Raw genomic sequence first — 56,006 nt, 5'->3', positions numbered from 1 at the left:
GCACGCAACGAAAGGATCGCCGCATCATCGGTGTCTCCCTCCACGCCGTGGTTGCTGGAAAGGTTGTGCGAGTGGCCGTCACGGTTGTCCTCGCCGTTGGCCTCGTTGTGGCGATCGTTGTAGCTGACCAGATCGTGCAGGGTGAATCCATCATGCGCCGTCACCAGATTGATGCTGGCCGACGGCCGCCTGCCGTGGTGTTCGAACAGGTCGGCCGAGCCGGTGAAGCGCGTGGCAAACTCCGCCAGCTGCCCGCCATCGCCACGCCACAGCGCGCGCACCGTGTCGCGGAAGCGGTCGTTCCATTCGGCCCAGCCCGGCGGAAACTGGCCCAGCTGGTAGCCGCCCGGGCCGATGTCCCATGGCTCGGCAATCAGCTTCACCTGGCTCAGGATCGGGTCCTGGCGTACCGCATCGAGGAAGCTGCCCGAGGCGTCGAAGCCATGCCGTTCGCGGCCGAGGATGGTTGCCAGGTCGAAGCGGAACCCATCCACCCGCATCTCGGTCACCCAGTAGCGCAGAGAGTCCATGACCATGCGCAGCGCACCGGCATTGGTCAGGTCGAACGTATTTCCGGTGCCGGTATCGTTGATGTAGTAGCGGCGATCATCGGCCAGGCGGTAGTAGCTGGCGTTGTCGATGCCCTTGAAGGACAGCGTAGGGCCCAGCTCATTGCCTTCGGCGGTGTGGTTGTAGACCACGTCCAGGATCACTTCGATGCCGGCATTGTGCAACCGCGCGACCATCTGCTTGAACTCGGCCACGATGCCCAGCGACAGGTAGCGAGGCTGCGGCGCGAAGAAGCCGATGGTGTTGTACCCCCAGTAATTGCGCAGCCCGCGCTCGAGCAGCTGCTGGTCATCGACGTATGCGTGCACGGGTAGCAGTTCGATGGCGGTCACGCCCAGATGGCTGAGGTGGTCGACCACTGCGTCATGGCGCAGGGCAGAGAAGGTGCCACGCTCGGCCTGCGGGACATCGGGATGCTGCATGGTCAGCCCGCGCACATGCGCTTCGTAGATCACGGTCCGGTCCCAGGGCGTGGCAGGTGCACGCTCGACACCCCAGCTGAAGGCCGGGTCGATCACGGCGCAGCGCGGCATGTAGCTGGCGCTGTCGCGGCGGTCGAAACTGAGATCGCCATCGCGGTGACCCAGGGTGTAGCCGAACAGGTGGGGGGCCCACTTCAGTTCGCCGACGATCTGCTTGGCGTAGGGGTCCAGCAGCAGCTTGTTGGGATTGAAGCGATGGCCCTCTTCCGGCGCATACGGGCCGTGCACCCGGTAGCCGTAACGCTGCCCGGGCCGCACGTCCGGCAGGTAACCATGCCAGATCTCGTTGGTGTACTCGGGCAGCGCGATGCGTTCCACTTCGCGGTTGCGTCCATCGAACAGGCAGAGTTCCACCCGCGTGGCGTGCCGCGAGTACAGCGCGAAGTTCACACCCAATCCGTCCCAGGTCGCCCCCAGCGGGAACGGCCGGCCTTCGCGCACCCGCGAGGTCTGCGTCCACTTACGGCTCGCCATCAGTGCCCTCCTCCCCGCGCGCGGCGGCAATCTCGGCTTCCACCAGCCGCTCGGCCATGTGCCAGTGCCGTTGCTGCTGGTCGTCCGGGCGCCCTTCTGCCTCCCAGATCTGGTGGGCAAGTGCCTCAATCCGCTGCCGTCGTTCCCTGCTGTCCATCCCTACCTGTCTCCTCGTTGATCCATATCGCCAACGGGCTGCCAGCCAGAAGCCCGGCCACGTCCGCGGTTGCGTTGAAATGTTCGATGCGCCCGTCCAGGACATTGCGCATGGGGCCTGCCGGCAGCCCACGCAGCGTCACGCCGCTGCCGACGTCGCGCGGAATGTGCAGGCTGGGCCCCGGCATGGTGGTGGGCGAACTTCGCCGTACGACCACCAGCAGCACCTGCGCCTGATGCCTGCGCGTGAACGCCAGCCACGGCGAGCGCGCAGGCGCGGACAGCGGCTGCAGCGCGCCGTGCAGGAAAAGATGCGGGTGCCTGCGGCGGCAATCGAGCAACTGCCGGAGCAGGAATGCCTTGATCCCACCGTCCCGCCAGTCATCCAGCAGCGCGGGCCACCCGCGCGCATCACGCAGCCACGCGTGCCGCGCCGGATAGTCCACCGCGTACCGGTTGTCCGGGTCCACCAGGCTCAGGTCCCAGCCTTCGCCGCCCTGGTAGAGGTCGGGCACGCCGGGCAGGCAGTGCTGCAGGCACAGCTGTGCCAGGCCGTTGCAGGCGCCCGCCGGCGCGATGCGCGCCACGAACGTCGCCAGCGCCTCCCGCACCGGCTGCAATGGCGCTCCATCCAGCAGCGCGTGCAGCCACTGCGCGGCGGCCTCCTCCACGGCCACGTTGGGATCGGACCAGCTGCTGACCCGTTTACCCTCGCGCAATGCCTTGGTCAGCCATTGCACCATCCTCGATGCGAAGTCGGCGCCGGGGGTACCGTGCATCGGCCACGCGGCGACGAGCGCCTGCCATAGCGCATAGGTCTCGGCACCCGGCAACGGCATCGGCGCGCCGGCGTGGGTCGCCATCCGGCTCCAGCGCCGCACCGCGTCCCGCCACTCGACCGTGCAGGTACTGAGAACCGCCAGCCGTGCCCGGCTGTCGGCCCCGCGCTTGTGATCGTGGGTGGCCAGCGCAAGCAGCGCCCTGAGATGGCGCCGCAGGCGCCCGGCTGCATGTTCCAGCAGCTCGCGCCCTTCCATGCCCAGCCGCTGCGGATCACTGCCGACTTCGTTGCGCGACAGCAGCCTGAAATAGCGATAGAACCCGGTATCTTCCACCGACTTGGCATTCAGCGGCGCGGCCAGCTGCCCGAACCGTACGCGCAGCTCGGTTTCAGCCGGCGCCTGGCCGGGAAGTGCCTGCAGCAGCAGATCCAGCGCGGCGCGTGCGGCACCGTCCAGCGCCTCGCGCGCAGCACCGGCAGCGTCCACCAGCGCCTTTCGTTCACCCGCCCCCTCCAGCGAATAGGGCCGGTAGGTGCGGTAATGCCGCAGCAATGAAGCCAATGCGCGTGCCAGCGCAGCCACTCCGATATCGGCCTCGGCCAGCCGGGGCTGCAGGACCTGCTGCGCACTGCGCAGCAGCCGCTGGAAGTCTGCGTGAAGGCCCTGGCGCAACATCATGCCGCGAGCGTCCTGCTGAATCCGGTCAAAGCTGCGCGAGTCACCGCCCAGCGCCTGCCACGTGCGCGAGAGCGCGGGGGCAGCCGCCGGATCGTGCAACCAGGCACCGGTCTGGTCCATGAAGTCATAGCCGGTGGTACCGTCGCAGGCCCAGCTGTCGGGCAGCTGCTCGCCCTCGGCCAGTATCTTCTCCACATGCAGGCTCACCGCCTGCGGATCACGGTCGCCGGCCGCGCACGCCGTCCTGATCGATTCACGCAGGCGCTGCAGGTAGGCGCCCGGACGCGACAGGCCATCCACATGGTCGACGCGCAGGCCGTCAACCCATCCCTCACGCACCAGCCGCAGCGGCAGCGCATGCACCGCCTCGAACACGTCGTCGCGCTCCACCCGCAGCGCGGCCAGTTCATTGATATCGAAAAAGCGCCGGTAATTCACCTGATCGCCCGCCGTGCGCCACCAGGCCAGCCGGTAGTGCTGCCGCTGCAGCAGGGTATGCAGCCGTTCAACGCTGCGGTTGCAGCGCTCGGCCCACGCCGGCCACTGCGCGGGGTCCAGTGGATGGCTGCGCGGCGACAACGGCAACGCCAGCCCATGATGGCGCAGCACGGGCCGCGCCTTGTCCACCACCACGCGCACGACGCCATCGCGCACCGCGTCGTGCAACGGCCGGTCCAGCACAGGCAGCCACAGCCGGCCCTCGCAGCCCGGCGCCTCCCAGTCGATGTCAAACCAGTCTGCGTGCGGGCTCCGACGCCCGTGCATCAGCACATCGCTCCACCAATGGCTGTGCGGGGAAGCCGCCAGATGGTTGGGTACGATGTCCAGAATCAGGCCCATGCCGTGCGCCCGCGTCGCCGTAGCCAGTTGCCGGAAGGCTTCTTCGCCGCCCAGTTCCGGATTGATGCGGGCCGGGTCGATGCCATCGTAGCCATGCGTAGACCCGGGCAGCGCGGCGGCGACAGGCGACAGGTAAAGGTGGCTGACGCCCAGCGCGGCGTAATACGGCACCTGCGCCGCGGCGGCCCCGAGGTCGAAGCCTGCATGCAATTGGAGGCGCACGGTGGCACGCAACGGAGTCATCGCTGCTCCTTCCTCCGCGTGGCGCTGAACCGGGCAATACGCGCGTCGGCCGCGTCCTGGTCCCACGCCAGCGGCAGCCGTCGGCGCCAATTGGGATGGCCGTCGACGGTGCCCGGCAGGTTCACCTGCGCGCGACTGCCCAGGGCGTCTTCCAGCGGGAGCAGCGCCAGCCGTGACGATGCGTGCGCGACCAGCGACAGCGCACGCGCTTCAAGCGTGGCCCCCTCGCCCCGGGCGACTGCGGACAGCGCCTGGACCTCTCTGGAGCGCGCGTGCAGCGCCGACGGAAGCCCGCTCAGCTCACCCAGGCGGGCACGCCAGCGCAGGTCGCGCCCGTGCAGCCAGCCGGACAGCGGTGGCAGATCATGGGTGGAGGGCATGGCCACCGCATCGCGGCGCCACCGTGGCGCCGGCAGGAAGCGCTCACCGTTGCGGGCGAACGGCAGCACCTCGATGCCCAGGATGCCGCGGGCTGCCAGCCGCTGGCGAACGCCCGGCGGCACCACGCCCAGGTCTTCACCAATCAGCACGCAGCGATGCCGCCACGATTCCAGCACCAGCAGGTTGATCAGATCATCGAACGGATAGCGCAGGTAAACGCCCTGCCCGGCGCCCGCCCCGCGGGGAAGCACCCACAGGCGCTGCAGGCCAAGGATATGGTCGATGCGCAGCCCGCCACGGCCGGCCATCACAGCGCGCAGCACGCGGATGAACGGCTCAAAGCCCTCGCGCTGCAGGGCGAAGGGTGACCAGCTGGTGATACCCCAGGCCTGGCCCAGCGGATTGAACGCATCCGGCGGCGCGCCCAGTTCAAGGCCCTGCAGCAGTTGGTCGCCGCCGGTCCGCGCCTCGACGCCCTGCGGTGCGCAACCCACCGCCAGATCCGCGATCAGCCCGATCGACGCGCCGTCGTTGCGCAATCCCGCCTGCACCTGCGCCCAGCCCTGCCGCGCCAACCATTGCGCAAACGCATGGTCGTCGGCGCTTCCAGTGAACCGGTCGGCGGCGTGCTGGCAATAGCGCAGCAGGGGTTCGCCTTGCGCATCGCGCCACGTCTGCATCTGTTCGCACTGTGCCGGCGCCTGCTGCCGCAGCCACTGGTGCACCTGGCGCAGCCAGCGCCACTTCAACGCCGCCGAGTGCGGCCAGTCGATGCGGCGCGCTGCGGTGGCGGCTGCAACTGCCGTCGCCAGTGCTTGGTCTTCAGCCAGCACGGCGTCGGCTGCCTCCGGCAGTACCTGCGGCAGGGACACCTGCAGTGGATCGAGCCAGTGCCGGTCGCTGGGCGAATAGGGGCTGTAGCCTGGCCCAGGTGGCAAGCCGGCATGCAGCGGGCTCAACGCCACTGCATCGCCGCCGTGACGGTGCAGCAGTTCGCTCCATCGTGCGCAGCCGGCGCTGTCACCGATGCCAGCGTCGCAAGAGGCGCGAAGGCTGTAGACCTGCGCCGACAGGCCCCAGCCGCGCAGCGTGCCCTGCGGCCACCAGGCACGTTGTGGCGCCACCGCAACCGCCTGTTGCCGGTCGCCCCGGCGCCACTGCCAGTAACCCGGCTGGTCCGGCACGCGCCAGCGCCCTTGCGCATCGGCGCGTGCCGGCAGCACGGCGCCATGCTCATCCACCCAGCACGCTGCGCCGGCTGCGTCCGGCATCGCCAGCAGCTGTCCACAGCAGGCCGTGCGCAGGCCACCGTGCTCGAGCGCTGCATCGCCCCGCAGCCCCTCCAGCACCGCGCGCAGCACGTCCGGTGCGACCTCGCGCTCGACACCGGCCACGTCGGTCCAGCGAACCAGCAGGCCCGCGCGCCGTGCCGCCTCCAGAACCGCCGCATCGGTCCTCATGCGGCGACCCAACAGGCAAGCACGCCGCCGCCTGCGGGCAGCAACGTGGCAGCATCCGGCCCTACAACGTGCTCCCCGGCCGGCATCGCATGCACCACCGGCGACGGGCCGACATTGACCGCGATCCACCACTGGCCCGACGGCAGCTGCCAGCCCGCCTGCACCGCGCCTTCGCCCAGCACGCGCGCACCCAACGACCGCGCCTGCAGCAACCCGGGCTGCAGATAGCGCCTGCGAAGTGCCAGAAACCCGCTCGTGCAGTGCAGCCAGTGCTGCGACCAGTGATCATCGCCGGGCGGCGACGTGTAGGACGCCTGCAGGGTGGCCGGGTCGTTCGGGTCGGGAATACGCGCGCGCGCGGCGGCGTCGGCAAAGGCGCTGAAACCAGCGAACTCGCGGCGACGCCCTTCGCGCACCGCCTCGTCCAGCGGCGGCGCGTAGTCGGTGAAGAACAGGAACGGCGATTGCGCCTGCCACGGTTCGCCCATGAACAGCAGCGGGATCATCGGCGTCAGCAGGGTCAACGCCAGCGCCGCACGCAGCCGCGCAGGATCGGTCAGCATCGACAGGCGCTCGCCGAGAGCGCGGTTGCCCACCTGGTCATGGTTCTGCGCGAATACCACAAAACGCGCGGGCGACAGGTCGGCGCTGGGTTCGCCGCGGGGATCGCCGCGCAGGTCCGGTTCACCCTGCCAGGCGAATCCTTCGGCCAGGCAGCGCGCCAGCAGTGCTTCGGCGCGACCGGCATAGGCCGCGTAATAGCCCTCCTGCTCGCCGGTCAGCATCACGTGCAGCGCATTGTGGAAGTCATCGTTCCACTGCCCCTGGTAGGCGCCGCGCAGCCACCGCGCCTGGTTGCGCTCGTTCTCCAGCACCAGGTGCGCGTGCGGGGCCACCGCACGTACCTCATCGGCCAGCTGCTGGAGGAAACGGTCATCGTCAATGGCGTGCACCGCGTCCAGGCGCAGGCCATCGAAGCCGTAGTCGCGCAACCACATCAGCGCGTTGTCGATGAAAAAGCGCCGCACCCAGGGCTGGCGGAAGTCGATGGCCTCGCCCCACGGCGTGCTGCGGTCGTCACGGAAGAACCCGCGCGCGTAGTCGCGCAAGTGGTTGCCCTGTGGTCCGAAGTGGTTGTAGACCACATCCAGCAGCACCGACAGCCCTGCATCGTGCGCCGCTTCGATGAAGGCCCTCAGCGCTGCCGGCCCGCCATAGGCATGGGCCGGCGCATACGGGAACACGCCGTCGTAGCCCCAGTTGCGCTGGCCGGGAAACTGCGCGACCGGCATCAGTTCAATGGCGGTGATGCCCAGCGCGGCCAGCATCGGCAGCTGCGCGGTCAACGCCGCGAAGCCGCCGCCGGCCTCGATGTGTGCTTCATAGATCACCAGATCCTGCCAGGCATGCCCGCGCCGAGCGGGTTGCGCCATGGCCGTGTCCAGCACGACCGCGCTGTCTCCGTCGATGCCGTCCGGCTGCCAGCGCGAGGCCGGGTCGGGCACGTCCTGGCCGGAAGGAAGGCGAAAACGGTAGCGGTCGCCATGCGATGCCGGTGTCCGCAGCCAGTGGCAGCCGTCCGGGTCACGTTGCATCGGCTGTTGCGTGCCGCGCAGGCACAGCGCCACCATCCTGGCGTCCGGTGCCCACACACGGAACTCCACCCTGTCACCAGCCACAGGCCATGCGCCCAGGCGCGGCGTTACTGCCGTCATGCATCAACCTGCAGGTACAGCGTGGAAAGCGGCGGCAGCGTGAGCCGCAGCGACTGCGCGTGGCCGTGCATCGGCCTCGACTCGGTATGCACTGCACCGAGGTTTCCCGCATTGCCGCCACCGTAATACGCGCTGTCGGTGTTGAGCCGTTCGCTCCAACGCCCCGGGTGCGGCACGCCGACCCGGTAGCCGTCGCGACGTACCGGAGTGAAGTTGCTCACCACCAGCAGGGTGCGGCCGCTACCGGCCGGATCCCGGCGGATGAAGGCGTAGACGCTGTTGCGGTTGTCATCGGCCACGCTCCAATCGAAACCCCGCTCGTCACGCTCGTCGCGATGCAACGCAGGTTCGGCGCGGAGCACGCCGTTGAGGTCTCGCACCAGGCGCGACAGGCCCTGGCCCTCACTGCTGGCCGCCTGTGCCCAGTCCAGTACCGCATCGTGCGACCACTCGTGGCCCTGGCCGAACTCGCCGCCCATGAACAGCAGTTTGCTGCCCGGGTGCGCCCACATGAAACCGTAGTACGCGCGGAGCTGGGCCAGCCGCTGCGCCGGCTCGCCCGTCATCTTGGCCAGCAGCGCTCCCTTGCCATGCACCACCTCGTCATGCGACAGCGGCAACACGAACCGTTCGGAGAAGGCGTAGACCAGGCCGAAGCTGATCTCGCTGTGGTGATGCTGGCGATGGACTGGATCGCGTCCCAGGTACTGCAGGGTGTCGTGCATCCAGCCCATGTTCCATTTGTGGGTGAAGCCAAGCCCGCCCTCCTCCACCGGCGCGGTCACCCCCGGCCACGCGGTGGATTCCTCGGCGATCACCAGCACATCCGGGAAACGCTCACGCAGCGCCTGGTTCATCCGCCGCAGGAACGCGACCGCCTGCAGGTTCTCGCGCCCGCCCTGCTCGTTGGGTATCCACTCCCCCTCGGCACGGCTGTAATCCCGGTACAGCATCGACGCCACAGCATCCACGCGCAGACCGTCGATATGGAACCGCTCCACCCACTCCAAGGCACTGCCGATCAGGTAGGCAGCCACTTCGTTGCGGCCGTAGTTGTAGATCAGCGTGTCCCAGTCGGCGTGCACGCCTTCGCGCGGGTCGGCATGCTCGTACAGCGCGGTGCCATCGAACCCGGCCAGGCCATGCGCATCGTTCGGGAAGTGCGCGCTCACCCAGTCCACGATCACTCCCACGCCGGCCTGGTGGCAGCGGTCCACGAAGCGTGCGAAGGCCTGCGGCGTGCCATGGCGTGCCGTCGGCGCGTAGATCCCCAGCGGCTGATAGCCCCAGGAGCCGCCAAAGGGATGCTCGCTGACCGGCAGCAGCTCGATGTGGGTGAAGCCCAGCCCGGCCACGTAGGGAATCAACCGGTCGGCCAGGGCGTCCCAGTCCAGCGGCGCGCCCTCGTCGCTGCGCTGCCAGGAGCCGGCATGAACTTCGTAGATGGACAGCGGTGCGCAGGTTCCGGCCTGGCGCCGGGCCTCCAACCAGGCGTCATCGTGCCACTGCATCGGCGCCGCCGAAGGCACCCGCGAAGCGGTGGCCGGTGGCAGCTCGGCCCAGCGCGCCATCGGATCGAACTTGTCGGGCATCACCCGGCCGTCGGCGCCGACGATGCGGAATTTGTAGCGGGCACCGGCCTGCACGCCCGGCAGGAACAGTTCCCACACGCCGGCGGTGTGACGCAGCCGCATCGGATGGCGTCGGCCATCCCATCCATTGAAATCGCCAACCACCGCGACCCGCTGGGCATTGGGTGCCCACACCGCGAAGCGCACGCCCGCGATGCCCTGCACCTGCATCGGCACCGCCCCCAGCTGCCGCGCCGCATCGGCATCACCGGCATGGAACCGCTGCAGCAGTGCTTCGTCCAACAGTGGACCGAACGCATAGGCATCATGCACCTGCTCCACGCCCTGTTCGAAATGCAGGGCAAGCAGCGGTATCGCCGCGTCACCGGCCGCGCCCTCGAACAGGCCGGGCAACGGGCCAGGAGACAGGTCCCAGCGTTGCCCATCGTCTGCAATCACCTCGACGCGCGGCGCGTGCGGCACCAGCACGCGCAGCTGGCGTCCGCCTTCTGGCTGGCGATGCGGGCCCAGCCAGGCAAATGCATCGGCCGGGCGCGCGTGGACGAGGTCCTCCAGCGCCGGGGCGATACGCTGATCCAATCCCGTCTCCGTGATCGCTTCATCCTCCAGGGCGGCCAGATGCAGGCTGTCGTGGCTCATGCGGCCACCTGGCAGGTCTGCTGGTACAGGGCCAGATACGCGCGACCGGCCGCATCCCAGCCACCCGGCCGCAGCATGGCGGCGCGGCGCATGGCCTGCAGCAGGCCCGGCAGGCGGAAGGTGCGCATCGCCCGTTCCACGCAGCGGCGCAGGCCATCGGCATTGGCGCCGTGGAACAGGAATCCGGTCACGCCATCCTCCACCGTATCCACCAGCCCGCCGGTCGCGTGTGCGATGGGCAGGCAGCCGAAGCGCTGCGCGTACATCTGGCTCAGCCCGCAGGGTTCGAAGCGTGAAGGCATCAGCAGGAAATCGGCGCCGGCAAACATCTGGCGGGCCAGCGCTTCCTCGAACCCGATGAACGCGCCCACCCGCCCCGGGTAGCGGCGGGCCAGCGCCTGCACCTGGGCTTCCACCTGCGGCTCGCCACCGCCGATGATGACCAGCTGGCCGCCGGCCGCCACGATCTGGGGTGCCACGTCGCAGGTAATGTCCAGGCCCTTCTGGTGCACCAGCCGCGAGACCACCGCGAACAGCGGGCCGGTCGACGGCGCCAGGCCGAACGCCTTGCGCACCGCATGCGCGTTGGTGGCGCGCCCGGTCCACTCACCAATGCCGAAGTGGGCCTTGAGATGGATATCGCGGCGCGGGTCCCAGCTGGCGTCGATGCCGTTGACGATTCCACTCAGGTGCCCGCCGGCCGCGCGACGCGCCAACAGATCATGCAGCCCGCAGCCGTCATCCGGGGCGGTGATCTGCTGCGCGTAGCGCAGGCTGACCGTGTTCAGGCGCGTGGCGTTGGTGATCCCGCCCTGCAGGAACGACATCTGCCCGTGGAAGTGCAGTTCATCCAGGTGTTCGGCCGGCACGCCCAGCACGGGTGCAAGCGCGTACGGAAACAGCCCCTGGTAAGCCAGGTTGTGGATCGTCAGCAGGGTCGGCACGGCCGTCCGGTCCCAACGCACGTAGGCGGCCGCCATGGCCACCGGCCAATCATTCAGGTGCAGCAGCTGCGGCGACCAGTCCAGCCCGGCACGCCCGGCCGCAATCTCCGCAGCCGCATGCGAAAGCGTGGCGAATCGAACCGCGTTGTCCTTCCACTCCTGTCCCTGCCCGTCCACGTAGGGCGAGCCCTCACGCTCGTACAGCTCCGCCGACAGCAAGACGTAGATCGGAAGGCCGTCGGCCTGCACCGCCATGCCGATCGTGCACGCTGGCAAGCCGGCCCGCGCGCTGACGTGCCCCACCCGCTGCAGCTGTGGCAGGCGCTGCAGTACCTCCGGGTAGCCGGGCAGCAGCACGCGCGAATCACACGCACCGCGCACCGCACGCGGCAGGGCCGCAGCTACGTCGCCCAGGCCACCGGCCTTGACGAAGTCCGCCATCTCGGTGGCAACGAACAACACCCGCTGCACCAGTTCCGGCAGCTCCAGCGGTTGCGAATGGCCGCGGCGGGTACCGATCGGCACGGGCGTGACCGGAGCGATCGCAACGGGTGAAGCGGACTGGGTGGCGCGGGCCATGGGGATGATCTCGGTTGCTTCAGGCAGACAGACGCCAGCGGCGCCCGGACGGGCGCTGGTGCTGGGAAGGAAGTCGACGCAGGACGTGGGGGACGCCAGCGAGAGGCTCAGGACGACAATAGCCCTCCATGCGATCAATCAACCGTGAAGCCATGGCGATTTCTTTGTGACAAGGCGTCATGAGCTCAGTACGCATGAGGTACGCCCGCCAGCCGCCCGTGCCTCTCCTGTAGAGCCGAGCCCACGCTCGGCTGCGGGCAGTCCCGTTGGCGCTCGAGCCGAAGTGGGCTCGGCTTTACAGAGATTCTCCCTGCGACACCCGGTCGCAGGCCTTCGCGCCACGCGCTTGACCAATGTCAAATCGCCCGCCGCCACGCGGGCGTATTCCTATGCAGGACCCGAACACACCGGCGCTGCCGGCCTCTACAAGGACCCCCGCGATGAACTACTCCCCCGACAACGACCAGCTCGTGAATGCGCTGCAGAACGTCATGGTGATCTCCACCACCGACCTGCAGGGCAACATCACCTACGCCAATGACCTGTTCTGCACGCTCACCGGCTTCGCCCGCGAAGAGCTGATCGGCCAGCCGCACAGCATCGTGCGCCATCCGGATGTGCCCAAGGCCGTCTACAAGGACATGTGGGACACCATCAAGGCCGGCAAGACCTGGACCGGGATCGTGCCCAACCTCGGCAAGGGCGGCGTGCTCTACGTGGTCGACACTACCGTGCAGCCGCTGTTCGACGCCGACGGCAACATCACCTCCTACATCAGCATCCGCCGCGTGGTGAACGACCTGATGCAGAACTACGACCTGGTCGAGTTCAGCAAGGAAAAGTTCGACGACTTCTACGAGGCCGCGTGAACGCTCTCCCGACCAGTACGCCCTTCAGCCGCCTGCTGGTGGGTTTCGCGTCCGAGTCGGGCAACGCCCGCGCCCTGGCCCAGCGTCTGGGCGCGGACCTGCAGCCGCATGCGCCGCAGGTGCTTCCGTTCAACGACATCGACGTGGCCAGTCTCGGCCAAGGCGACGTGCTGCTGGCGATTTCCAGCTCGTTCGGCGATGGCGAACCGCCGGCCAATGGCGAGCGGTTCTTCGAAACCCTGCGCCAGACCACGACGCTGAGCGGCCTGCGCTATGCCGTGTTTGGGCTCGGTGACACCGGCTACCCGAGCTTCTGCGGCTTCACCAAGGCGCTGGATGCCGCGCTGAGCGAGCGCCAGGCGCAGCCGCTGCTGCACCGGGTGGATGCCGACCTGGGCTACGAGCAGTTCTTCCAGCAATGGCAGCCGGTGCTAAGCCAGGTGCTGGGTGGCGACCTCAGCGCTGGCCAAGACCTGCACCTGCAGGTCACCGCCTATGGTGAAGACAACGCCTTTGCCGCGCGCATCCTCGAACGCCGCCGCTTGAACAGCAGCGACCCGGCCGCGTGGCACCTGCAGCTGGACATTGCCGGCAGTGGCATGGTCTATCGCGCGGGCGACACCCTGCACGTGGTGCCGGAGAACGACCCAACCCTGCTGCACGCATTGGCCCGCTGGTACGGCGATACCACGGCCGTGGCCGCCCTGCGCGACCGCGAGCTGCGCCTGCTGAGCAAGAGCGTGCTGCGCGAGCTGGCCCGGCTCGGTGGCAGCGAAACGCTGAAGGGCCTGCTGAAGGTCAGCCAGAAGCGCGAGCTGGACGCCTACCTGCACGGCCTGGACCTGCTGGACGTGCTGCAGGACCACGCCACCCCGGACAGTATGCCGCTGCCCCGGCTGCGTGAACTGCTGTCAGCGCGGCTGCCGCGTGCCTATTCAATCGCCTCGCACCCGCGCGACGACCAGCTGAGCCTGTGCGTGCGCGAAGTGCATTACACCCTGCGCGGCCGCGAGCGCTTCGGCACCGCTACCGGCAGCCTGCTGCACGGTGGCGACCACGCCCGTGTGTACTGCCGTTCCAACCCTGGCTTCCACCTGCCCGATACCGGCCAGACGCCGCTGCTGCTGGTCGGCACCGGCACCGGCATCGCACCGCTGCTGGGCCTGATGCAGGAACTGCAGGCCAACGGCTGCGAACGCGAGGTGCACCTGGTGTTTGGCGAGAAGCACAGCAAGCACGACTACCTGTACCGCGGCCAGCTGCAGGACTGGCATACCCGGGGCGTGCTGGCCGGCCTGCATACCGCGTTCTCGCGCGATGGCACCGAAAAGGTCTATGTGCAGCATGTACTGCGGCAGCGCGCCAGCGAAGTGCGCGATGTGCTGGGCCGCGGCGGGCATCTATACCTGTGCGGCAACAAGCGCCACCTGGAAGGCGCGGTGCGCGAGGCCATCGATGACATCGCTGGCGAAGGGCGCTGGGACGCGCTGCGCGGTGAAGGCCGCACGCACTGTGAGCTGTACTGATCCATGGCCACCGGACCGCACGGACCTTGAACCGGTAGAGCCGGCCGCTGGCCGGCTGCTCCGGATGCCACGGTTGCCGGCCAGCGGCCGGCACTACCATCAGATGTGACCAACCATCGCCGGTGCGTCCATCACGGGTCAATTGCCTACAATGCGGCCGTCCACCACGCGCGCGACCTGCTGGCCGAACATGGCCACATCCTGCGGGTCATGGCTGATCAACAGCAACGGGATGCCGGTCCGGTCCAGCACCGTTTCCAGCTCCTGACGCAGGTGCTGGCGCAGGTCATGGTCCAGTGCGGAGAACGGCTCATCCAGCAGCAGCGCCTGCGGCTGCGTCACCAGGGCGCGCGCCAATGCAGTGCGCTGGCGCTGGCCACCGGAGACCTGCGAGGGCAGCAGATCGCCCACCGTGTCGATGCGGAAGGCGTGCAACCACTGCTCCACCGCATCGAAACGCTGGCCGAGCCCCGGATTCAACCAGCCCTTCTGCAGCCCGAACGCCACGTTCTGGCGCACGCTCAGGTGTGGGAACAGCGCGTAGTCCTGGAACACATAGCCCAGCCGGCGGCGCTGCGGCGGCAGATCCACGCCGGTGGCCGCATCGAACAGGGTCTGCCCCTGCACGCGCACATGACCCTGGCCCGGCCGCAGCAGCCCGGCCACCGCCTTCAAGGTCAGGCTCTTGCCCGCGCCCGAAGGCCCGAACAACACCACCTGCCGCTGCGTGCACTGCAGCGATACGTCCAACACGAAATCCTGGCCGGCCGCCTGCAGGCGGCGCTGTACCTGCAGGTCAAGCCACATCGCGCAGCTCCCGGCGACGCCCGCCCACCAGCCGCGCGGCCAGCAACAGGATCAGGATGCAGACCACCGAGGTCAGGATCACCAGCGCATTGGCCTTGCCGTCCTGGCCGGCCTGTACCGCCTCGTAGATGGCGATCGACAACGTCTGCGTCCGGCCCGGAATGCTTCCGGCCACCATCAGCGTCGCGCCGAACTCGCCCATCGCGCGCGCAAACGCCAGCAGCAGGCCGGCGAGGATGCCGCGCCACGCCAGTGGCAGCGTGATGCGGAAAAACACCGCCACTTCGGACACACCCAGCGTGCGTGCGGCCTGCTCCAGCTGCCCGTCCACTTCCTCGAACGCCGCGCGTGCCGGCTTGAACACCAGCGGCAGCGAGGCCACCGCCGCAGCAATCACGGCCGCCTGCCAGGTGAACACCAGGTTGATGCCGAACCACGACTGCAGCCACGCACCGATCGGACCATTGCGACCGATCAACACCAGCAGGTAGTAGCCCAGCACCGTCGGTGGCAGCACCATCGGCAGGGTCAGCAGCGAATCCAGCAGCTCGCGCCCGGGGAAGCGACGGCGGGCCAGCAACGCGCCCAGCGCCACGCCCAGCACCAGATTGATCGCGGTCGCCCAGCCGGCCACCTTCAGCGACAACCCCAGCGCGCTCCAGTCTAGATCCATGCGTCAGGGCTTGCCGAATCCGTGTTTGGCCAGAATCGCCTGGCCCTGCGGCGAACGCACGAAGGCAGCGAAGCGCCTGGCCTCCACCGGCTGCGTACTGGCCTTGGTCACCGCCAGCGGATAGGCGATGCGCCCGGGCACCGGCACCGCGAAGGCACGGCGCACCCGGTCGGGCATTGCCTGTGCATCGGTGGCATAGACGAAGCCGGCATCCACTTCACCGCGCGCCACGTAATCCAGCGACTGGCGCACGTTCTGCGTCGTGATGATCCTGCCATGCACCGACGGCCACAGGCCCGCCGCTTCCAGCGCACCCTTGGCATAGCGGCCGACCGGCACGCTGTCCGGGTTGCCCAGTGCGATGCGCTGCACACCGGCACCGGCCAGGTCCTTCAAGGTACGCGGCGAGGCCTTGGCCTGCGGTGGCACCACCACCCACAGCGCATTCACCGCGAACACCTCGCGAGTACCGGCCGCCAGCAGGTTCTGCTGCTGGGCCTGGTCCATCGTGGTTTCGTCGGCCGAGGCGAACACATCCACCGGCGCACCGCGGCTGATCTGTTGCAGCAACACGCCGGACGCGGCGAAGTTGAAATCAATCTTGGTGCCCGGGTGTGCCTTCTCATAGGCATTGCCCAGTTCGCGGAAGCTCTCGGTCAGGCTCGATGCCGCCGAAACGGTCAGCGTGGCCGCCCAGGCCGGCACCGTGGCCAGCAGGCCCAGCAACAACAGTCCAGCTCGCTTCATCGTCGGCTCCCGGCCAGGTTCAGTTCGGATCGGATTCGTCGGCCACCGCCAGCGCGGCCAGGCGCTCGGGCTGCAGCAGCAGGATCTCACGCTGCTTCACCGCGATGATCCCATCATCGCTCAGGCGGCGCAGCACGCGGCTGGCGGTTTCCGGCGCCATCCGCAGGTAGTTGGCGATCTCGGTACGCGCCATCGTCAGGTTGAAGCGCGTGGCAGAAAAACCGCGCCGCGCGTAGCGCTCGGACATGTCCAGCAGGAATGCGGCCATGCGCTCTTCGGTACGGTGGTTGGCGGCCAGCGTGGCGACCTTGCCGATCTCCGCACTGAGCAGGCTGAACAGCTTGGCCTGCAGCCCGGGCATGCGCGTGGCCAGCGAGCTCAGCTTTGGGAACGAGATGCGGCACAGATGCACCGTATCCAGCGCCACCGCATTGCAGGGGAAGCGCGAACCGTGGATCGCATTCAGGCCGATCACTTCGCCCGGCAGGCTGAAGCCCAGCACCTGCTCGTTGCCCTGGCTGTCGTCGACGAAGGTCTTGACCATGCCGGCGCGCACCGCAGCAATCGAATCAAACGACTCGCCAGCGCGGAAGATGTAGTCACCCGCATGGAACGGACCGACGTGGTCGACCAGCACGTGCAGATCGCCCAGTGCGGTCTTGTCGTAGCCCTGCGACATGCAGGCGTCGGAAAACGCGCAGGTGCTGCAGAAGTGCAGCGCGTCGCCGTCATCGGCGGCGGCGGGGTTCGGGGTGGCCTGTCCAAGGCGGCCGTGCGAAGGCGGATTCGAAGACATCTGGGCAAGACTCAAGCGATGGCGGCCGCCGGCCGGAAGCATGCGGCCATCATACGCCACAGCAGGCGCCCTTCTTCGGCCAGCCGCAGCACGCGCGCATCCCAGTGCGCCCAGCCGCGCGCCAGCAACGGTGCCAATGCTGGCAGCTGCCCGGCGAAGCATTCTTCGAACGGTTCATCGTTGCGCCATTCGAAGGCAACCGCATCGAGCGCGTGATCGCAGGCGATACTCTGCGCCACCTCGGCCGCCAGTCGCTCGTCTTCGGACAGGATCAATCCGGCAGACACACCCATATGCCCGGCCTGCAGCCGCGCACGCCATTCGCCCAGTTCGTCCTCCAGGCGGTAGAACACCTCGCCGATCTGGCTGCAGGCGGACAGGCCAAGCCCGATGAAATCGCTGCGGTCGCGGCGTGGCACGCCGGCCAGGTCACAATGACGCTGGCCATCGCCCGGGCCATGCGGGATCGGCAGGTCGCCGCGCTGGTAGTGGTCACCACCGATCGGTTCGTAGCCGGCTGCGCGCAGCAGGCGCCAACTCTGCAGCCATCGTGCCGCCGAGGGATGCTCTGGCAGCGCGCAAGGCGCCGGCAGCAGGATGCGCTCGGGCGCTTCGGCCAGCACCTCATGCAGTCGTTCGATGAAGCCGGTATCCGCGCTGCCGGGCACCCGCAACTGGTAGTAGCGCGCGGTAAAGCCCACCTGTCGCGCATGCGCCAGCAGCGTCGGCCCGGGTGCATCGGCGCGATCGATCACGTTCAGGCGGGTGCAGCCCACCGCACGCAGTTGTGCCGGCGCCAGCGCGCTGCCCGCGTCCAGCCGCACCTCCACCTGTGGCCGCGCCACGGTGCGCAAGTACTGCGGCACGGCATCCAGCAGCTGGCCCAGCTGTGGTGGCGGCAGCGTCTCGGCCAGCCCCAACTGCAGCACCATTGCCACCACCTCGCGATCTTCAGCCAGCGCGCCGGCCTGCAGGCGCAGCGCCAGCAGCAGGGTGTCCAGATACGCCTGCGGTGGCACGTCGCGCCCGCCACGACCCGCCTGGAAGCCTAGCGTCAAACCACGCGGGATCAGGTGCTCGTTGCTGGCGCGCACGGCGGCGCGCCACCCGCTTTCGCCAAAGCCGGTACTGAACTGGTCAGCCGGCGGAAACAGCACGTGCCGTGGCTGCCGCAGCAATGCCGCCTGCAGCGCAGTGTCCCCGCTCTCGTCAACGTGGAAGCTCATGGCAGACATCTTCGGGCGTTCCTCTTCGCGTGGCCCTGATTGAAATCAAGCGTGGCGCATCTGATGGTTCCTGCCGGCCAGCGGCCGGTACTACCCTTTCACCCACCACTCGGTCGTGCCGGCCGCTGGTCGGCATCACCCCTTCACCCGCCGCGTATCGTCCTGGTAGTGCCGGCCGCTGGCCGGCAGCACCCTTCACCCGCCGCGCACCCGCTCGGCGGCGGCCGCGTCGATGGCTTCGGGCAGGTCGGTTTCGCGGTCGATCTGCGGGAAGTGGCGACGTTCCATGCGGCGGATCGCGAAATGCATCCACGCCAGTGCAGCCGCCACCAGCACGAACAGCAGCATGAAGCAGCTGCTCCAGATGCCCACCGCATCGTTCAACGCGCCAAACACGATCGGCAGGACGAAGCCACCCAGGCCGCCGATCATGCCGACCACGCCGCCCACCGCGCCCACATGCCTGGGGTAATACACCGGAATGTGCTTGTAGACCGCGGCCTTGCCCAGCGACATGAAGAAGCCCAGCACGAACACCAGCACGGTGAACATCACCACGCCGATGGCCAGATGGAAATGGAGCGGGCCGTGGATACCCTTCACCACATACTCGGTATCCGGGTAGGCCAGCAGGAAGGTGCAGATGGCCGACACGCCGAAGGTCCAGTACATCACCCGGCGCGCGCCCATCCGGTCCGACATCCAGCCACCGACCACGCGGAACAGGCTGGCCGGGATCGAATAGCACGCCGCCAGCATGCCGGCGTGGCCCACGTCCATGCCATAGGCGCCAACCAGGTAGTGCGGCAGCCACAACGCCAGCGCCACGAAGCCGCCGAAGACGAAGAAGTAGTACAGCGAGAACCGCCATACCTGCAGGTTCTTCAGTGGTGCCATCTGCTCGGCGAACGGCACCGGCTTCACGCCTTCGCGGCGGCGCTGTTCCAGAGACGGGTCTTCCTTGCTGAAGAGGAAGAACAGCACCGCAGTGACCGCCAGCGCGACGGCCCAGACCTTGGCAACCATGGTCCAACCGGCCGCCACCATCACCAGCGGCGCCAGCAGCTTGGTCACCGCCGAACCGATGTTGCCCGCACCGAAGATGCCCAGCGCAGTGCCCTGCTTGCTGGCCGGGAACCACTTCGAGACGTAGGCCACGCCCACCGAGAAGTTGCCGCCGGCGATACCCACGCACAGCGCGGCAACCAGGAACTGGCTGTAGGTCTGTGCGTAGGTCAGCATCCAAGTAGCGACTGCACCACACAGCATCACCAGCACCATCACCTTGCGGCCACCGAACTGGTCGGACCAGATACCGAGGAAGACGCGGCTGACCGAGCCGGTCAGCACCGGCGTGGCGATCAACAGGCCGAACTGGGTGTCATTCAAGCCGAGCTGTTGACTGATCTGGATACCAATGATCGAGAAGATCATCCACACCGCAAAGCACACGGTGAAGGCGAACGTGCTCAGCCACAGCGCACGTTGCTGCTGCCCGGCACTGGCGGGGGCAAGGGCCTGGTTCATGAATTTTCCTCGTTCAAAGGGGTTCAGCCGATATCCGCTTCGGCTTCGATCTCATCCAGCCCGCGCACTGGGTAGCGTTCCTGCAACTGCAGCAGGTAGGCCTGCACCTCGCGCTGCCGCACCTGCAACTCCAGGTAGTCACGCAGCTGCGGCAGCACGGCCTCGAACGGCTGCGGCTGGCCTTCCTCGCGGGCATCGACGCAGACCACGTGGTAGCCCCAGCGCGATTCCACCGGGAAACCGGCCAGGCCTTCGCGCAGGCGGAACACCTGTCGGTCGAACTCCGGCGTGGTCTGCCCACGTTGCAGCCAGCCCAGGTCACCGCCTTCGCTGCTGGACGGGCAGCGTGAATGACGCAGGGCGAAATCGGCGAACAGGTGCGGCGACTCCTTCAGCAGTCCGACCAGCCGCTCGCCCTCGGTGCGTGCAGCGAAGCGCCCGGCCACGTCGTCGGCCGGTGCGGCCAGCAGGATATGGCGCAGGCGCACACGGTCGGGGGAGCGGAAGCGCTCCGGGTTCTGCTCGAAGTAGCGCCGGCAGTCTTCATCGGTCGGCACGCGGTCTTCGATCGCGTCTTCCAGCAGCTGCTGGATCAGCACTTCCTCGTCACTTACCCGGTTACCCTCCGGCGCCTGCAGGCCCAGCCGCTGCGCTTCCAGGCGCAGCAGTTCGCGCACCACCAGTGCACGTGCCGCTTCGGCACGTGACTGTTCCGGGCGCATCGCCCGGTGGTGCTGCATCTCGCGGGCGATGTCGGCCTCGCTGATCGCGGTCTCGTCCACGAACAGCCGGCACGGTGCCGGCTGCCCGAGCGAACGCGGCCCCTGCGCCGCCGCGTCATGGTGGTGCGAATGCGCCTCGGCGGGAACCGGTGCCGCGGAGTCGATCACGGTAATCGGCAGGAATTTCGGCAGGCTGCGCATGGTTTACTCCCGCGGCCCATAGCGCAGCGTGGCCTGACGGCGGCGCACCACCTGGTAGGGCCGCCACAGGTAACTGATCGGAATGCTCCATACGTGCACCAGGCGGGTGAACGGCGCGATCAGGAACAGGGTCAGGCCCAGGAAGATATGCATCTTGTAGACCCAGCTGACGCCCTCGATGTAATCAGCGGCACCGGCACGGAAGGTCACGATGTGCTGCGCCCACTCGGCCAGCTGCACCATCACCCCGCCGTCCAGGTGACCGGACGAGACGCGGATGCTGTACAGGCCCAGGCACAGCTGCGCGAACAGCAGCACCAGCACCAGGGTGTCACCGAAGCTGCCGGTAGCCCGAACACGCGCATTGAACAGGCGGCGTACCAGCAGGATGCTGATGCCGATGAAGCACAGTGCGCCGAACACACCACCGACCACCATCGCCAGCATCTGCTTCTGCGAGGAGGTGATGAAGTGCTCGTACACCGCGTGCGGCGTCAGCAGCCCGACCAGGTGGCCGCCGAGGATGGCCAGGATGCCGATGTGGAAGCAGTTGCTGCCGAGCCGCATGCCCTTGTCCGACAGCATCTGACTGGAGCCGGTGCGCCAGGTGTACATGGCCTTGTCATAGCGGGCCCAGCTGCCGATCAGCAGCACTGCCACGGCGATGTACGGGTAGTACTGGAAGGCGAATTGATGCAGGGAGTAACTCATGGCTGGACCTCACGATGCGAAGGACGGGCCGGCGAACGCACGGGCGGCTTGCAGTCTTCGGCAGGGGCTTCGGCGCCGAAGCGCACCGCCTCCTCCTCCCACAAGCGGTCCATGGCCTCGGCGGTATCGTCGCGGACTTCCTCGCTGGCACGCTGGCGCAGCGCCTGCAGATCGGCCTTGCCGTCACCGGCTTCGACCAGGATCTCGAACAGCACCCGGTGCGGCAGCTCACGCTCGGCGGCACGCGCGGCCAGCATCCCGGCGATATGGCCGATGTGGTGCAGCCACTCGCGGGCCTCGCTACCGGGGCGGTGGGCCAGGAACTCCAGCAGCAACGGCAGGTAATCCGGCAGCTCACGGGCATCCAGTTCGAAGCCGTTGCGGCGGTAGGTTTCGACCAGATCGACCATGGCCTGGCCGCGGTCGCGCGACTCGCCATGGATGTGTTCGAAAAGCAACAGGCTCATCGAACGGCCGCGGTCGAAACTGGCCAGCCACGCCGCCTGTGCATCCAGCGCATCGGTGGCCAGCAGCTGCTGCACGAAGCTGCGCAGCTGCTGGCGGCGGGCGGGGTTCAGCGCCGGGTCGTCACAGGCGGCGAGCAGCTCCTCGCCGTGCTCCCACAGTTCCTCGCGGGGGTAGTCCAGCAACACCCCGACCAGCTTGAGCACGCTCATCACACCACCTCCTTGCGGCGCTGGTTCGGGCCCTTGTCCACCACGAAGGTGGTGGTCTTGCGCTGCCCGAACAGGTCCGCCGGGCTGTCACCATTGCAGCCGTTTCCGAAGGTGAAGCCGCAGCCGCCGCGCTCACCGAAGGCGTCGTTGGCGTACTCGCGGTGGCCGGTCGGAATCACGAAACGGTCCTCGTAGTTGGCAATGGCCAGATAGCGGTACATCTCTTCCACCTGGGCGATGCTCAGCCCGGTCTGTTCCAGCACGGCGGTGTCTTCCACGCCGTCCACGTTCTTGGCCCGGCGCCAGGCACGCATCGCCATCAGCCGCTCCAGCGCGCGTACCACCGGCGCCTCGTCACCGGCCGTCAGCAGGTTGGCCAAATAGCGCATCGGGATGCGCAGCGACGCCACGTCCGGCAGCTCGCCGCTCATGCCCACGCGGCCACGCTCGGCGGCGGACTGGATCGGCGACAGCGGCGGCACATACCAGACCATCGGCAGCGTGCGGTATTCCGGGTGCAGCGGCAGCGCCAGCTTCCAGTCGATCGCCAGCTTGTACACCGGCGACTGCTTGGCCGCATCCAGCCAGCTGTCCGGGATGCCTTCCTTGCGCGCGGCGGCGATCACTGCCGGATCGTTCGGGTCCAGGAAGATGTCCAGGTGGGCCTGGTACAGGTCCTTCTCGGCGGCTACCGAAGCGGCCTCGGCGATGCGGTCGGCGTCGTACAGCATCACGCCCAGGTAGCGGATGCGGCCCACGCAGGTTTCCGAGCACACGGTTGGCTCACCCATCTCGATGCGCGGGTAGCAGAAGATGCACTTCTCCGACTTGCCGCTCTTCCAGTTGTAGTAGATCTTCTTGTACGGGCACGCCGACACGCACATGCGCCAGCCGCGGCACTTGTCCTGGTCGATCAGCACGATGCCGTCTTCCTCGCGCTTGTAGATCGCGCCCGAGGGGCACGCCGAGACGCACGCCGGGTTCAGGCAGTGCTCGCACAGGCGCGGCAGGTACATCATGAAGGTCTTTTCGAAGGCGCCGTAGATCTCCTTCTGCACCTGGTCGAAGTTGTAGTCGCGTGAGCGCTTGCTGAACTCCGAACCGAGGATCTCCTCCCAGTTCGGGCCCCACTCGATCTTCTGCATGCGCTCGCCACTGATCAGCGAACGCGGGCGTGCGGTGGGCTGGTGCTGGCTGTCCTTGGCGGTGTGCAGGTTCTGGTAGTCGAAATCGAACGGCTCGTAGTAGTCGTCGATCTGCGGCAGGTCCGGGTTGGCGAAGATCTTGGCCAGCATGCGCCAGCGGCCACCTGCGCGTGGCACCAGCTTGCCGGCGCGGCTGCGCACCCAGCCGCCGTTCCACTTGTCCTGGTTCTCCCATTCCTTCGGGTAGCCGATGCCGGGCTTGGTTTCCACGTTGTTGAACCAGGCGTACTCGACGCCCTCGCGCGAGGTCCAGACGTTCTTGCAGGTGATCGAGCAGGTATGGCAGCCGATGCACTTGTCCAGGTTCAGCACCATCGCGATCTGTGCACGGACCTTCATCACACCACCTCCTTTACAGCTGCAGGTACTGCCTCATCGTCCAGCCAATCGATCTTGTCCATCTTTCGCACGATCACGAACTCGTCGCGGTTGGTTCCGCAGGTGCCGTAGTAGTTGAAGCCATAGGCCAGCTGCGCGTAGCCGCCGATCATGTGGGTCGGCTTGAGCACGATGCGGGTCACCGAGTTGTGGATGCCGCCGCGGGTGCCGGAAATCTCCGAGCCCGGGACGTTGATGATGCGCTCCTGCGCGTGGTACATCATCGCCATGCCCGGCATCACGCGCTGGCTGACCACCGCACGCGCGGCGATCGCACCGTTGACGTTGAACAGCTCGATCCAGTCGTTGTCGACGATGCCGGCACTGCGCGCGTCGTCCTCGCTGATCCACACGATCGGACCACCGCGCGACAGCGTCTGCATGATCAGGTTGTCGCTGTAGGTGCTGTGGATGCCCCACTTCTGGTGCGGGGTGATCCAGTTCAGCACGATCTCCTTGTTGCCGTTCGGGCGCTGGTTCAGCAGCGGCTCCACCGTGCGCGTGTTGACGGGCGGGCGATAGCTCATGAAGGCCTCGCCGAAGTCGATCATCCATTCGTGGTCCTGGTAGAACTGCTGGCGACCGGTCACCGTGCGCCACGGAATCAGCTCGTGCACGTTGGTATAGCCGGCGTTGTAGCTGACGTTGTCGTCTTCCAGTCCCGACCAGATCGGCGAAGAGATGATCTTGCGCGGCTGCGCCTGGATGTCACGGAAGCGGATCGCCTCGTGCTCCTTGCCCACCGCCAGATGCGTATGCTCGCGACCGGTGAAGGCGCCCAGCGATTCCCAGGCCTTCACCGCCACATGGCCGTTGGTTTCCGGCGCCAGGTGCAGGATTACTTCGGCCGCGTCGATCGCGGTCGAGATGGCCGGGCGCCCCTGGCTTATGCCTTCTTCGTGCACGGTGTGGTTCAACTTGCCGAGGAACTCGACCTCGTGCTTCGTGTCCCAGCTCATGCCCTTGCCGCCGTTGCCCTGCGTGTCCAGCAGTGGGCCGAGCGAGGTGAACTTGCGGTACAGGTTCGGGTAGTCACGCTCCACCACCGTCATCGACGGCATGGTCTGGCCCGGAATGGCCTCGCACTCGCCCTTCTTCCAGTCGGCTACGCCGAACGGCATGCCCAGCTCGTTGGGGGTGTCGTGCAGGGTCGGCATCAGCACCAGGTCCTTCTCCACGCCCAGCACGCCCGGCGCCATCTCGCTCACGGTGCGGGCCACCTCCTTGAAGATGTCCCAGTCGCTGCGCGATTCCCACGCAGGGTCCACCGCCTTGGACAGCGGGTGGATGAACGGGTGCATGTCCGAGGTGTTGAGGTCGTCCTTCTCGTACCAGGTTGCCGTCGGCAGCACGATGTCCGAGTACAGCGCGGTGGTGCACATGCGGAAGTCGAGCGTGACCAGCAGGTCCAGCTTGCCTTCCGGCGCGTCGTCGCGCCACTTCACCTCCTGCGGCTTCACTGCGCCCATTTCGCCCAGGTCCTTGCCCTGCAGCCCGTGGCGCGTACCCAGCAGGTGCCGCAGCATGTACTCGTGGCCCTTGCCCGAGGAACCGAGCAGGTTCGAGCGCCAGATGAACATCATGCGCGGGTGGTTCTGGCTGGCGTCCGGGTCGGCGAAGGCGAAGTCCAGCGAGCCATCCTTGAACTTGCCCAGCGCGTAGTCCGCCGGGGCCACGCCGGCCGCTTCGGCCTCGCGTACCAGCTGCAGCGGGTTGCGGTCCAGCTGCGGGGTGCTCGGCAGCCAGCCCATGCGCACCGCGCGCAGGTTCAGGTCGGCCAGGCTGCCGCTGTACTTGCGGGCATCGGCCAGCGGCGACAGCAGCTCGTCCACCCGCAGCTTCTCGTAACGCCACTGCCCGGTGTTGAAATAGAAGAACGAGGTGCCGTTCATGTGGCGCGGCGGCTTGCTCCAGTCCAGGCCGAACGCGAGCGGCTGCCAGCCGGTCTGCGGGCGCAGCTTCTCCTGGCCCACGTAATGCGCCCAGCCGCCGCCGGTCTGGCCCACGCAACCACACATGATCAGCATGTTGATCAGGCCGCGGTAGTTCATGTCGTTGTGGAACCAGTGGTTCATGCCCGCGCCGACGATGATCATCGAGCGGCCGTGGGTCTTGTCGGCGGTACGCGCGAACTCGCGGGCGATCTCGATCACCTCGGCGCGCGACACGCCGGTGATGCGCTCCTGCCACGCCGGCGTGCCCGGCACCCTGTCATCGAAGCTCGATGCCACGTTGCCGCCGCCAAAGCCACGGTCCACGCCGTACTGGGCCAGCAGCAGATCGTAGACCGTGGCCACCAGCGTCTCGCCGCCGTCGACCGTGGCCAGGCGGCGCACCGGAATGTTGCGGTCCAGTACGTCTTCGGCCGGTGCGGCGGTCCAGCCGTCGCTTTCAATGCCACCGAAGTACGGGAAGCTCACCGCCTCGATGCCGTCGTTGGCGTCGGACAAGCTCAGGCGCAGGCGCGTGTCGGCGCCATTGCTGGCCTTCTCTTCGATGTTCCAGCGGCCCTTTTCACCCCAGCGGAAACCGATCGAGCCATTGGGCACCACGATCTGGCCGCTGTTCTCGTCGTAGGCCAGGGTCTTCCAGTCCGGGTTGTTGGCTTCACCCAGCCCGCCCAGCTCACTGGCGCGCAGGAAGCGGCCCGCCACCAGGCGGCCATCGTCGCGGCGCTCCAGGCGCACCAGCATCGGCATGTCCGAGTACTGGCGGCAGTAGTCCTGGAAATACTGCGAGGGCGAATCGACATGGAACTCACGCAGGATCACATGGCCGAACGCAAACGCCAGCGCAGCGTCGGTGCCCTGCTTGGGGTGCAGCCAGTGGTCGGTCAGCTTGGCCAGCTCGGAATAGTCCGGGCAGATCGCCACCGTCTTGGTGCCGTTGTAGCGCGCTTCGGTGAAGAAGTGCGCATCGGGCGTACGCGTCTGCGGCACGTTCGAGCCCCAGGCGATGATGTAGCGGCTGTTGTACCAGTCGGCCGATTCGGGCACGTCGGTCTGCTCGCCCCAGATCTGCGGCGAGGCCGGCGGCAGATCGCAGTACCAGTCGTAGAACGACAGGCAGGCGCCGCCCAGCAGCGACAGGTAACGCGCGCCGGCGGCGTAGGACACCATCGACATCGCCGGAATCGGCGAGAAGCCGACCACGCGGTCCGGGCCGTACTGCTTCACCGTGTACAGATTGGAAGCGGCGATGATCTCGTTGGCCTCTTCCCACTGCAGGCGCACGAAGCCGCCCATGCCGCGGCGGGTCTTGTACGAACGCGCCTTCTCCTTGTCTTCAACAATGCTGGCCCAGGCATCGACCGGGGCCTTGCTCCTGCGCGCTTCGCGCCACAGGCGCAGCAGCGTGCCGCGGATCAGCGGGTACTTCAGCCGGTTGGCGCTGTACAGGTACCAGGAGTAGCTGGCGCCACGCGGGCAGCCACGCGGTTCATGGTTGGGCAGGTCCGGACGCGTGCGCGGGTAATCGGTCTGCTGGGTTTCCCAGGTGACCAGGCCGTTCTTGACGTAGATCTTCCAGCTGCAGGAGCCGGTGCAGTTCACCCCATGGGTGGACCGCACGATCTTGTCGTACTGCCAGCGGGCGCGGTAACTGTTTTCCCAGTCGCGGCCCTCGCTCTTGGCAAATCCATGGCCATCGGCAAAGGTCTGGGGGTCACGCTTGAAGAACTGCAAGCGATCGAGGAAATAACTCATCGGGGATCTCCCTTTGCGGACATCGGCATCGTGGCTGTGTGTGTCATCTGGCTGCGGTGCGTTTTCATGTCGTCAGCAGGGTGTCTCGGCACCGCGCCGGTAGTACCACCACCAGGTCACCGCCAGGCAGGTGACATAGAAAACAACGAATCCGTACAGCGCCATGTCGGGGCTGCCGGTCAACGTAATGGACGAGCCGTAGCTCTTGGGAATGAAGAAGCCGCCGTAGGCGCCGATCGCACCGGAAAAGCCGACCACCGCAGCCGACTCGATGCTGGCCTGGTGCGCGGCGGTAGCCTTGCCCTCGGCGTTGTCGTTGGCCGACCAGCGCTCATGCAGCGTGCGGAAGATCACCGGGATCATGCGGAAGGTCGTGCCGTTGCCGATGCCACTGAGCACGAACAGCGCCATGAAGCTGAGCAGGAAGCCATGGAAGTTGCCGCCCTGGCCATCGCTGGGCAGGAAGTGCAACACACCGAACACCGCGGCGATCATCAGCGCGAATACCCAGAAGGTCAGGCGTGCGCCACCCCAGCGGTCGGCCATGCTGCCACCCACCGAGCGCATCAGTGCGCCCAGCAGCGGGCCGATGAAGGCGTAGGCCAGCGGGTTCACGTCCGGGAACTGGCTCTTCACCAGCATCGGGAAGCCGGCCGAGAAACCGATGTAGGAACCGAAGGTACCGATGTACAACCAGCACATCAGCCAGTTGTGCTTGCGGCGGAAGATCACCGCCTGCTCGGAGAACGACGAGCGGGCGCTGGTCAGGTCGTTCATGCCGAACCAGGCCGCGATGGCGCACAGCGCGATGGCCGGCACCCAGATGAAGCCGGCGTTCTGCAGGAACAGTGATGCCCCACCCTCCACCGTGGGCTGCGGTGCACCACCCAGCGCACCGAACACGCCTACGGTGATGACTAGCGGGATCACCGCCTGCGCCACCGACACGCCCACATTGCCCAGGCCAGCGTTCAGGCCCAGCGCCAGGCCCTGCTTCTGCTTGGGATAGAAGAAGGAGATGTTGGACATCGACGATGAGAAGTTCGCGCCACCGAAGCCGCACAGGATCGCGATGGCCACGAACACCCAGTACGGCGTGGCCGGGTCCTGCACCGCAAAGCCGAGCCAGAGCGTCGGCGCCAGCAGCGAGGCGGTCGACAGCGCGGTCCAGCGGCGGCCGCCGAAGATCGGGATCATGAACGAATAGAAGATGCGCAGGGTCGCGCCGGACAGGCTGGGCAGCGCCACCAGCCAGAACAGCTGGTCGGTGCTGAAGTTGAAGCCGATCTTCGGCAGGCTGATCGACACCGCCGAGAACAGCACCCAGACCGAGAAGGCCAGCAGCAGCGAGGGGATCGAGATGACCAGGTTGCGGGTGGCAACCCGCTTGCCGGTGCGCTCCCAATAGCCGGGGTCCTCCGGCGTCCAGTCGCTGATGACGCGACCCGGACGGGCAGTGCTGCGGACAACAGGATCGCTACCGACGGTCATACATGGCTCCAAGGCTGTGGAATGACGTGGGTATTGCTTTCAAGTTGTGACCCGTCGTCGTGCAGCCATTAGGCCGTGCGGCAACTACGACGGGGTTGATCTGGATCAATCAGGGGCCGGTTTTCACCCTGCCCCTGACAAATGTCAAACCGATGAAGCGGTATTGCGGCGCGTGACTCCGCGCTGGCGCACGCTGTCGCGCACGTCCACATCGAACTGCAGCTGAAGCCGGCTGCCATCTTCCAAGGCAATGTCGAATGGCAGGCCATCCCGGCACGGCAGCCGCGCCGCCAAGGCCTCAACCGCCGGGCGCGGCAGCACCAGGCGGCAGAAGGTGCCACCATCGAGCAGCACCGGCCGCTCGCCGCCATGCAGCGACACCGCCATGCCCCAACCCTCGATACCGCCGAAGCGGGTCATGTTCTCGACCGATTCACCGGCCAGCAGGCGCGCCAGTTCGGCCTCGTCCAGGCGAAGCCGTACCGATTGGTCCTGCAACTGCACTTTCATGACGCAACATCCTCCCATTGTTCGGGGGTATTGCAGTTGACCAGCCCGGCCTCGTCAATCGGCGCCAGGGCCACGGAATTCACGCCAAGACGGCGCTGCAGGGCCTGCAGCGAGCGCGGGCCGTCCGGGTCATCCAGCATCGATCCAAGTACGTTGCGGCAAGCATCGTCTATATCCACCAGCATGGGCAGGGGGTGGCCCGCAAAGATCGTGCATGGACCGCGATGGCCGTCACGCAATTGCTGTAGCAATCGCGGCGGCAGCAGCGGTGTATCCACCGGCACCACCCAGGCCGGGCCATCGGGCATGCGCGTCGCCACGCTGTAGAGCCCGCCCAGCGGCCCGCAACGTGCCACGCGGTCCGGTATGCCGCCGAACGCCGGGTAATTTCCGCTGACCCAGACCTCGCGTGCGCCAGCCTGCATCAACAGGCCCCGCATGTGTTCCAGCAGCGTGCGCCCCTGCCACGGCAGCAGCGCCTTGTCGCGGCCCATCCGGGTGGACAGCCCACCGGCCAGCACGATGCCGGTGATGCTCATCGCAGTAGAGCCACGCCATGCGTGGCTGCGCCGGCATCAATGTTGATGATCGTGCGCATGGTCATGGGCATGTGCAGGTTCACTGTCCGCGTGGCAGAGGCTGCAGCCCTCGCTCCACGCGCTGTCGCCGTCTTCGTAATGTTCCTGCTTCCAGATCGGGCACTGGTGCTTGACCACCTCGATCAATTGCCGGCAGGCCCGGAATGCCTCGTCACGGTGCGGGCTGCCGGCGGCCACCACCACCGCCACATCACCAATGCCCAACCGGCCCTTGGCATGGGCCACATACAGCTTCAGCTTCGGGCCAAACGTCGCCTCGACCTCGGCGGCCAACCGCTTGAACTCGTTCAACACCAGCGGCTCGAACAGGTCGTAGGTGATCCCGGTCACCGGCCGGCCGATGTTTACATCGCGCACCTTGCCGATGAACACATCGATGCCACCGAAGCCCGGATCGGAGACCGCCGCGATGCCCTCGGCCGGATCGATCGCCGCCTGCGCGCGGTCCACCACCTTGGCAATGATCGTCTCGCTCATCGCTCAGCCCCCGCTCACCGGCGGCAGGATCGCCACCCGGCCATCGTCGGGCAGCGCCTCGTGGTCGCGCAGCACGCGTTGCTGATCGGCGAATGCCGAGTAATCCAGCAGGCCGGCACGGAAACCCGGCCAACGCAGTGGCAGCAGCTCGCGCAGCGCCTGGCGCAGATCGGCCACGGTGCCACCGGCCACCTCCACGGCAATCTCGCGGCTGGCATCCAGATCGGAGAACGCACCGAACAACTGCAGATTTACCTGTTTCATCATGACTCCTGGCTCACCAGCTGCACCGGTTCGTGGTGACCCCAGCCCTGCACCCGCACATAGGTGCCCGCGCTGGCCAGGTCTCCCTCGGACTCCAACACCACCCAGGCGTTGGCCTGCAGCATGGACATCAAACGGAATGATTCCTGCCCGGACAGCACGCGCGCACTCAGGCGACCCTGCGCGTCCACTTCCACCCGCGCCCGCGCGTGGAAGCGCAGGCCCGGCGGCGTGCGCACGTCGGCCTGCAGCGGCAACGTCAGCACCGGCTCTGGTGCCAGCCCCAGCAGGCGGCGCAGCACCGGCTCGACGAAGAAGCGCTGGCCCACGGCAGCGGAGACCGGGTTGCCCGGCAGGCCGAAATACAGCGCGCCATTGGGCAGCACCGCGAACAGCAACGGCTTGCCGGGGCGGATCGCCACCTTGTGGAACACGATGCGCGCACCCCGGCCGCGCAGCGCGTCGGGAACGAAATCGTAGCGGCCGGCCGACACCGCGCCGGTGCTGATCAACAGCTGCGCACCCGCGTCCAGCGCTTCATCCAGCACGGCATTGAAGGCGGCCACGTCGTCGCCCACCGTGCCCTGCCAGACCACCTCGGCACCGGCGGCCTGCAGGCGGCCAACCAGGTACGGCCGGTTGCTGTCACGAATCTGCCCGGACGCCAGCGTCTGCGCCGCCTCGGTCACCAGCTCCTTGCCGGTGGCGATCACCGCGGCCCTTGGCCTTGCCACCACCGCCACCTCGCCCACGCCGATCGCATGCAGCAGGGTGCGCGCGTTGATATCCAGCACCTGCCCGGCCCGCAGCACGCGCTCGCCGTCGCTTACATCCTCGCCGCGCAGGCGCACGTTCTGGCCCGGCTTCACCAATGCCTTCAGGGCAATGCGGGTCGGGCGGCCGTCCTCGCTGGCGAGGATCTCCACGTTCTCGACCGGTACCACCGTATCCAACCCGGCCGGCATGCGCGCACCGGTCATGACTTCCCAGGCACCCTCGCCGCCTTCGGCGCCAGCATCGCCGGCCGCCTGCCAGCCCTGCACCCCGAATTCGGTACCGGCCTCGAACGTCGCGCCGTCGGCGCGCAGCGCGAAGCCGTCCATCGCCGAATTGTCGAACGGCGGCAACGACTGCCCACTGATGATGTCACTGGCCAGAGTGCGGCCGCCGGCCTCATGCAGCGGCAGATGTTCAGCCGGCAGCGGCATGGCCGCGTCCAGCAGGTTCTGCAAGGCTTCGCTATAGGCAATCATCAGTGGCCACCACCCTCGACCATTGCCAGTGCGTGGCCCAGTACCGGCGCCAGGATGTCCAGGCACTGCGCCGCCGCCTTCGGGCTGCCCGGCAATGCAAACACCAGCATGTTGCCCAGCTGCACCACCTCGGCGCGGCTCAGCCAGGCCATCGGCGTGTGCTGTGCACTCAGTGCACGCACCATCTGCGCCAGGCCATGCACCGGCCGCGCGTTCAAGGAACGCAACGCCTCCGGGGTCAGGTCTCGCGGGCCCAGCCCGGTCCCGCCGGTACACAGGCACAGGCGCACGCCCTCGGCGGCCAAGGCCTGCAGGCGGCCCGCCAACGGCTCGATGCCATCGGGCAGTACCTCGGCGGCTACCACCTCGCCCCCCAGCTTCTTCAGCCCGGTCACCAGGGTTGGGCCAGAGATATCCTCATAGGTGCCTTCGCTGGCGCGATCGCTCAGCGTGATCACCGCGCAGGCCGCCCCCTGCAGCCCCTTCGGCGCACGCGGCTTGAACCTCTCACGCTCGGCCTCGTCCATGCCATCCGGGTGCAACCAGACACCGCGCTTGCCGCCTTCCTTGAACAGCAGGCGGATACCTTCGATGCGCAGCGCCGGTTCCACCGGCTTGCTCAGGTCGTACAGGGTCAGCAGCGCGGCGTTGACGCCGGCCAGCGCCTCCATCTCCACACCGGTGCGCGCCTCGCTGGCGCACTCGCACCACACGCGGATCGCCTGCCGCTCCGGCACCGCCGCGCAGAACACCTGCACCAGTTCCAGCGGCAGCGGATGGCATAGCGGCATCAGCATCGACGCCATCTTGGCGCCCTGCAGGCCGGCAATCTCGGCCATCACCAGCGCATCACCCTTGGGCAGGCGGCGCTCGACGATCAGCGGATACGCCACCGGACCGGCATGCAACTCGCCCACCGCCACCGCACGGCGGCGGGTGATGCGCTTGTCACGGACATCGGCCATATGGAAGGCCGCATTCAATTCCCCACTCATCGTGTTGCTCATCCTCCGATGGAGGCCAGGTGCGGGGTCAGCCCGGTCTGGCCCTGGTGCAGTCCATGCCCGGCCGCTTTCAGGCCAAGCTGGGTGGTGATGCGTGCCAGCAGCGCGTCATGGTCATCGTCGCGCTGCAGCAGCGGGCGTAGCGGCACGCCGAACTCGCCAAACAGGCACAGCCGCAGGTCGCCCCTGGCGGTCACCCGCAGGCGGTTGCAGCCCTTGCAGAAGTCACGCGAATACGGCGCGATGATGCCGATGCTGCCGCGATGGTCGGGGTGGCCGAACTCGCGCGCCGGGCCGGCATCGGCCGCGCGCGGGCGCTCGTGCCAGCCCGCGACCAGCAGCTGCTCGATCACCCGATCGGCGCGCAGGTGGTGGCGCTGGAAATAAGCTTCGTTGTCGCCGGTGCGCATCAGCTCGATGAAGCGCACGCTGAAGGGGCGGTCGCGCAGGTAGTCCATCCACTGCGGCAGCTCGTCGTCGTTCAGGCCACGCAGCAGCACCGCGTTGAGCTTGATCGCCGGCAGGCCCAACGCCTGCGCCAGGGCCAGGCCCTGCTGGATCTCCGGCAGGCGGTCATGGCCGGTGATGGTCTTGAAGCGTTCGCGCTGCAGGCTGTCCATGCTCACGTTCAGCGCAGTCAGGCCTGCCCGGTGCCAGCCCGGCAGGCGCCGCGGCAGCAGCGTGCCGTTGGTAGTGATGGCCACCTTGCGGATGCCCGGCACCGCCGCCACGGTGGCGATGATCTCGTCCAGGTCCTTGCGCAGGCTGGGCTCACCGCCGGTCAGGCGGATCTTGCTCATCCCCAGCGCCGCAAAGGCCCGCACCAGGCGGCCGATCTCCTCCACCTGCAGGAAGCGCGGGCGGCCATCGGCCTGGTAACCGTCGGGCAGGCAGTAGCTGCACCGGAAGTTGCAGGCTTCGGTCAGCGACAGGCGCAGGTACGGAAAGCTGCGTCCGAAACCGTCGGTGAGTTGGCTCATGGCTGGTCCACCTTGTTGCTCCACCGTCTTGCCTGTGCCCGGAACGGCCCGGATACCCTCGCCTGCTGGAACGATTGCCAGAGTACGCGGCCTTCAGTTCCATCGGCATGACTTAAATCAATCGCGTTCGGCCCCGCGCGGCAGGCGTTGTGGCAGCATGCGGCTTTCCGTGCAGCGGGCGTGTGACAACCCTCATGATGATGAACGATTTCCAGCAACTGCTGCACGCCGCCGGCGAGCAGGCTGAACCGCAACGCCTGCTGTTCGTATTCGTGCGCGCCGAGCTGCCCGAATCGCCCACCAGCGACCAGCGCGACCGTCATGACCGCCGCGAGGGCGGCACCCTGTCGCCGGTGCTGTGCGTGGACAAGCTGCCGGCCGAGGTGCCCAGCTTCCAGGCGCTGGCGGCCGAATCGACCACCACCGGCATCGACTGGGACCTGGTGTTCGTAGCGGCGCTGGATGGCCGTGGCGGTTTCGCGCCGAACAGCGACGAAGCCGCGCGCCCGTTGCGGCTGATGGTCAACGCCATCCATGACGGTCAGATCGGCCGCTTCGCCGCCTTCGACCGTGGCGGCGAGCCCGTTCAGTTCTATTGAGCCACCAGCTGCAGGGTCAGGAAGAAGATCACCAGCACGGTGTTCAGCCCCCAGGCCACGGTCAGCCCGCGCGCCGCCACGCCCAGGTTGGGGTTGTGCGCGGTGGGCGCCGCCCGCCAGACCGCCGGGATGATCCAGCCGGTATAGAGCAGCAGCACGGCAAATACCCCCAGCAGCAGCGTGGTGCGCTGGTTGGCCAGCGCCCAGAGGGCCACCGCCCACAGAATGTTGCTGGGAATGACGCCCTGCAGCCAGAACACACTCCACAGGCGGGAACGGCCTTGGGTGTCGGGGGTGGGGTGCAGCGAAGCGGTGGCGGTCATAAGTCTCCTTCTGTTTAGGAAACGTGCTGAGCAAGCCTGCGCTTGGTGGCTGGGAACGTCAACCCGAGTCGCACGTCACGCTTTGGCACCTGTAGACGCGGGCCGAGCTCGACACAGGTCGCTCCCCGCAGAGCCTGTCGTCATCGCCCCTCCCCCCCTTGTTCCCTAACGCCCCCCAACCTCGACATCTGTCGCAGATTGCACGGTGCGGGCGGACCGCCGCGCCAGCCAGCGCTGGCAGTGCTTAACAGCATGGGAGAATGCCGAAAGCGTCTCCAATCGAGTGATGTTTACAACTCTTCTGATTGGCATTGCACAGCGCCAGGGGCTCAGATGGCGTGCCACCGGAAAAGGGTGGCCGGGCTTCGAACACCCGAGTTGATGTTGATGTATGCGCTTGCCAGCCGGCGCCACCTCAGCGTGGCGCCGGCTGGCAATCAGTCTGCCGGCTATGGCGGGCGGTGCGTGGGGGCCTTCGGGCCCGCCGGACTGACATCAACCCGGTGTTCGAACCACGTACCGTCCGCCACTTTTATGGGTGGCGGCTACCGATTGCCCTGCACGGAGCCTTGCCATGAATGAATCGGACTTCCCGCATCTGCACGCCTACCGCGGCACCGCCGGCGACGACGGTTCGCCACAAGCTGCGCCCGCAGTAGACAGGAACACCTTCATTGCCAACCTCCACCGCATCGGCTCCGGTGCGGCGGCCGACGGGCAACCCTGGCCGGAGCGTCACCAGCTGCCCGGTCGCTGCCTGGCCCTCGCCGATGCCGATTGCGCGCTGAGCGGGTTGCGGGTGGTGCTGGAAATGCTGCTGGCGGCGGAGCGCACCCGGCAGAATGGCGAACCCGGGCAGTACGTGGGCGACCGGGTGATGGAGGGGTTGGTCATGGCCTGCCAGTCGTTGTGCGCGCAGGCGGTGGGGCGCTTGCAGCCCGAAGGGTGAATGTCATGTGCAACGCCCTTCAGCGAGAACCGCCTTCCACCCGACATGCCAGCGGCGTAGCGCCCTTCGCCGAGGGAATCGCGAGTACATTCCAGCGCTCGGCCAAGGTGCGTTCGACGCGGAAAGAAAATGACCGTGCCTCGGCGGGCATCTTCCCTTCAGAGAAGCCGATGGCTATCTCGAAACGATCCAATCCGAGGTTCCCCGCCTCCAGTCCTGAGCCATCTTCCCGCTTCACTCCGACGTAGACGACAGGGCGCTTCACGTCCACCTTTGCCCTGGCAAGCTGGCGATCCAATTCAGCGCTGCCATCGAAGTACTGCATTCCTTCGTCCTTGGCGATAGAGCTGAGGGTCTGCTTGAACCGATTCACGCCCTCCTGGTCATGCACGCAGAACTGGATCATCTTGAAGGGCCGCTTTCCTACAGCCCATGCGCCGCCAGAGAATCCAAGTCCGACTCCAATCAGAAGTAGTGCTGTCAGGATCCTCATCATCAAGGCCCCAATTTGCAGAGTGTGGCAGCCAACGTCGCCGCAGGGCCAAAAATCATGACCCCAAGGACATCTCCGCTCGGTCTTCTCAGGCGCCTTCCGCCGGATGAGGGAGACCTTGTCGGGGGTGAGGAATCTGGGCACGGAATGTCCTTCAGGGCACTGCACCCGCCATCGGCAGATGCTCGATCCGCCATGTCCTGGCGTAGATGAGAATTACGCTTCCGGTCGAGGTGGTCTCGATACGGAAACATTTCAGGCCGGACAACGGATCGCCGACCGCCTTCCAACGATCAAGAAGATGAGCAAGCCCCGGCTCCTCGTCATCGACCCTGGCGAACTCTATTCCCTCCTCCCCCAGTACGCCGAAGTTCATGAGCGCCGAGCACCCGTAGGCTTCCGAGAAGTAGACGGTTGCCTGCCGGCCGTCCGGCCAGCGCACGTGGACCCTTACCTCGTCGCATACGCCAGGTTTGCTCCTGTCAATGTTGATGGCCAGCAACGTGGCGTCACACCATTCGAGGGAGTTGAAATCTTGGTTCATCTACTGGAATCCACCAGATGCATACCACGGTGGTGCGACCTCGTCCGCCCCTTCCTCTCTCTCACCACTCCTGAAGCTCCCCAAGGTTGAGATGCCGAGCATAGGAGCGCCGACTACTGATCAGCACCCGCTTGGATGCGAACCTCCGGCCGTCCCTGCATTCAACGGCGAATTGGTAGCTCTGGGGTTCCGGCCCTGCAACGACCATCATGGGGACCGAGAATGTGCTTCCAACCGGTTTCGACGAAACTACACCTTCGCCCTCCCCGAGCATGCTCAGCTCACAATCCAGAGCGCGAACGTCACCCTGACCTGGCGGCACGCTTCCCGAGACGCGCACGATCATATCGCCACCCAATGTTGCACAGCCGGCCAGAACCAGACCGGCCATGACAGCTGCGGCACACCTCACCTTTGGCATCCCCGAATCCTCAGTACGCACTGCGACGTCTCACGCCGATAGCCATTCAGGGACGCATCAATCTCATCAATAGATACCCGCCATGATACGAATATAGTCGTCGAGCGAATCCACCCGCCGATCGACTGCAATACCACGTTCTTTTGCGAGCGATTGGAGCTCGAATATCAACACCCCATACCCCGAGTCCCAACCATGAGCTTCACCAGGCGACAGTTCCTTCGAAAATCGATCTCCAGGACGGAGCTTCCCAGAGGGCAAACGAAGCTCGTCTGCAACATGCTCCAGCAGCTCCACTACGGTTTCCTGATCCAGGCCACTGTCCGCATAGTATCGGTCATAGAAGCCAGTTGGCGACAGCGCCTCTCTTTCTCTCAGGCTTTCCTTCATTTCCATTCGCCTCCATCCACCGCCTGCGCTGCAGCCACAATAGAGCATGGAGCCGATATCCCATAGGTCCTCCCGCACAGTCGTCACCGCGGCCCAGCAATCTTCCTGCCGAACGCCAGGGTGCTTAAAGCTTGCCGGACCATCCGATCTTCTTACACGGCCCTCCCATTCGTGAACACGGACCAGTGGCAAGGTCGATTTGACACATACCCGAACCCACACGACGCTCGGCCGGAAAGTGCCGAATCAGGCACCGGGAAAGGAGACCGCCACGTGCCACTCACGCATTTCGCTTACTGGGTGAGACCGCCCAGCCAACTATAATTTTATTCCGCTGTAAACAAGGCCCAGCTCTTCATCGCGCATGACCCAGCGGCCAACATTTCCCTCCGGACACAGATAGAACTTGCCGCCATAGCTTGACGCTCGCGACCACGCGTTGCGGGCAAACTGAGGAAATCTCCGCATGACTCGCGCGTCGGACATCTCCGGCCTGCTCACCAGCCTACATTCTTCGGGCAAAGTAAGAGCCCCGCTGGTCAGGCGGAAAACCAGCCACGACTCATTTGTGTCCATGTCGTGCGACTCGCGTATGTTGACTGCGTCCTCAGGCAACCATGAAGGCAACCATTTCGATTCACCGATTGCTTGCCTTGAGACGGCTTGATTGCGGTCTGCATACTCGGTGCTGGCAACTTCCATGCAACCAGAAAGTGCGATTGACAGCGTCACGATTGGGAGCAGCTTGGGGGCGTACATCTGAGGCATCCGAGTCATCAGCAAGGGAAGTTTCCACCGGGTCGATAGCTCCCGCACATCTGCGAGCAACTCCGCGTACGGCTCATTTGTCCAGATGATCGTCCGAGGCGGTTTGCCAGCTGATCCGCAGCGGAGTCAGCGGTGGAGTCGCCCTTGGTGTTTTGATCGAACCACTATAGTTGTAGAACCACCCGCTCGCATCCGTGGCCTGCTGGCCCGGGAAGCGCAACGCCAGCTCGAACACCACACCATCGCCATCTGGATCGGCACTCGGAATCTGGTTGCCGAACACCTCGCTCTTGTTGCTCCACTCCCAGATCGCGACATTCCGTACCGGATCGATCACCACGCGCGGTGTGCCCAGGTGATCCGGCTGCACGTAGGCCAGTTCCGGCACGCCGGTGGCCGGCATGTTGATCAACGCCACCGGGTAGTTGTCCAGCCAGATGGCCTGCTGCTGCGCCTGGCCCGTGGCCGAGTAGTTGCCCAGCCACTGCCCTGCTTCGTCGTACAAGGTGATCTGCGCTGCGCCACCGGCCGGGGTACGCAGTGCGCGCTCACCGCGATGGTTGTAGGCGTAGCTTTCCAGTACAGCATCGCCCTGCTTCACTGCGTTCATGCGGTTGGCATCGTTGTAGGTGAACGTCTTGCCGCCGATGCTGGTGGTGTTGCCCACCGCGTCATGGTTGCGCGCCTCGGCATCCACCGCAATCAGCCGATGGCTGGTTGCGGGATAGGTGTAGCTGGCGGTGCCTGCCGAGGTGGTCAGCGCGGTGCGATTGCCGGTGGCGTCATACGCATAGGTTTCGATCGGGGTGCCTGTCGTCCCGTCCTGGGTCTGCGTCAGGCGACCCAGCGTGTCGTAGGCGTACTTGGCCAGCACCGTCGAGCCTGCGCCATTCTTCAGCTCAGTGATCGAGCCGACCGGATCATAGCCATAGCCCAGCGACAGGCCGCCTGCAGCCGGGTCATGCACCGCCTGCGGGCGATAATCCAGATCCAACGGACGCTGCAGCTGGCGGCCGTTGCCGTAGGCCCAACCGGTCGCCGGGCCGAAAGCCGCGTAGCTCAGGTTGTTCACCACGATCTGGCGGGCCTGGCCGGGGCGGGTCAGGCCGATCTGGCTGATGCGGCCCTGGGTATCGCGGACGTAGTCGGCCACGCTGCCGTCGGGGTAGGTCAACGCAGTCAGGCGGCCCGACTTGCTATAGGCGTAGCGCAGCGTGCTGGCAACGCCGTTGACGGTCTGTACCTTGCGGGTGACCTGGCCGAAGCGATCATGGCAGTACTGGGTGCTGCCATTGGCGTGCAGCACCTGCCCCAGGCGCCCCTTGGCAAAGCGCTCGTCTGCGGCGCAGGCTGCTGGCGCCACGTCATAGCTGTAGCCCACGTCCAGATTGGGGTCCGGGTAGGCGATGCCGATTAGGCGGTTGAGTGCGTCGTAGTGATAGGTGGCGGTGACGCCAAGCGCATCGGTAGCCGTCTTGCGATTGCCGGCGGCGTCCACGGTGAAGCTGCTGGCGCCACTGTCCGGGCTGACTTGCCCGGTCAGATCACCGAAACCGTTGTAGGCATAGCCTGCTCTTCCCGGGCTTCACGCGCGGCTCGCACCGCTACCTGGCAACCGGCCACACCCTCCAGCGCGAGGATCCTGCTGCGGTGGTGGCCGCGATTCAATCTGTCTCAGGCACTTTGAAGTAGCTGTTCCAGGCAGCGGCTTCCCCCGCTGTTCCCGGCTACTGCCCACGCAGGCGCACCGCAAAGTACCGCGCCGGGGAAAGGCCAAGCGCTTTCTTGAACATCGTGATGAAGGCCGTCACCGACTCATAGCCCAGCGTCTCGGAAACGCGTTGTACGGGTGCACCGGCGGCGAGTTCCCGAATGGCGATGAGCAGGTGCAGTTGCTGCCGCCAGCGCCCGAAAGACAGTCCCGTTTCCCGTTCGATGAGCCGGGTCAACGTGCGCTCGCCCAGGGCCAGGCGCACGGCCCACTGGCCGATGGTGCTGCGGTCTGCCGGATCCGCCGACAGCGCCGCAGCCAGCACACGCACCTTCGGGTGATGGCTGACCGGCAGCGACAGATGCTCAGCCGGCATCTGTACCAGCTCGTCCAGCAACACCCGCGCCAGCCGGTCGGTGTGGCTGCCATGCGGATAGTCCAGCGGCGCGTCGGCCAGGTGCAGGATCATCTCGCGCAGCATCGGCGAGATGGCCAGCGTCACGCACTGCGCCGGCAGGTCGACGATGCCGGGCTCGACGAATAGATAGCACAGGCGCGCGTTGGCGGTGGCGCGGTTGCTGTGCGGCATGCCGCCCGGAATCCAGACGCCACACTGGGGCGGCACGATCCACAGCGCATTGGCCACTTCGCAGGTCACCGCCCCATGCAGCGCAAGAATGAGCTGGCCCTTTCGATGCTCATGCACCGGAATTTCCGCGTCGTGCTCGGCCACCTGCAGGCGGCTGGCAACCGCCGGGCGATCGGTCTCGTCCGGGTCCAGGTCAAAGCCGGGGAGCGAAATGCGAGCCATTCTCACATTGACCGGTTTTAGCGATTGATTGTCATTGTAGCGAAATTCGCCAGTGCGGCCGATCACTAGCATGAGCCGCATGCACTCCCCCACTCCTGCCCGTCCCCACGTGTTCCAGGCATTCGCCCGGTTGAAAAGCCCTGCCCTCAGGACCGATCAGGAGGCGGTGCTCTTCTCGCTCAAATGCCTGCTCGCCGCGTCGCTGGGGCTGTATGTCTCCCTGCGGATCGGCCTGAATCGCCCGTTCTGGGTGATCGGCACGGTCTATCTGGTGTCGCAGCCCCTTTCCGGGGCAACACTGAGCCGCGGCCTGTTTCGCCTGCTCGGTACCGTGGGCGGGGCTGTCGCCACCGTCGCGCTGGTGCCACGCTTCGCCAATGCACCCCTGGTGCTGAGCGCCGCGCTCGCCACCTGGATGTCGCTTTGCCTGTATCTGGCAATGCTCGACCGCACGCCGCGTGCCTATGCGTTCCTGCTGGCCGGCTATACCACCAGCCTGATCGGCTTTCCTGCGGTGATGGTGCCGGGAGACGTGTTCACCATTGCCATCACGCGGGTGCAGGAAATTGCCATCGGCATCCTGGCCGCAACGCTGATACACGCGCTGGTGCTGCCGCGCCGGGTCTCGATGCGCGTGCACGCACGGGTCGCTGCCGTGCTGGATGACGCGGAACGATGGACACGGGACATGCGCGCCGGCGCATCGGACACGGTGCTGGCGACGGACCGCTCGAAAGTGGCCGCCGACCTGCTCGAGCTGCATGTGCTGTCGATCCACCTGCCCTTCGACAGCGCCCACGGCGTGGCCCAGGTGCAGATCCTGCGTGCCCTGCATGACCGGATGCTGGACGTGCTGATGCTGTCCAGCGCGGTGGAAGATTCCATCGACCGGCTGCGTTCACCACAGGCCGGCGCGATGGATGCAACGGGCTGGCGCGATCTGCTGCAGGCCGGCCTCGCCGCGCAACAGACCGAGCTCGACCTCGCCCACGCCGATTGCCGCGTACTGCAAGCGGAGCTGCACACTGCCCGGCCCGACTGGCGCCGGCATGTACCTGCCCGCCTTGCACGACATGTGCAGGGTGCGGTACTTCACCGGGATCATCGGCTTGCCCTGCGCAGCGCGCTGGGCGCGTTCGTCGGCATCCTGCTGAGCTGCGTTCTATGGATCGCTACCGGCTGGTCGGAGGGCGCCACGGCGGTGTCCATCATCGGCACGGCGTGCGTGCTGTTCGGCACGATCGAAGCGCCGGCGCCGCATGTCATGCGCTACCTGGTGGGATCGTGCATCGGTGTGGTCGTCGGCCTGCTCTACGGTCTGCTGATCTTCCCCGCGTTGTCCGATATCACCGGCCTGATTACCGCGCTCGCGCCGGTGCTGCTGCTGTGCGGATCGTTCCTGGCCCGGCCGCCCTTCATCATGGCCGCCCTGGGCGTGGTACTGACCTTCCCGATCATCGCAGGCCTGGGCGCGACCAATTCGGTCAACATCGTCGGCGCACTCAACAACAGCGTTGCGCTGTTCGTGGGTACGACGGTGGCACTGTGCAGCATGCAGCTGTTCCAGACCGCCGACGCGGGCCGCAACCGCGCACGGTTGGAGCATTCGATCCGTCGGGATATCGCACGACACGCCGCCGGACGAGGTGATGTGACCCGCGCCTGGCTCAGCCGCATGCTGGATCGAATCGGGCTGCTCGCTCCCAGGCTGCAGGGCCGTTCCAGCGCCGCGCACGACCTGCGGGCATTGTTTGCGGACGTGCGTGCGGCACGTGCATCCAGCCAACTCCGCGCGCTGGAAAAGCGGCTGCACAACCCGCAGGTTCGGACGCTTCATGCGCCGCTGGTCGAACGCATCGCTGCACATTTCGGGGTTCGCGCCCACGCGCCACGCAGTGTCGATGCCCATCTTCTGAAGTTGTTGGACTGCATGCGCGAGGCCGCAACAGCCATCGCCGCGGCCGATCGAGGGTATCTGCTGCACCTGCTCAGCGGGTTGCGCCGCGACCTGCTGGCCTCACCGCTCACCCATCGGCACTGACCGCATGCTCTCTGATCTTTCCATTGATGGCGTGCTCATTCCCGGCCTGCTCGCCGTGGCCATCGCCGCGTTGGCGCTGTCGGTACTGACCTCACGTTTCCTCGCCAGCCTCGGTCTGTACCGGTTGTTCGCCGCGTGGCCACTGGTGGGCCTGTCCCTGTTCGTGATCCTGGCGGAGCTGATGATCCAGCTCTCGCCCCTGCTCGAGAAATGAAATGAAAGACCTGCTTGCTGTCATCGGGCGCTGGAGCGCAACCCTGGTAGTGTTCGCAATTGCCGTCGTCGCTGCACTGGCCATCTGGCATCGCTACGAAACACGCCCGTGGACGCGTGATGGACGGGTGCGCGCCGATGTGGTGCGCGTTGCGTCAGACATGGGGGGGCTGGTCACCCAGGTGCTCGTGCACGACAACCAGCGGGTCAGTGCCGGCCAGCTGCTGCTGGTGCTCGATCAGCCACGCTTCGCCGCCACGCTGGAGAAGGCAGACGCGGCGGTCAGGAGCGCGCATGCCACGCTGGCGCTGGCTCGCCGCGAATCGGCGCGGGACAACGCACTTGGCAACCTGGTCGCTTCGGAAACCCGCGAACGCAACGCCGCCAAGGTCGATACCGAGCTGGCCGCGCTGGCGCAGGCACGGGCCGAACAGCGCGTTGCCCAGCTCAACGTGCAACGCACCGAGGTGCGCGCAACCACCGATGGCATCATCACCAACCTCGACCTGCACGCGGGCGACTACCTGCAGCCGGGGGCACAGGCGCTGGCGCTGATCGACACCGGCAGCCTGCGCATCGAGGGCTACTTCGAGGAAACCAAACTGGCCTGCATCACCGAGGGCGATGCCGCCGTGGCCCGGCTGATGGGCGACAACCACGACGTCCGCGGGCACGTGGATACCATCGCCGCCGGCATTGCCGACGATCAGCGCTCAAGCACACACAACCTGCTGCCCGCCGTGGCGCCAACTTACACCTGGGTGAGGCTGGCGCAGCGCATCCCGGTACGCATCCGCATCGATGATGCGCCATCGGATACCCGCCTGATCGTGGGTCGCACTGCGAGTGTGACCATCACACCCTCGGCAGCGGGAGCCTGCAAGTGAGCGTGCGAACACTACGCGGTGGGCTGCTTGCCCTGCTGCTGCCCATGACGGCCTGCGTCTCCGGCCCCGACTATCACCTGCCTGCGAATGCCGTCGCAGCCTCCCCCCGGGCGGCCCGGGCGTTCGTCTCGGGCAGCGAGGCATCGTTCAGCCACGACGCGCCACCGGATCGGTGGTGGGAACTGTATGGCGACCCCCAGCTTGACGGCTACGTGCGCGAAGCACTGGCGGCCAACACCGACCTGCGCGCTGCCGATGCCAACCTCCGGCGCGCCAGCGCTACCGTGCTGGAGTACCGCGCGCGCGGTGCCGTACAGGCCGACGTGGATGCGTCGGGCACGCTCATCCATGCCGGTGGCTACACCCAAGCGTCGGCCGCGCCGCAGTCGTACGCGCTGGGCCTTCACCTCTCCTATCCACTGGATCTTGCAGGCGGTATCCGCCGCGGCATCGAAGCCGCCAACGCGGACGCCGAGGCCGTCGCTGCGGCGCGGGACCAGGTCCGCGTGGTCGTCGCTGCGGCCGTCACCCGGGCCTATCTCCAGGTGTGCACCCGAAATCACACGCTCGCTGCAACCCGGCAGGTGCTGGCGGTGCAGCGCGCCACCCTGGAGGCAACCCGACGCCTGGCTGCCGGAGGGCGCGGAACGGACTTCGATGTCAGCCGTGCCGGTGCCGCCGTCAACCGCAGCGCGGCGGGGATACCGCACCTGCTGGCGGAACGCCAGGCCGCACTGTTCGAACTGGCCGCATTGATGGGCAGGCTCCCGGCGGACTATCCCAGGGAGGCCGAAGCCTGCCCAGGCCCCCCGGAGCTGGGGCAGGCGCTGCCGGCCGGTGATGGTTGGCAGCTGCTCCAGCGGCGCCCCGACGTACGCGCAGCCGAACGCAGCCTGGCCGCCGCGACTGCAATGATCGGTGTCGAGACGGCGGGTCTCTATCCGCAGATCACCTTGGGCGCCTCTTCGGGCGTGGCCGGCACACCGGCGCATCTGCTGTCGGCCGACGGCTTCGGTGCGAGCATCGGTCCCGCGCTGTCATGGCACTGGCCCAACCGCCGCGTGGCCAAGGCCCGCGTCGCAGCGGCAGGTGCCAATGCAGATACCGCGCTCGCGTCCTTTGACGGCGTCGTGCTGCAGGCACTGCGCCAGACCGAGACCGCGCTTTCTGCCTGCACGCAGGAACTTGAACGCGAGCGCAGCCTGGCGCAGGCGCGTGGGGATGCAGCGCGGGCCGCCGGGCAGGCGCAGCAGCTCTACCGTTTCGGCAGGATCGATTTTCTCGACCTGCTTTCGGCCCAGGCCGCGCTGGCAGATGCGGAGTCCGCATTGGCCGTCTCGCGCGCGGAGCGCATTGACCGGCAGATGGATCTTTTCCTGTCGTTGGGTGGAGGCTGGGCTGCAACAGATTCAGCCCCGGGCGGGGTCCAGTGACCCGTTGCCTGGCAGCGGCTGCAGGCCGCGCCGTCTGTTCAGAAAAGTGCCGCCCAAACCCGTATTCATTCACACTGACTGCCCTATATTCCCGCCACGGCGCCGCATGCTGCGGCCATGACGGAGGCACTTCCATGAAGACCACACGTTTGCTTGCCATCGCTTTGACCACCGCCACCGCGTTGGCTGCGGCCCCCGCCTTCGCTGACCCGCCGCATCACGCCCGCGGCAACGGCCCGCCGCCGCATGCCGGCGGCCCGCACAACCGTGATGCGCCGCCGCCCGGCTGGCAGAAGAAGGCCTGGCGTCGTGGCGACCGCCTGCCCTGGGCCGAAGTGGACCGCCGCTACTGGGTGGACGATTACGCGCGTTATGACCTGCGCAATCCGGGTCGCGGCCAGCGCTGGGTGCGCCAGTCCGACACCGAGTACCTGTTGGTGGAGATCGCGACCGGCTTGATCATCGACGCGCTGCATCGTTGAATGCGGAGCGCGCTGGGGCCCTGTAGCCGTGGCCCCGGCGGCGCTTCCACCCTACGAAGGCCGTCATGAACGATGCGAACCACCGGAATCCAGAACGCGCTTCTCGCTGCGTGCCTCGCCGCAGGCCTGCCGGCCCATGCAAGCCAGCGCCCATCATCGGCTGATGTGAATGCCATCGAACAGGTGGTCGAATCGTTCCGCACCTCGTTGATCAACAAGGACAAGCCGACCTACATGAGCCTGTTCTTTTCGGACAGACCGGAAGATATCGGCTGGCAGTTCGTTTCCGAAGATGCCGGCCGATTGAACGTCGCTTGACGCGGCCGAACCCAGGCCGCGAACCATTCAGCATGCGCATTGGCAATCAGTCAGGGATCGGGCACAGTTCGGCCACGCGCAAGGACGCACGCCATGACCCGCCTGCTGATCATCGAAGACAACCCCGAGCTCGTAGCCAACCTGTACGCTTTCTTTGAGCCTATCGGCTACGTGCTGGACGACGCCCGCGACGGTGCCAGCGGCCTGCGCCGGGCCACGCAGCACGACTACGACGCCATCCTGCTGGACCTGATGCTCCCGCGCCTGGATGGCATGACGCTGTGCCGAAAGCTGCGCCGGGAATTCCAGAACCCGGTGCCGATCCTGATGCTGACCGCGCGCGATCCGGTCGAGGACCGCGTGCAGGGCCTCGCTCTCGGCGCCGATGACTACCTGGTCAAACCGTTCTCGCTGAAGGAACTGGATGCGCGGATCAAGGCCCTGGTGCGACGCGCCCAGGGCCGTCAGGTCGACAGCGTACTGGCGTGGAAGGACTTGCAGGTAGATACGCGCTCGCCGCAGGCCTGGCGACAGGGGCGCTGCATCGCGCTGACGCCTACGTCGCACAAACTGCTGATGTGCCTGGTACGCGCGGCCCCGGCCGTGGTGCGCAAGCAGGAGATGGAATACCTGGTCTGGGGCGACGAGCCACCGGACAGCGGCGCGCTGCGTACCCACATCCATGAGCTGCGCCTGCAGGTGGACCGCAGCTTCGACACCACGTTGATCGCCACGGTGCACAGCGTCGGCTGGCGCATGCCGGCGTGACCCCTGCCGCTCTCTACCGCCGCCTGGCCCTGCGTACCCGCATCACGATTTCGTTCGTGCTGCTGATGGCCGGCGCGATGGGCTTCATCGTCCTGGCCGAACAGGTGGACTACGACCAGGTCAGGGCCGCGGTCATCGCCCGGACCCAGGACAGTGCCGTGCACAAGCTGCAGGCAGCGCTGGCCCGTGGCGAGCGCCCCGCCCTGCCCCCGGGCAGCCAGCTGTACGACAGCCATAGCGTGCCGATGGTGCTGCGCCAGTACGGCCTGGGCTACCACGGCGAAGCAGGACCCGACGAGTGGCACCTGCGTGTGTTCGACAGTGGCGGCCAGCGCTACTACCTGCTGCAGGACGCTGCACCCTATGGCTACCTGGAACACCTGATCAATGCCTTTGCCGCGGTGGTCATTTCGATCTGCGTGCTCGGCGCCTTCCTGATCGGTCGCAGGGTGGCATCGCACGTCATCGCGCCCATCACGCAGTTGGCCGATGCCGTGCAGAGCGGGCGGAAGCCCTTTCCCTGTCAGGACGCCCGCGACGAGATCGGTGTACTCGCCCGTGCCTTCGCCCGGCACAGTGATGAGCTCGAACGGTTCCTGCATCGCGAGCAATGCTTCAGCGGCGATGCCAGCCATGAGCTGCGCACGCCCTTGGCCATCATCGGCGGCGCTGCGGAAACCCTTGCCTGCCAGCTTCCGTCCGACAGCCACCTGGTCCCCAGCGCGGAGCGTATCCTGCGCACTACCCAGGAGATGCAGCGCCAGCTGTCCTGCCTGCTGCTGCTCTCACGTACCCCCGGCTCCGTGCCGCGCAACAAGGTGGCCCTGCGCCCATTGATCGAATCCTGCATGGAGCGCTGCCAACCGTGGATTTCCGGCAAGCCGGTGATCGTTGCGTTTGATGCCCGGCATGACGCCGTGCTGGACACCAACGCAGATCTGGCGCACAGCGTGATCTGGAACCTGCTGCGCAACGCCTGCCAGTACACCGAAAGGGGCGAAGTGAGGATCACCCTCCACGACACCGCACTCACCGTCGCCGACACCGGACCCGGCCTGCCCTCCAGTATCGACCCACAGCAGTTCCAGCGCTTCGTGCCCGGCAGCCTGCACAATGGCGAGGGACTGGGGCTGTCCATCGTGCAGCGCATCGTCGAGCACCTGGGCTGGAGGATGACGGTGCACTCCTCGCAGCAGGGATGCCGGTTCAGCCTGGAATGGCCCGCCTGACGGTTTCCTGACACGCGCGTGCACATGCTGGGGATTGCTCACTTCACGGCGGAAACGGCATGCAGCACCCCAAGGACAGCGGCAAGTACCCGCATGGCAAGACCGGCCTGGGCCGCATCTTCCACACCCTGATCCATTCGCGAGACGGATTCATCGCTACCTTTCGTGGCGAGGCTGCTTTTCGCCAGCTGCTGCTCCTGCACGCGCTGTTGATCACTGCAGCGTTCGTACTGGACATCAGCGCGGTCGAGCGCGCATTGGTGTTGGCGGTCTGCTTCATCAGCCTGGTGGTGGAACTGCTCAACTCGGCGATCGAAGCCGTGGTTGATCGCATTTCGCTGGAGCAGCATCCGCTGTCCAAGAACGCCAAGGACATGGGCAGCGCCGCGCAGACCACCGCGTTGTTGATGGTCGGCGCAGTGTGGGGCGTGATCCTGCTGGGCTAGCCCGGCAAGGCTGACAACTTCCTGATAAAGCCGTTTCGATACTGCGCGCACTCCTGTTCCGCGGAACCTGCTCGTGCGCCAATGCCTCCGTTTTCCACGGCCCCATCCGATCATCCTGGTCTGGGCCGCAGCGTTTTTCTTCACCACGATTGGAAACATCGCCCTCTGGAAGACGCTGTGGGGGCTGATCGACCTCAACAGCCTGCGCAGCGTGCTGTTCCTGGCCAGCCTGCCGCTGGTGCTTTTCTGCCTGTTCAACCTGATGCTGACGCCACTGCTGGCACTGCCGTTCCTGCGCAGGCCGCTGCTGGTGCTGCTCGTTGTCGTCAGCGCCGCCTGCAGCTACTTCATGCTGCACTACAACGTGCTGATCGATCGCAGCATGGTGCAGAACGTGTTCGAGACCAACCAGGCCGAACTGAACGCCTATCTGTCGCTGCCACTGCTGTTGACCCTGCTGGCGCTGGGCGTGCTGCCCGCTGCCGGGCTGGCCCTGGTGCGCACCACCAGCGGGGCCGGTTCGATACGTTCGCTGCTGGTGTGGCCAGTCAGCGTTCTGGCGTCATTGCTGGTACTGCTGGCAATCGGCTTCGCGTTCTACAAGGACTATTCCTCACTGCTGCGCAACAACCGCCACATCCGCGACCAGGTGCTGCCGTTGAACGTGGTGCGGCATACCCACGGTTATCTGAAAGGTCTCTACAGCACCCGCCAGCAACCGCTGCGCGCGATTGGCATGGACGCACAGCGCGCGCCGGGCCCGCGCCCGAAGCTGGTGATCCTGGTCGTCGGCGAGACCGCGCGATCACAGAACTTCCAGCTCAACGGCTACCCACGCGCGACCAATCCCCGGCTCTCGCGCAAGGAAGGCGTCATCAGCTTCAATGATGTCTCCTCATGCGGGACCGCCACGGCCATCTCGGTGCCGTGCATGTTCTCGCAGATGACCCGAGGCCAGTACGACGACGTGCGCGCCGCAACCGAGGAGAACGTGCTCGACATCCTGCAGCGCACCGGCATCAGCGTGCTCTGGCGCAACAACAACAACGGCGGCTGCAAGGGCGTGTGCGAACGCGTACCGACCGAGGACATGCCTGCGCTGAAGGTGGCCGGCCAGTGCGTCAACGCCGACGGCACCTGCTACGACGACGTGCTGCTGCACCAGTTGGGCGCACGCATCGATGCCATCAACGGCGACGCCCTGATCGTGCTGCATCAGCTCGGCAGTCATGGGCCGACCTACTTTGAACGGTATCCCGCAGCGTCGCGGGCTTTCAGCCCGACCTGCGACAGCAATCAGATCCAGCATTGCAGCAACGAGGCGCTGGTCAACACCTACGACAACACTCTGGTCCACACCGACCACCTGCTGGGCAAGGCCATCGACCTGCTGCAGGGCTATGCGGACCAGCGTGATGTCGCACTGATCTATGTGTCCGACCATGGCGAGTCGCTGGGCGAACGCGGGATGTACCTGCACGGCACGCCCTACTTCATCGCCCCGCGCGAGCAGACCCAGGTGCCGATGGTGATGTGGTTCTCAGCGGAATTCAGCCGCAACGCAGGCCTGGACCTGGCCTGCATGCGTGGGAATGCGCTGCACCGCGCGTACAGCCATGACAACGTCTTCCACTCGTTGCTGGGCCTGTTCGGGGTCAGCAGCACGGTATACCAGCGCGATCTGGATGTGTTCGCCGGTTGCCGCACAGGGACGGCCCAGAGGACTACCGGGCCCGCGGTTGTCAGCGCGCCTGTTGCCGCGCTGCCAGCGAGGACCCGGCGTTGCTGGGCCAGGCTGAGCCTCGTCAGAAGTCCGCAGCTGCGGCGACGCGATGCTCTGGGCTGCTGGCGAGGCGTCGCCTTCGGATGGGTTCGCGGCACCGCTGGGCGCGGGGGGTTATCACCTTGATGACGTTGATCATCTTGATGCACCTGGCGGGCGCTGCTAAGGTCCCGGCAGAGTGCTGCTCCTGATCGGCCGCTTGGCGCATTTCCGGCACCGGTCTACTGGCAACAGGGCAAAGGATATGGCCGACAGAAAGTACTGGTTTACAGCGCGCAGTCACGGATGGGGCTGGGGACTGCCCTGCGCGTGGCAGGGCTGGGTGGTCTATGCGATCGCCTTTGCGCTTCTGCTCGGCGGTCCGTTCCTGTTCTCACCCTTTCGCAACCCTGTTGCCTTCCAGATCTACACTTGGACAATCGTAGTCGCGCTTGTGCTGGTCTGCTGGCGCAAGGGCGCGCCCCCCGGCCCGATGTGGTGAGGGCGGCGCTGCCGGATCTTAGTTGGCCAGGGCGAAATCCAGGCCCGCACACACCGCCGCCACCTGGGCGTCGTTGCATTCCTGCGGATTGGTGCGCGGGCTGTCCGGGTAGACCTCGGTGGTGGTGGCAAAGCGAGCATCGGTGAAGCCAGCGCAGGCGCCGATCGAACGGGATTCGCCCCAGACCACGCCCGGCGACTGCAACGGCAGGCCGACCAGATTGCCTTCGGCGTCGGCCGGGGCGATGTGGGTGATGGGCGCCACTGCGGCGATCAGTGCCTTCTGGAACTCGGCCTGCGGATCTTCACTGTTGCCGATCACGTAGAAGCCATCGGGAATGGTGTCGCGCTCGAACGGCTTGCCGTCGCGGGCGCAGCGCGCCGGATCGAACTCGTTCAGGTCGCTGTCGGTGGTCTCGTGCAGGTCCAGATGCACCAGCAGGTTCGGCTTGCGCTCGGCCACCCAGCGCATCAGCGCGGCGGCTTCCTCGATCTGGCCGCCGTCACGGAAGCTGCGGTTCGGGTCGATCGCATCCGGGTTCCAGCGCTGGATGCGCTCGTAGCCCCACGGGCTGACGCAGGGCGCGACGATCAGGTTCAGCCGGCCCAGGTAACGCTCCGCCTGCTGCTCCAGGAACTGCAGGGCACCGTGCACGCCGCTGGTCTCGTAGCCATGCACGCCACCGGTGATCAGCGCGGTCGGCAGCGCCGGGTTCCAGTCGTGGTTGACCACGGCGAACAGCGGGTAATGGTCCGGCGCATAGTCCAGCTGGCCGTACTGGATCACGTCGAAAACGCTGTCGTCCAGGCGCTCAAGGGCAGCCACCACGTCATCATGGTAGCTGCGCTGGCGCTGCTGGCGGGCCCGCCACTGTGCGCGTTCCGCGTCGCCCCAGGGCTGTCCGGGGGTGCCGATCGGGTAGAACTGCGCAACAGTCATGGGGGTACTCCAAGGATCGAACGGGTGGATGCAGCCGGACATTCTAAGCCTTGTCGCGCCTGCGGGTACCGCCCCCCAGGCCCCGCCTTCATCCAGCCGGGGTCATCTGGTTGTAAAATCAACGGTTTTTGGCCCCTCACCCCTTGATGGCGAACGCAGCGCAGCCGGTCCTGGGTGGACCGGAGTTCCTCCGCCTGCTCGCCCGTCTCAGCGACGGCGCGATGCCGGCCAGCAGTCCCGCCCTGACCGATCGCCTCGGCCAGTGGGTGGACTGGAGCCGTGCCGTGGCCCTGTCCGGGGCGCTCGGAGGACGCCTGCCCGAGCCCGGTGAAGCCGTCGAAGCGGTCGAGGATGTGCTGGCCGACTGCGCCCAGGCGCACGCCAGCCTGCGCGCCTCGATCAGTGAGGACGCCGAGGCCGAGCGCCTGCTGGACCTGGCCGAGGCCGCTGCCGCACCCAACTTCGCCTCGCTGCGCCAGCGCTACCGGGTGTTGCAGCAGGCCATCCAGACCGCCACCGGGCGCCTGCGCGGCCGCCTGCGCGACCAGCTGGTACAGGTCTCGCCGGAGCTGGCGCGGCTGGCCGAGGTCGATGCAGTGATGGAACAGACCCTCACCCCGCGCGAGCACAGCCTGCTGGCCACGGCGCCGGCAGTGCTCGGCGCCCGTTTCGACCGCGTGCACGGCCAGCCCGGCTGGCGCGCGGCCTTCCGCCATGACATGCGCACCCTGCTGCTCGCCGAGCTGCAGCTGCGCTTCCACCCGATCGAAGGGCTGCAAGACGCCCTGCGCTCCCACTGACCGGAACACCATGTCCAGAACTGCTTTCCATGTCGTTGTTTTCCTTGTCGGCCTGCTGGCCGTGTGCTGGATCGGCATTGGCTATGTTTCGGTGCATCCGCTGGGTGCAGCGGTGGCGGCGATCATCGCGGCCTGCTACATCGCCGGTGGCGTGGAGCTGTACCGCTACCGCCAGGCCAGCAACGGCCTGCGCGCCGCACTGAATGACCTGTCCAGCGCGAAGGAAAGCCTCGCCCCATGGCTGGAGCGCGTGCCGGTAGGCCTGCGCAACGCCGTGCGCCTGCGCGTGGAAGGCGAGCGCACCGCCCTGCCCGCACCGGTGCTGACCCCGTACCTGGTCGGCCTGCTGGTGCTGCTGGGCATGCTCGGTACCCTGCTGGGCATGATGGACACGCTGCGTGGCACCGGCCTGGCCCTGCAAAGCGCCACCGACATGGCCGCCATCCGCGGCTCGCTGGCCTCGCCGGTGCAGGGCCTGGCGGTGGCCTTCGGTACCTCGATCGCGGGCGTGGCCAGCTCGGCCATGCTCGGCCTGCTGGCGGCGCTGCTGCGTCGTGACCGCCTGCTGGCCGTGCAGCAGCTGGACCGCGCCATTGCCGGCGACCTGCACCCGTATTCGCAGGCCTGGCAGCGCGCCGAATCGCTGCGCCTGCTGCAGGCACAGTCCGCAGCGCTGCCGGCGCTGGTCGACCGCCTGCAGGCGATGACCAGCACCTTTGAACAGCACAGTGCGGCCGCCAATGAGCGCCTGCTGGCCGGCCAAGCCGAGTTCCTGACCCAGAGCCAGGCCCTGCAGGAACGCCTGGCCCTGTCGCTGCAGCAGTCGCTGCGCGAAGGTGCCGAAGCCAGTGCCGCGGCCATCGGTGGCGCGCTGCAGCCGATGGCTGAAACCACCCTGGCCGGTCTGGCTCACCATGGCGAAGCGTTGCATGCCCGTGTTGAACGGGCCGTGCAACAGCAGCTGGCGGGCCTGAGCGATGGTTTCGAACGCAGCCGGGTCGCCACCGAAGCCAGCTGGGCCAAGGTGGTGAGTGAACAGACCCAGGCGCAGCAGGCGCTGGTGAGTGATCTGCGCCAGCACCTGCAGGCCTTCAGCGATGGCCAGGGCACGCACGCCGAAGCACTCGTCGCGCGTATCGGCGAGCGCCTGCAGGCCGATGCACAGAGCAATGCAGACGCCTTGCGTGCCGCCGCCGAGCAGCAGCAGGCCCTCAACAGCGCGCTTGCCGAGCGCCAGCAGCAGGCGTTGATCGCCGCCAGCGAACATCTGGATGCGCGTGCGCAGGCGCTGCTGCAGGCACTGGAACAGCAGCACAGCGCCAACCAGTCACTGCTGCAGGATCATGAAGCGCAGCGCTCGCAGCAGTGGCAGGCCGCCCAGGCTGCCGCCGCAACCGCACACGCCGAACTGCAGGCCAGCCTGGACACTCGCGAGCAGCAGCGCCAGGCGCGCTGGGACGCGGTCAGCGCCGAACTGCAGCAGGCCCACGCCACCCTGCAGGCGCAGCTGCAGGCCGGTGACGAACAGCGCCTGCAGCGCTGGAGCGATGCCCTGCAGCACGTTTCCACCGAGCTGGCCGAGCGCCTGCAGGCCAATGGCGAGCGCCTGGCTGCGCAGCAGCAACAGGTCTGCGACACGCTAGCGGCGACCGCGCAGCAGATCGGCGAGAACGGTCGCGCGCAGGCCAGCGCCACGCTGGCTGAAGTGTCCACCCTGCTGCAGACCGCGGCGGCGGCACCGAAAGCTGCTGCCGACGTCATCAACGAACTGCGCAGCACGCTCTCTGAAAGCCTGGTGCGTGACAACGCAATGCTGGAAGAACGCGGTCGCCTGCTGGCCACCGTGCAGACCCTGCTCGATGCGATCAACCATGCCTCGCACGAACAGCGCACCGCGGTGGACGCGCTGGTTGGCGGATCGGCCGAGCTGCTGGAGCGCGTTGGCAATCGCTTTACCGACCATATCGCCGCCGAGACCGGGAAGCTGGACGGCATCGCCGCAGCGCTCCACGGCAGCGCTGGTGAAGTGGGCCAGTTGGCCAGCACCTTTGGTGAAGCAGTCGCGCAGTTCGGCAGTGCCGCCACCGCGCTTTCCGGCCGCCTGGAACAGATTGGCGGCGCACTGGATGCCTCACTGGCCCGCAGCGATGAGCAGCTGGCTTACTACGTGGCGCAGGCGCGCGAGGTGGTCGACCTCAGCCTGCTGTCGCAGAAGCAAGTGATGGAAGAACTGCAGCAGCTGGCCACGCGCCGCGGCAAGGCCGGCAGCGCATGAGCGACGAACTGGAGGTCGATGGCGGATCGCACGCCCCGATCTGGGCCGCCTTTGGCGACCTGATGTCGGTGCTGCTGGGTGCATTCGTGCTGATCCTGGTCGGCGTAGTTGCCGTGCAGCTGGAACTGTCGCAGCGGCTGGACCAGGAAGTGAAGCAGCGCCAGGCCGAAGCCAAGCGCCTGCAGACGCTCGAACAGGCACTGGCTGGCCCGCTGGCTGCCGGTCGCGTGACGCTGGTCGACGGCCGCATCGGCATCAGCGGCAGCGTGCTGTTCGCACTGAATTCCGACCAATTGCAGCCGGAAGGCCAGGAGCTGCTGCGCAGCCTGGCGGCACCGCTGGCCGCCTACCTGGGCAGCCGCGAGGAGATCCTGATGGTCAGCGGCTTCACCGACGATGCGCCCGTGCGCGAAGGCAACCGCCGCTTTGCCGACAACTGGGAGCTGTCCGCGCAGCGCTCGCTGACCGTGACCCGCACCCTGATCGCCGATGGCGTACCGGCCGACGCCGTGTTCGCCGCCGCGTTCGGCAGCGAGCAGCCGGTCAGTTCAAATGCCAATGAGGAAGGCCGCGCACGCAACCGTCGCGTGGAGATCGCGCCGATTCCCAAGCCCAAGGGCCCGGATGCCAAGTAAGCCGCCAGCGCTGGAGGGCCTGCGCGCATTGGTGCGTGACCTCGATGCGGGGTCGCGCTCGCTGCCGCACTACCCGCAGGTGCCGATGCTGCAACAGGTGCAGCGCGAATGGTCGGAGCTGCGCAGCGAACTGCAGGTGCGCCGCTCGCTGCGCGCCGAGGCCCCGGCTGACGGCGGCCCGCTGAACTCGGCGGTGCTGGTGCAGCGCATGCTGGACACGATGCAGGCCACCAGCCCCGGCTACCTGCGCCACTTCATCGACTATGTGGACACCTTGTCCTGGCTGCAGGCGCTGCAGGATGGCGCCGCCAGCGGCGGTGAGACCGCAAAGCCGAAACGGACACGCAAGCCGCGCTGACCATTGATTGGTAGTGCCGGCCGCTGG

The 56,006-nt window shown here is 67.0% G+C and carries 51 protein-coding genes and 3 pseudogenes (1 of these 54 cut by a window edge); 20 read left to right on the top strand and 34 right to left on the bottom strand.

From position 1 onward, the window contains the following. The 7 genes in view from glgX to glgA are tightly spaced (each overlapping or abutting the next) and all read right to left on the bottom strand, a layout consistent with a single transcriptional unit that may run on beyond the window. Positions 1–1,526 carry the 5' portion of a glycogen debranching protein GlgX gene (gene glgX / locus AC5P9W_RS13195; protein WP_155029670.1) on the bottom strand. The gene continues 595 nt to the left of window position 1, outside the view, so the window shows 1,526 of its 2,121 coding nt (coding positions 1–1,526); its start codon is at positions 1,524–1,526; its stop codon lies beyond the left edge, outside the window. Continuing rightward, a complete protein-coding gene (locus AC5P9W_RS13190; RefSeq protein ID WP_080352942.1) occupies positions 1,513–1,683 on the bottom strand; it encodes a DUF2934 domain-containing protein in 171 nt (56 codons plus the stop codon). The genes glgX and AC5P9W_RS13190 overlap by 14 nt, the downstream gene beginning before the upstream one ends. Next, positions 1,652–4,225: a malto-oligosyltrehalose synthase gene (gene treY / locus AC5P9W_RS13185; protein WP_206621430.1), complete on the bottom strand. Its 2,574-nt coding sequence runs from the start codon at positions 4,223–4,225 to the stop codon at positions 1,652–1,654. The genes AC5P9W_RS13190 and treY overlap by 32 nt, the downstream gene beginning before the upstream one ends. Further along, positions 4,222–6,066 carry a 4-alpha-glucanotransferase gene (locus tag AC5P9W_RS13180; RefSeq protein WP_111098114.1) on the bottom strand — a complete coding sequence of 615 codons (1,845 nt, stop codon included), beginning with the start codon at positions 6,064–6,066 and terminating at the stop codon, positions 4,222–4,224. Before AC5P9W_RS13180 ends, treY begins: the two co-directional genes overlap by 4 nt. Further along, complete coding sequence (gene treZ / locus AC5P9W_RS13175; protein ID WP_495219297.1) at positions 6,063–7,781, bottom strand: malto-oligosyltrehalose trehalohydrolase; 1,719 nt, start codon at positions 7,779–7,781, stop codon at positions 6,063–6,065. The genes AC5P9W_RS13180 and treZ overlap by 4 nt, the downstream gene beginning before the upstream one ends. Further along, the gene (locus tag AC5P9W_RS13170) at positions 7,778–10,012 is read right to left on the bottom strand and encodes a 1,4-alpha-glucan branching enzyme (protein WP_111098112.1); all 2,235 of its coding nucleotides are present in this window, start codon (positions 10,010–10,012) and stop codon (positions 7,778–7,780) included. Before AC5P9W_RS13170 ends, treZ begins: the two co-directional genes overlap by 4 nt. Beyond that, on the bottom strand, positions 10,009–11,535 hold the full coding sequence (gene glgA, locus AC5P9W_RS13165; protein ID WP_019659881.1) for a glycogen synthase GlgA: 1,527 nt from the start codon (positions 11,533–11,535) through the stop codon (positions 10,009–10,011). The genes AC5P9W_RS13170 and glgA overlap by 4 nt, the downstream gene beginning before the upstream one ends. A 440-nt stretch (positions 11,536–11,975) precedes the next feature. Between glgA and AC5P9W_RS13160 the strand changes: the two genes are divergently transcribed. Continuing rightward, positions 11,976–12,404 (top strand): PAS domain-containing protein, encoded by a 429-nt coding sequence (locus AC5P9W_RS13160; protein WP_026347009.1) that lies wholly within the window; start codon positions 11,976–11,978, stop codon positions 12,402–12,404. Continuing rightward, positions 12,401–13,930, top strand: coding sequence for a diflavin oxidoreductase (locus AC5P9W_RS13155; RefSeq protein ID WP_197575660.1), 1,530 nt, complete (start codon positions 12,401–12,403; stop codon positions 13,928–13,930). Before AC5P9W_RS13160 ends, AC5P9W_RS13155 begins: the two co-directional genes overlap by 4 nt. Before the next feature lie 138 nt (positions 13,931–14,068). On the opposite strand, the gene AC5P9W_RS13150 is transcribed toward AC5P9W_RS13155, so the two are convergent. The 19 genes from AC5P9W_RS13150 to moaA all read right to left on the bottom strand — a co-directional run bounded on the left by AC5P9W_RS13150 (position 14,069) and on the right by moaA (position 33,882). After that, the gene (locus tag AC5P9W_RS13150) at positions 14,069–14,737 is read right to left on the bottom strand and encodes a sulfate/molybdate ABC transporter ATP-binding protein (protein WP_171952988.1); all 669 of its coding nucleotides are present in this window, start codon (positions 14,735–14,737) and stop codon (positions 14,069–14,071) included. Continuing rightward, positions 14,727–15,410: a molybdate ABC transporter permease subunit gene (modB, locus tag AC5P9W_RS13145; RefSeq protein ID WP_111098109.1), complete on the bottom strand. Its 684-nt coding sequence runs from the start codon at positions 15,408–15,410 to the stop codon at positions 14,727–14,729. Before modB ends, AC5P9W_RS13150 begins: the two co-directional genes overlap by 11 nt. Before the next feature lie 3 nt (positions 15,411–15,413). After that, positions 15,414–16,157, bottom strand: a complete 744-nt coding sequence (gene modA, locus AC5P9W_RS13140; RefSeq protein ID WP_495219296.1) for a molybdate ABC transporter substrate-binding protein — start codon at positions 16,155–16,157, stop codon at positions 15,414–15,416. Positions 16,158–16,176: 19 nt separating this feature from the next. Next, positions 16,177–16,953 (bottom strand): helix-turn-helix domain-containing protein, encoded by a 777-nt coding sequence (locus AC5P9W_RS13135; protein WP_005416832.1) that lies wholly within the window; start codon positions 16,951–16,953, stop codon positions 16,177–16,179. An 11-nt stretch (positions 16,954–16,964) separates the two neighbouring features. After that, the gene (locus AC5P9W_RS13130; RefSeq protein WP_111098107.1) at positions 16,965–18,179 is read right to left on the bottom strand and encodes an oxygen-independent coproporphyrinogen III oxidase; all 1,215 of its coding nucleotides are present in this window, start codon (positions 18,177–18,179) and stop codon (positions 16,965–16,967) included. A 195-nt stretch (positions 18,180–18,374) separates the two neighbouring features. Next, entirely contained in the window at positions 18,375–19,706 is a 1,332-nt protein-coding gene (locus AC5P9W_RS13125; RefSeq protein ID WP_005416836.1) for an MFS transporter, read from the bottom strand. Positions 19,707–19,729: 23 nt separating this feature from the next. Then, positions 19,730–20,629, bottom strand: coding sequence for a peptidylprolyl isomerase (locus tag AC5P9W_RS13120; RefSeq protein ID WP_005416838.1), 900 nt, complete (start codon positions 20,627–20,629; stop codon positions 19,730–19,732). 3 nt (positions 20,630–20,632) lie between these two features. Beyond that, on the bottom strand, positions 20,633–21,340 hold the full coding sequence (gene narI, locus AC5P9W_RS13115) for a respiratory nitrate reductase subunit gamma (protein WP_005416840.1): 708 nt from the start codon (positions 21,338–21,340) through the stop codon (positions 20,633–20,635). Beyond that, a complete protein-coding gene (gene narJ, locus AC5P9W_RS13110) occupies positions 21,337–22,017 on the bottom strand; it encodes a nitrate reductase molybdenum cofactor assembly chaperone (RefSeq protein WP_005416842.1) in 681 nt (226 codons plus the stop codon). The genes narI and narJ overlap by 4 nt, the downstream gene beginning before the upstream one ends. Then, complete coding sequence (narH, locus tag AC5P9W_RS13105; RefSeq protein WP_005416844.1) at positions 22,017–23,561, bottom strand: nitrate reductase subunit beta; 1,545 nt, start codon at positions 23,559–23,561, stop codon at positions 22,017–22,019. The genes narJ and narH overlap by 1 nt, the downstream gene beginning before the upstream one ends. After that, entirely contained in the window at positions 23,561–27,304 is a 3,744-nt protein-coding gene (locus AC5P9W_RS13100; RefSeq protein ID WP_111098106.1) for a nitrate reductase subunit alpha, read from the bottom strand. The genes narH and AC5P9W_RS13100 overlap by 1 nt, the downstream gene beginning before the upstream one ends. A gap of 72 nt (positions 27,305–27,376) precedes the next feature. After that, positions 27,377–28,795: a NarK family nitrate/nitrite MFS transporter gene (locus AC5P9W_RS13095; RefSeq protein ID WP_495219295.1), complete on the bottom strand. Its 1,419-nt coding sequence runs from the start codon at positions 28,793–28,795 to the stop codon at positions 27,377–27,379. Between the two features lie 144 nt (positions 28,796–28,939). Next, entirely contained in the window at positions 28,940–29,305 is a 366-nt protein-coding gene (locus AC5P9W_RS13090) for a hypothetical protein (RefSeq protein WP_053499740.1), read from the bottom strand. Continuing rightward, on the bottom strand, positions 29,302–29,844 hold the full coding sequence (gene mobA, locus AC5P9W_RS13085; RefSeq protein WP_069138367.1) for a molybdenum cofactor guanylyltransferase: 543 nt from the start codon (positions 29,842–29,844) through the stop codon (positions 29,302–29,304). Before mobA ends, AC5P9W_RS13090 begins: the two co-directional genes overlap by 4 nt. A 36-nt stretch (positions 29,845–29,880) precedes the next feature. Further along, a complete protein-coding gene (locus tag AC5P9W_RS13080; RefSeq protein WP_005416853.1) occupies positions 29,881–30,381 on the bottom strand; it encodes a molybdenum cofactor biosynthesis protein MoaE in 501 nt (166 codons plus the stop codon). Between the two features lie 3 nt (positions 30,382–30,384). Continuing rightward, a complete protein-coding gene (locus AC5P9W_RS13075; protein ID WP_005416856.1) occupies positions 30,385–30,645 on the bottom strand; it encodes a MoaD/ThiS family protein in 261 nt (86 codons plus the stop codon). Next, positions 30,645–31,898 carry a molybdopterin molybdotransferase MoeA gene (locus tag AC5P9W_RS13070; protein WP_111098104.1) on the bottom strand — a complete coding sequence of 418 codons (1,254 nt, stop codon included), beginning with the start codon at positions 31,896–31,898 and terminating at the stop codon, positions 30,645–30,647. The genes AC5P9W_RS13075 and AC5P9W_RS13070 overlap by 1 nt, the downstream gene beginning before the upstream one ends. Beyond that, positions 31,898–32,893: a bifunctional molybdenum cofactor biosynthesis protein MoaC/MoaB gene (gene moaCB / locus AC5P9W_RS13065; RefSeq protein ID WP_111098103.1), complete on the bottom strand. Its 996-nt coding sequence runs from the start codon at positions 32,891–32,893 to the stop codon at positions 31,898–31,900. The genes AC5P9W_RS13070 and moaCB overlap by 1 nt, the downstream gene beginning before the upstream one ends. 8 nt (positions 32,894–32,901) lie before the next feature. After that, positions 32,902–33,882: a GTP 3',8-cyclase MoaA gene (gene moaA, locus AC5P9W_RS13060; protein ID WP_111098102.1), complete on the bottom strand. Its 981-nt coding sequence runs from the start codon at positions 33,880–33,882 to the stop codon at positions 32,902–32,904. Positions 33,883–34,076: 194 nt separating this feature from the next. Between moaA and AC5P9W_RS13055 the strand changes: the two genes are divergently transcribed. Further along, positions 34,077–34,481 carry a hypothetical protein gene (locus AC5P9W_RS13055; RefSeq protein ID WP_032954242.1) on the top strand — a complete coding sequence of 135 codons (405 nt, stop codon included), beginning with the start codon at positions 34,077–34,079 and terminating at the stop codon, positions 34,479–34,481. On the opposite strand, the gene AC5P9W_RS13050 is transcribed toward AC5P9W_RS13055, so the two are convergent. Then, positions 34,475–34,804 (bottom strand): hypothetical protein, encoded by a 330-nt coding sequence (locus AC5P9W_RS13050; protein ID WP_005416862.1) that lies wholly within the window; start codon positions 34,802–34,804, stop codon positions 34,475–34,477. The genes AC5P9W_RS13055 and AC5P9W_RS13050 overlap by 7 nt on opposite strands. A 574-nt stretch (positions 34,805–35,378) precedes the next feature. Between AC5P9W_RS13050 and AC5P9W_RS13045 the strand changes: the two genes are divergently transcribed. Next, complete coding sequence (locus AC5P9W_RS13045) at positions 35,379–35,753, top strand: hypothetical protein (RefSeq protein ID WP_188250255.1); 375 nt, start codon at positions 35,379–35,381, stop codon at positions 35,751–35,753. 19 nt (positions 35,754–35,772) lie between these two features. On the opposite strand, the gene AC5P9W_RS13040 is transcribed toward AC5P9W_RS13045, so the two are convergent. The 5 genes and pseudogenes from AC5P9W_RS13040 to AC5P9W_RS13020 form a co-directional block, all read right to left on the bottom strand. Continuing rightward, entirely contained in the window at positions 35,773–36,159 is a 387-nt protein-coding gene (locus AC5P9W_RS13040; RefSeq protein ID WP_188250254.1) for a hypothetical protein, read from the bottom strand. Positions 36,160–36,400: 241 nt separating this feature from the next. After that, entirely contained in the window at positions 36,401–36,790 is a 390-nt protein-coding gene (locus tag AC5P9W_RS13035) for a hypothetical protein (RefSeq protein WP_329859125.1), read from the bottom strand. Between the two features lie 487 nt (positions 36,791–37,277). Further along, positions 37,278–37,601: a hypothetical protein gene (locus AC5P9W_RS13030; RefSeq protein ID WP_188250252.1), complete on the bottom strand. Its 324-nt coding sequence runs from the start codon at positions 37,599–37,601 to the stop codon at positions 37,278–37,280. Between the two features lie 318 nt (positions 37,602–37,919). After that, complete coding sequence (locus tag AC5P9W_RS13025; RefSeq protein WP_188250251.1) at positions 37,920–38,360, bottom strand: YbbD-related protein; 441 nt, start codon at positions 38,358–38,360, stop codon at positions 37,920–37,922. A gap of 175 nt (positions 38,361–38,535) precedes the next feature. Then, positions 38,536–39,936, bottom strand: a pseudogene (locus tag AC5P9W_RS13020) (RHS repeat-associated core domain-containing protein); the annotation flags it as partial. Between AC5P9W_RS13020 and AC5P9W_RS13015 the strand changes: the two are divergent. Next, positions 39,924–40,061 (top strand): annotated as a pseudogene (locus AC5P9W_RS13015) (alpha/beta fold hydrolase); the annotation flags it as partial. The pseudogenes AC5P9W_RS13020 and AC5P9W_RS13015 sit on opposite strands and share 13 nt — an antisense overlap. A gap of 35 nt (positions 40,062–40,096) precedes the next feature. Here AC5P9W_RS13015 and AC5P9W_RS13010 read toward each other — a convergent pair. Next, positions 40,097–40,891 (bottom strand): AraC family transcriptional regulator, encoded by a 795-nt coding sequence (locus AC5P9W_RS13010; RefSeq protein WP_049451571.1) that lies wholly within the window; start codon positions 40,889–40,891, stop codon positions 40,097–40,099. A gap of 70 nt (positions 40,892–40,961) precedes the next feature. On the opposite strand from AC5P9W_RS13010, the gene AC5P9W_RS13005 reads away from it, so the two are divergent. The 11 genes and pseudogenes from AC5P9W_RS13005 to AC5P9W_RS12955 all read left to right on the top strand — a co-directional run bounded on the left by AC5P9W_RS13005 (position 40,962) and on the right by AC5P9W_RS12955 (position 50,972). Next, a complete protein-coding gene (locus AC5P9W_RS13005; protein ID WP_329866575.1) occupies positions 40,962–42,932 on the top strand; it encodes an FUSC family protein in 1,971 nt (656 codons plus the stop codon). A 4-nt stretch (positions 42,933–42,936) separates the two neighbouring features. Continuing rightward, positions 42,937–43,146 (top strand): DUF1656 domain-containing protein, encoded by a 210-nt coding sequence (locus AC5P9W_RS13000; protein WP_180876671.1) that lies wholly within the window; start codon positions 42,937–42,939, stop codon positions 43,144–43,146. A gap of 1 nt (position 43,147) precedes the next feature. After that, positions 43,148–44,032 carry an HlyD family secretion protein gene (locus AC5P9W_RS12995; protein ID WP_180876669.1) on the top strand — a complete coding sequence of 295 codons (885 nt, stop codon included), beginning with the start codon at positions 43,148–43,150 and terminating at the stop codon, positions 44,030–44,032. Next, positions 44,029–45,465 carry an efflux transporter outer membrane subunit gene (locus AC5P9W_RS12990; protein WP_329866572.1) on the top strand — a complete coding sequence of 479 codons (1,437 nt, stop codon included), beginning with the start codon at positions 44,029–44,031 and terminating at the stop codon, positions 45,463–45,465. The genes AC5P9W_RS12995 and AC5P9W_RS12990 overlap by 4 nt, the downstream gene beginning before the upstream one ends. Before the next feature lie 134 nt (positions 45,466–45,599). Then, positions 45,600–45,947: an RcnB family protein gene (locus AC5P9W_RS12985; RefSeq protein WP_021204235.1), complete on the top strand. Its 348-nt coding sequence runs from the start codon at positions 45,600–45,602 to the stop codon at positions 45,945–45,947. Positions 45,948–46,019: 72 nt separating this feature from the next. Further along, positions 46,020–46,241: pseudogene (locus tag AC5P9W_RS12980) on the top strand (nuclear transport factor 2 family protein); the annotation flags it as partial. A gap of 117 nt (positions 46,242–46,358) precedes the next feature. Beyond that, positions 46,359–47,033: a response regulator transcription factor gene (locus AC5P9W_RS12975; protein ID WP_019659910.1), complete on the top strand. Its 675-nt coding sequence runs from the start codon at positions 46,359–46,361 to the stop codon at positions 47,031–47,033. Next, a complete protein-coding gene (locus AC5P9W_RS12970) occupies positions 47,030–48,262 on the top strand; it encodes a HAMP domain-containing sensor histidine kinase (RefSeq protein WP_495219294.1) in 1,233 nt (410 codons plus the stop codon). Before AC5P9W_RS12975 ends, AC5P9W_RS12970 begins: the two co-directional genes overlap by 4 nt. A 59-nt stretch (positions 48,263–48,321) precedes the next feature. Further along, positions 48,322–48,708: a diacylglycerol kinase gene (locus AC5P9W_RS12965; protein ID WP_139727218.1), complete on the top strand. Its 387-nt coding sequence runs from the start codon at positions 48,322–48,324 to the stop codon at positions 48,706–48,708. 73 nt (positions 48,709–48,781) lie between these two features. After that, positions 48,782–50,617, top strand: a complete 1,836-nt coding sequence (gene eptA, locus AC5P9W_RS12960) for a phosphoethanolamine transferase EptA (RefSeq protein WP_478434083.1) — start codon at positions 48,782–48,784, stop codon at positions 50,615–50,617. Positions 50,618–50,669: 52 nt separating this feature from the next. Next, on the top strand, positions 50,670–50,972 hold the full coding sequence (locus AC5P9W_RS12955) for a hypothetical protein (protein ID WP_227853028.1): 303 nt from the start codon (positions 50,670–50,672) through the stop codon (positions 50,970–50,972). An 18-nt stretch (positions 50,973–50,990) separates the two neighbouring features. Here the strand turns inward: AC5P9W_RS12955 and AC5P9W_RS12950 are convergent, their stop codons facing one another. Continuing rightward, positions 50,991–51,911: a M14 family metallopeptidase gene (locus AC5P9W_RS12950; RefSeq protein ID WP_021204241.1), complete on the bottom strand. Its 921-nt coding sequence runs from the start codon at positions 51,909–51,911 to the stop codon at positions 50,991–50,993. A gap of 146 nt (positions 51,912–52,057) precedes the next feature. On the opposite strand from AC5P9W_RS12950, the gene AC5P9W_RS12945 reads away from it, so the two are divergent. Genes AC5P9W_RS12945 through AC5P9W_RS12930 form a run of 4 tightly spaced genes read left to right on the top strand, consistent with a single transcriptional unit; the run spans position 52,058 to position 55,979 of the window. Then, entirely contained in the window at positions 52,058–52,711 is a 654-nt protein-coding gene (locus tag AC5P9W_RS12945) for a DUF3348 family protein (protein ID WP_134732382.1), read from the top strand. Between the two features lie 10 nt (positions 52,712–52,721). Beyond that, on the top strand, positions 52,722–54,986 hold the full coding sequence (locus AC5P9W_RS12940; RefSeq protein WP_478434084.1) for a DUF802 domain-containing protein: 2,265 nt from the start codon (positions 52,722–52,724) through the stop codon (positions 54,984–54,986). Continuing rightward, positions 54,983–55,621: an OmpA family protein gene (locus AC5P9W_RS12935; RefSeq protein WP_019659917.1), complete on the top strand. Its 639-nt coding sequence runs from the start codon at positions 54,983–54,985 to the stop codon at positions 55,619–55,621. The genes AC5P9W_RS12940 and AC5P9W_RS12935 overlap by 4 nt, the downstream gene beginning before the upstream one ends. Further along, complete coding sequence (locus tag AC5P9W_RS12930) at positions 55,611–55,979, top strand: DUF2894 domain-containing protein (protein ID WP_111102400.1); 369 nt, start codon at positions 55,611–55,613, stop codon at positions 55,977–55,979. Before AC5P9W_RS12935 ends, AC5P9W_RS12930 begins: the two co-directional genes overlap by 11 nt. The last annotated feature ends 27 nt before the right edge of the window (positions 55,980–56,006 follow it).

The sequence above is a fragment of the Stenotrophomonas sp. YJH_SMC_33 genome (assembly GCF_059372295.1).
Note: the sequence above shows the minus strand (reverse complement) of the source record. Positions and strands in the feature narration are given on the sequence as shown.

Bases quoted from the DNA above. Each gene is read 5' to 3' on its own strand.
- AC5P9W_RS13150 (WP_171952988.1), bottom strand. From the start codon at position 14,737: ATGTGGCTTGACCTGCAGGTACAGCGCCGCCTGCAGGCGGCCGGCCAG.
- AC5P9W_RS12965 (WP_139727218.1), top strand. From the start codon at position 48,322: ATGCAGCACCCCAAGGACAGCGGCAAGTACCCGCATGGCAAGACCGGC.
- AC5P9W_RS13025 (WP_188250251.1), bottom strand. From the start codon at position 38,360: ATGTACGCCCCCAAGCTGCTCCCAATCGTGACGCTGTCAATCGCACTT.
- modA (WP_495219296.1), bottom strand. From the start codon at position 16,157: ATGAAGCGAGCTGGACTGTTGTTGCTGGGCCTGCTGGCCACGGTGCCG.
- modB (WP_111098109.1), bottom strand. From the start codon at position 15,410: ATGGATCTAGACTGGAGCGCGCTGGGGTTGTCGCTGAAGGTGGCCGGC.
- AC5P9W_RS12935 (WP_019659917.1), top strand. From the start codon at position 54,983: ATGAGCGACGAACTGGAGGTCGATGGCGGATCGCACGCCCCGATCTGG.
- AC5P9W_RS13130 (WP_111098107.1), bottom strand. From the start codon at position 18,179: ATGAGCTTCCACGTTGACGAGAGCGGGGACACTGCGCTGCAGGCGGCA.
- AC5P9W_RS13070 (WP_111098104.1), bottom strand. From the start codon at position 31,898: ATGATTGCCTATAGCGAAGCCTTGCAGAACCTGCTGGACGCGGCCATG.
- AC5P9W_RS13125 (WP_005416836.1), bottom strand. From the start codon at position 19,706: ATGAACCAGGCCCTTGCCCCCGCCAGTGCCGGGCAGCAGCAACGTGCG.
- AC5P9W_RS12975 (WP_019659910.1), top strand. From the start codon at position 46,359: ATGACCCGCCTGCTGATCATCGAAGACAACCCCGAGCTCGTAGCCAAC.
- AC5P9W_RS12995 (WP_180876669.1), top strand. From the start codon at position 43,148: ATGAAAGACCTGCTTGCTGTCATCGGGCGCTGGAGCGCAACCCTGGTA.
- AC5P9W_RS13090 (WP_053499740.1), bottom strand. From the start codon at position 29,305: ATGAAAGTGCAGTTGCAGGACCAATCGGTACGGCTTCGCCTGGACGAG.
- AC5P9W_RS12945 (WP_134732382.1), top strand. From the start codon at position 52,058: ATGGCGAACGCAGCGCAGCCGGTCCTGGGTGGACCGGAGTTCCTCCGC.
- AC5P9W_RS13005 (WP_329866575.1), top strand. From the start codon at position 40,962: ATGAGCCGCATGCACTCCCCCACTCCTGCCCGTCCCCACGTGTTCCAG.
- narI (WP_005416840.1), bottom strand. From the start codon at position 21,340: ATGAGTTACTCCCTGCATCAATTCGCCTTCCAGTACTACCCGTACATC.
- AC5P9W_RS13170 (WP_111098112.1), bottom strand. From the start codon at position 10,012: ATGAGCCACGACAGCCTGCATCTGGCCGCCCTGGAGGATGAAGCGATC.
- AC5P9W_RS13045 (WP_188250255.1), top strand. From the start codon at position 35,379: ATGAATGAATCGGACTTCCCGCATCTGCACGCCTACCGCGGCACCGCC.
- AC5P9W_RS13100 (WP_111098106.1), bottom strand. From the start codon at position 27,304: ATGAGTTATTTCCTCGATCGCTTGCAGTTCTTCAAGCGTGACCCCCAG.
- AC5P9W_RS12950 (WP_021204241.1), bottom strand. From the start codon at position 51,911: ATGACTGTTGCGCAGTTCTACCCGATCGGCACCCCCGGACAGCCCTGG.
- moaA (WP_111098102.1), bottom strand. From the start codon at position 33,882: ATGAGCCAACTCACCGACGGTTTCGGACGCAGCTTTCCGTACCTGCGC.
- narJ (WP_005416842.1), bottom strand. From the start codon at position 22,017: ATGAGCGTGCTCAAGCTGGTCGGGGTGTTGCTGGACTACCCCCGCGAG.
- glgA (WP_019659881.1), bottom strand. From the start codon at position 11,535: ATGGCCCGCGCCACCCAGTCCGCTTCACCCGTTGCGATCGCTCCGGTC.
- AC5P9W_RS13050 (WP_005416862.1), bottom strand. From the start codon at position 34,804: ATGACCGCCACCGCTTCGCTGCACCCCACCCCCGACACCCAAGGCCGT.
- mobA (WP_069138367.1), bottom strand. From the start codon at position 29,844: ATGAGCATCACCGGCATCGTGCTGGCCGGTGGGCTGTCCACCCGGATG.
- AC5P9W_RS13030 (WP_188250252.1), bottom strand. From the start codon at position 37,601: ATGAAGGAAAGCCTGAGAGAAAGAGAGGCGCTGTCGCCAACTGGCTTC.
- AC5P9W_RS13160 (WP_026347009.1), top strand. From the start codon at position 11,976: ATGAACTACTCCCCCGACAACGACCAGCTCGTGAATGCGCTGCAGAAC.
- AC5P9W_RS13190 (WP_080352942.1), bottom strand. From the start codon at position 1,683: ATGGACAGCAGGGAACGACGGCAGCGGATTGAGGCACTTGCCCACCAG.
- AC5P9W_RS13040 (WP_188250254.1), bottom strand. From the start codon at position 36,159: ATGATCCAGTTCTGCGTGCATGACCAGGAGGGCGTGAATCGGTTCAAG.
- treZ (WP_495219297.1), bottom strand. From the start codon at position 7,781: ATGACGGCAGTAACGCCGCGCCTGGGCGCATGGCCTGTGGCTGGTGAC.
- AC5P9W_RS12930 (WP_111102400.1), top strand. From the start codon at position 55,611: ATGCCAAGTAAGCCGCCAGCGCTGGAGGGCCTGCGCGCATTGGTGCGT.
- AC5P9W_RS13055 (WP_032954242.1), top strand. From the start codon at position 34,077: ATGATGATGAACGATTTCCAGCAACTGCTGCACGCCGCCGGCGAGCAG.
- treY (WP_206621430.1), bottom strand. From the start codon at position 4,225: ATGACTCCGTTGCGTGCCACCGTGCGCCTCCAATTGCATGCAGGCTTC.
- AC5P9W_RS13095 (WP_495219295.1), bottom strand. From the start codon at position 28,795: ATGACCGTCGGTAGCGATCCTGTTGTCCGCAGCACTGCCCGTCCGGGT.
- AC5P9W_RS13080 (WP_005416853.1), bottom strand. From the start codon at position 30,381: ATGAGCGAGACGATCATTGCCAAGGTGGTGGACCGCGCGCAGGCGGCG.
- AC5P9W_RS13135 (WP_005416832.1), bottom strand. From the start codon at position 16,953: ATGTCTTCGAATCCGCCTTCGCACGGCCGCCTTGGACAGGCCACCCCG.
- AC5P9W_RS13120 (WP_005416838.1), bottom strand. From the start codon at position 20,629: ATGCGCAGCCTGCCGAAATTCCTGCCGATTACCGTGATCGACTCCGCG.
- AC5P9W_RS13075 (WP_005416856.1), bottom strand. From the start codon at position 30,645: ATGAAACAGGTAAATCTGCAGTTGTTCGGTGCGTTCTCCGATCTGGAT.
- narH (WP_005416844.1), bottom strand. From the start codon at position 23,561: ATGAAGGTCCGTGCACAGATCGCGATGGTGCTGAACCTGGACAAGTGC.
- AC5P9W_RS12940 (WP_478434084.1), top strand. From the start codon at position 52,722: ATGTCCAGAACTGCTTTCCATGTCGTTGTTTTCCTTGTCGGCCTGCTG.
- AC5P9W_RS13180 (WP_111098114.1), bottom strand. From the start codon at position 6,066: ATGAGGACCGATGCGGCGGTTCTGGAGGCGGCACGGCGCGCGGGCCTG.
- AC5P9W_RS13000 (WP_180876671.1), top strand. From the start codon at position 42,937: ATGCTCTCTGATCTTTCCATTGATGGCGTGCTCATTCCCGGCCTGCTC.
- moaCB (WP_111098103.1), bottom strand. From the start codon at position 32,893: ATGAGTGGGGAATTGAATGCGGCCTTCCATATGGCCGATGTCCGTGAC.
- AC5P9W_RS13010 (WP_049451571.1), bottom strand. From the start codon at position 40,891: ATGGCTCGCATTTCGCTCCCCGGCTTTGACCTGGACCCGGACGAGACC.
- AC5P9W_RS13035 (WP_329859125.1), bottom strand. From the start codon at position 36,790: ATGAACCAAGATTTCAACTCCCTCGAATGGTGTGACGCCACGTTGCTG.
- AC5P9W_RS12985 (WP_021204235.1), top strand. From the start codon at position 45,600: ATGAAGACCACACGTTTGCTTGCCATCGCTTTGACCACCGCCACCGCG.